Source organism: Flavobacterium sp. PLA-DH12 (assembly GCF_059511845.1).
Genome location: NZ_JCAMPD010000008.1, coordinates 173015 through 230685, shown reverse-complemented (window position 1 = coordinate 230685; position 57671 = coordinate 173015). Strand labels below are relative to the sequence as shown.

Here is a 57671-nt window from a genome sequence, read left to right as displayed (position 1 = left end):
ATAGCTTAAGAATATATCCAGCTTTTCAGGAAGCGAAATATTGGCATGATTAAATTGTGATGCGATAACTGATAATGATTGATAAAGAAAAACCATCCACATTGGTGTTCCAACAATTAAAACTCCTAAAGTGGTAAAAACAAAACGAACTACGCTTTCTCCAGGATGATGTCTATTGGCTGTTGTAGTATCAATCCAAGTGTCTGTATGATGCACCAAATGAAACTGCCAGAGAATTTTTACTTTGTGTTCTACTAGATGAGCTAAATAAGCTCCAATTAAATCCAAAAGTAATAAACCAATTATTGTATATAGCCAGATTGGCACTTTTGGAAGCCATTGCAGAATTCCAAAATTATGTTCGATTGTCCAAGCAGCGGTTCTTATTAAAATAAATGCCAGAATAAAATTGACGACAATGGTAGTGAAGGTAAAAAAGAAATTTATTCCAGCGTGAGGCCATTTTTTATAGTGCATTTTAAACAAGGGAAAACTGTTTTCAATAAGCCAGAAAATAGTAATGCCTCCAACCAAAATAAGGCTTCTGTGCGACGATGGAATATTGCTGAAGTAAGAAATGATTTCGTTCATAATACATAAATATTTGAGTTGAAATAAAATTTTCTTGCCGATTTCATCCAAACAAAAAGAGAAAATCAAATATAAATATATCAGATTTTCTCTTTCGAATTTAATTATGTACTAATAATTGCGTATTATTTTTTGATGAGGCTAATTATAAATAATAAAACCCATGCACCTCCTACAGCAATCAGAATCTGCCATAGAAGACCACCGCCTCCAATACCAAGTTTTCCAGCGATCCATCCTCCGATAAATCCGCCTATAATTCCGACGATAATATTGCCAATTAAACCAAAGCCGGCACCTTTCCAGATTTGACCAGCTAGCCATCCAGAAATGGCACCTATAAGCAAGAAATATAAAAATTCCATATTTTTATTTTTTTATGATGTGTCGATTTCTTCTTTCAGCTACTATGCTTCTGCATGATTTTGAAGCAGTGTTTTATATAGAAAACCTGCCGCTAATGCACCAAGAATAGGGGCGACCCAAAACAGCCAAACTTGAGATAATGGCTCTCCTCCAACAAAAATTGCCTGAGATAAAGATCTCGCTGGATTTACAGAAGTGTTCGTAATTGGAATACTGATTAAGTGTATTAAAGTCAGCGCCAAACCAATTGCGATTCCAGCAAATCTGCCATTAGCAAATTTATCAGTTGCTCCTAGAATCACCAATAAAAAGAATAATGTAAGCACAAATTCTGCAATAAAAGCAGACTGTAACGAATAACCATCAGGAGAGAAAGCTCCAAAACCATTAGATGCAAAGGCGCCAGCTTTTGTATTGTCTATTGCAAAACCAGCTTTTCCAGAAGCTATTGTGAATAAAGTTCCTGCAGCAGCTGCGGCTCCAATACATTGTGCAATAATATACGGAATAAGATCTTTGGCAGAAAATCTTCCGCCAGCCCATAAACCAAAAGAAACAGCGGGATTAAAGTGACCACCAGAAATATGGCCAACAGCATAAGCCATGGTAAGCACAGTTAAACCAAATGCTAGCGCAACACCAGCAAATCCAATTCCTAAGTTAGGAATTCCAGCTGCAAAAATAGCGCTTCCGCACCCTCCAAAAACAAGCCAATAAGTTCCAAAAAACTCTGCAAATAATTTTTTCATAATAAAATAATTTAATGGTTAATGTTTAGAATGTATATTGGTAAGCCCAATAAATTAAAACAAATTGTAAGGGCAAACGTACAAATAAAATCCATCTTGGTAAACCAAAACCTGCTTTTTTATTTTGAAACATGTACAAATTGGCAGGGAAAACAGCAATTAACAGCACTATAATTCCCCACACGGTAAAATTTGATGAAAAAGGCAGGACTAAAAAGATGCCCAGAATAATCTCGGCGGCACCACTTAAAATATTTATTAATTTGGGGTTTTTAAATGCGGGCGGAATGATTTTTATATACATTCCAGGATTTCTAAAATGATTTAGCCCAGCAAGAATATAAAGGAAAGCCATTAAATACAAATGCCAAGGTAGAATCATGATATCTAATTGTTTATCACGAATTTATAAAAAAATTAACAATTATTGCATTACAGTACTTCTTTTTTTGAAAGTATGTATTTTGAGTTATTTTTTTGACTTGAAATTTACATTCATAATAATTATGGCCAGAATAATTAATGCGATACCAAGCCATTGAGAAAAGATTACTTTCTCGTTTAATAAAACATAAGCCATCATTACAGAAACAGGCAGTTCAAGAGCAGACACAATGCTTCCCAGTCCGATTCCAGTTAACGGAAATCCAGCTGTCATTAATAGGGGTGGAATGATAGTTCCGAATAGTGCCAATACAATTCCCCATTTTAAGAAGATTTCCATATTGAAGGCTGTAACCTGCGTTGCAAAAGCAAACGAAAATACAATTATAGCTCCACCTAAAAGCATATAAAGGCTTCTTTGCGCAGACGAAATTTCGGTTGCAACACTATTAGCAGTAAACATAGTTGTAGTAAAAGAAGCAGCAGCCAGCATTCCCCAAACTAAACCTCTCCAGTCTAATTGGATATCACTATTGATAATATTTGTGGCTAAAACAGTCCCGAAAAGAACAATAAAGACCGCAATGACTTTTTGTTTTGAAGGCAGTTTTTTTTCTAAAATCATTTCAAGCAAAACACCCATCCAAACGGTTTGCATCAATAAAACGATTCCGATAGAAACAGGAATGTATTTTACAGCCAAATAATAAAATAAGCTCGTCATTCCTAATGAAGTCCCTGCAAGCATTAAACTGAAAATGTTTTTACGAGATGCTTTTATAGCAGGTTTGTTTTTATTTTTAATGCGCTGAAAAAGATTGATTAGAAGAATTCCAAGAATTCCGTAAATAAATTGTGAGGTCGTTACTTCTGCAGTTGTGTAGCCTTCAGAATAAGCTATTTTTACAAAAGTAGCTAGCATTCCGTAAGTAGTTGCTCCCAAAGCAACAAGAAAAACACCTTTTAATACATTATTTTGCGACGTCATAAATTATCTCTTTTTAAAAAATTAAGCCGGCAAAGGTAAGCTATTTTGTTTAGGATTCTCTTGTGCTATGTTGAAAATAGTGATTTAATTACAATGGAATTGATTTTTAAAGGCTTAAATTAGGAATTCTTTAAAAAAGCGAGATGCCGAAAAACAGAAAAGCCATCAAAAATAATTCTGATGGCTTTTTATATCTATAAAGAATTAATCTTCTTTGTTTCCTAATTACTTAGGTTGGTTTTGATAGGTTTCGATTTCAAAAATCAAAGTTGCATTTGGTGGAATAACTCCGCCAGCGCCTTTTTCGCCATAAGCTAAATTTGAAGGTAGGAAGAAAGTTGCTTTTTCTCCGTCTGTCATCATATCAAGGGCTTCAATAAAACCAGGGATCATTCCATCTTTTTTACCAACTGTAAAAGGAAAAGCTTTGTAACCGCCTTGTGCATCTCTGTTTGCATCGTATTTGCCGTATGCTTTTGCTACTTGAGCCATGCTGCTGTCGAATAAAGTGCCATCTTCAAAATATCCTGCATAGTGAAAATAGATTGTAGAGCCTTCAGCACCTTTAACACCAGTACCTTTTTGAGTTACTACGTATTTTAAACCAGAAGTTGTAGTGGTTGCTTTTGCTTTCAAGTCTTTAAAATAAGCTGCTTTAGCAGTTATTACTTTTTTTGCTTCTTCTTTTTTAGCAGCTTCTTTTTTAACATCATCACTTAAAACTTTCAAAGCATCAAATTTCTTTGCTGCGGTACCTTTGCGTGTAATAACGATTTTTGTCATCACATCGTCCTGAACAATTTTATTTACAACGTCCATTCCAGAAACAACATGACCAAAAATAGTGTGTTTTCCGTTTAACCAAGGTGTATCTTTATGAGTAATGAAAAATTGGCTTCCGTTTGTTGCTGGGCCAGAATTAGCCATTGCAAGCACACCGCCTTTTTCAAATTTTAAATCGTCTACAAATTCATCTTTAAACGAATATCCTGGACCTCCAGAGCCATTTCCGTCCGGATCACCACCTTGAATCATGAAATCATTAATAACTCTATGAAATTTTAATCCGTTGTAAAATGGTTTTCCTTTAAGTGACGCTTTAACATTAGGATTTGTACCTTCTACCAAAGTAATAAAGTTTGCTACTGTAACAGGAGCTTTTACATATTCTAAAGAAAGAACAATATCTCCTTTTGTTGTAGAGATTGTAGCAAAAATTCCTTCACCAGGGTTGGCTGCAACAGCAGTTGTTGTTTTTTTTGCTACTGGTTTTGTTGCAGGTTTTTTTGTTTGAGCTTGAATATTTACTATTGCTAAGCAAAATAAAAATAGAAATTTATATTTCATTGCTTTTAAAATTTTAAGTCTATAATTCAATTACTGTTTGTCTGAAATCTGGATTTCGAAGATGATATTAGCATTTGGCGGAATCACACCTCCAGCACCAGTTGCTCCATAAGCTAAGTGAGATGGAATGAAAAGAACTGCTTTATCTCCGTAAGATAATTGTTCAACTCCTTCAATAAAACCAGGAATTAACCCGTCTTTTTTGCCAGCTTGAAATTGAATTGGTTGGTAGCCGCCTTGTGCTGCTCTTGCAGGATCGTATTTTCCGAATTGTTTTGCCACTTCTTCGATACTAGCGTCAAATAAAGTTCCGTCTTCAAGGAAACCAGCGTAATGAATGTAAATTGGACTTCCTGCAACAGGTTTTTTACCGCTTCCTTTTTCTGTAATTACATATTCTAAACCACTAGTAGTTTTAGTTGCTTTTGCTTTTAAAGCAGCATAATAATCTACTTTTGCTTTTTGAACGCCAGCGTATTTGCTTTGTTCTTTTGCAATGTCAGCAAAATAATCATGGAATACTTTTACAGCATCAAATTTCTTAGCGGCTTCACCATTTCTGATAATAGTTATAGAAACGATATTGTCGCCTTGTACCACTTTGTTTACTACTTCCTGATCTTTTGCATCTACAACATGACCAAAAATGGTATGTTTTCCGTCTAACCAAGGAGTTTCAACATGTGTGATAAAAAATTGGCTGCTGTTTGTGCCTGGACCATTATTAGCCATTGCCAAAACACCTGCTTTGTCAAATTTTAAATCTGAAAATTCATCTTTAAATTTATAACCAGTATCTCCAGAACCAGTTCCTAATGGATCACCACTCTGAATCATGAAGCTTTCAATAACTCTATGGAATTTCAGACCATCAAAGAAAGGCTTGTTTTTAAGGTTTTCATGTGTTACAAACTCGTTTTTACCTTCAGCTAAAGTCACGAAGTTAGCGACTGTTATTGGGGCTTTTTTGTAATCAAGTTCTACAATAATGTGACCTTTGTTTGTCTCGATGTCAGCATATAAACCATCTGGCAGATTGCTATGATCGTCTTTACAAGAATAAAATGAGCTTACGGCTATTAGTAATAATAAAATACTCTTTTTCATTTTAAGATATTGTTTATTGAGTTAATGTGTCTTTTTTAGCTGGCGCTGCAGGCTTTGCAACTGCAGGTTTTGGTGTTACGGTTTGAGTAGGCTGTGCAGCAGGTTTTGCTGTTTGTGCAGTTGGATCTGGAACAAAATTTCTAAGCGTAACGGTAACAATTAAAGATTCGTTCGTGCCAATTTTTTTATTGTCTCCATGATATCCATAAGCCATATGTGATGGAAATAAAAACGTAACAGTTTCATTTTTATGCATTCTTTTGATTCCATCGCGCAGCCCTATCATAATGTCTTGTTTGTCTACATAATAAGTTTGAGGTCCAAGATCAGATTCTGAATAAATGACGTTGCCTTTTATGTCTTTTATTTCCATGTTAAAATAGGCAATATCGCCTTTTCTAGGAGCTAGAGTTTCTGTAGCATTCTTTTCTTCGTAGCAAAACCAATATCCTTTTGGAGTGGCAAAATACTTTACTTTCGGATTGCTTTTGATTATTTTTTTTATGACTTCCTCTTCGTTGGCCACTAATTTTTTATTTCGGTCTGCCGATTTTTTCATGAATGTTCCCGAAGCTCTAGAAATTGGTCTTCTGGCTTCTTCATGATGCTTACAGCTGCTTATTAAAACAGCAAAAAGCAAAGTGTAAATGCTAAGTTTTAGGTAATTCATGATTTGGACTATAATTTTAGTTTTTTTACTAAATCTTCAAATTTATTAATGGTGTTTTCCATAGAATCTTCAGATCTTCCTCCAGCTGCATTAACATGTCCGCCTCCGTTAAAGTGATCTCTTGCAAATTGATTTACATCAAATCCTCCTTGAGAACGGAAAGAAATTTTAATTATTTTTTCTTCTTTGTTTTCAATAAATATGGCTGTAAAAACAATTCCGCGAATGCTTAATCCGTAGTTTACAATTCCTTCAGTATCGCCTTTTACATAGTTAAACGAATCCAGTTCTTCCTGTGTAAGAGTCATGTAAGACGTTTTATGTTCTTCAAAAATTTTCATATTTTGAAGTGCACGGCCTAATAACTGCAAACGGCTAAAAGAACTATTATCGTATAGTAAAACCGGAATTTGAGTGTTTTCAACTCCTAAATCAATTAATTCGGCAATAATTCTATGCGTGTTTCCTGTAGTTCCAGGAAAACGGAATGAACCAGAATCAGTCAAAATTCCAGTATAGATGCAAGTTGCTATGGTTTTATCTATATCTTCTTTTTTATTTAAAAAGGCAATAAAATTATAAACCATCTCACAAGTAGATCCGAAAGAAGTGTCTGAGTACGTATAAGTAGCATAATCATGAGGTTTTTCATGATGGTCGATCATGATAAATGGTGCTGTAAGTTTTGCCAAAGTATGCTCCATTTCACCAGTACGATGAAAAGCATTAAAATCTAGTGTAAAAATAAGTTCAGCTTCTTCTAATATTTTAATGCAGTTTTGAGTGTCTTTTTCATAAACTTTAACTGTTTCTGAACCTGGAAGCCAAGCTAAAAAATCAGGAAAATCATTTGGAGAAATAACAGTTGGCTGATGATTATTTTTGAGTAAAAAATGGTATAAGGCTAGAGTCGAACCCATGGCATCACCATCTGGCCCTCTGTGCGGAATAATTGCAATTTTCTTTGGCGTAGCAAGCAATAATTGAATTGCTTGAATATCTTGTATTTTCATAGTTTGCGAATTTACATTTTTTTAATGTAATGCTGAAAATATTTAGTCGCAGTTTTCAGTTTCAGTTTTCAGATATTTTAGGGTTAAAAAAAATGCAAGCGGATGAAACTGAATCGTTATCGGGAAAACGCGGATTTGGGCGGATTTTTTTATTTTGAAACTGAGAGTGTAAACTGCGACTGCGACTGAAAACTCCGTTTAAAAAAACCTCTGGTACAATTTATATTTCGCACCTTTTACAATTTGAGATTTGTAAATTCCGACAGAACCAGAAGAAAAATAAGCAATTGTGCAGGCAATTGCGATGAAGATTCCGGGAGCAATTCCGAACAATTCCATTCCCATAACGGTACAGGCAATAGGAGTGTGGGTTGCGCCTGAGAAAACCGCAACAAATCCGATTCCTGCTAAAAGAGCAATTGGCATCGGAATTACAGTTGATAAAGCACTTCCTAAAGTAGCCCCGACAAAAAATAATGGTGTTACTTCGCCACCTTTAAAGCCAGCTCCTAACGTGAATCCGGTGAATAAAATTTTTAGCAGAAAATCGTACCATTGGTTTGTATTGGAAAAAGAATCGACAATAACGGGAACTCCCAAACCAGAGAATTTTGTAAATCCGAAACCAGCAATGGCAATAGCCAAAACTACACCGCCAATTACAGGACGAAGTGGAGGATACTTAATATTTTTTGAAAAAAGAGAACCCCATAAATGTGTGCTTCTTGAAAATAATAGAGCAGCAAATCCAGATAAAATGCCAACAATTATAGTAAAAATAATGTTGTTTAAACTAAGTTCTGGAACAATTGGAATACTGTAATGTGTATGTTTAATTTCCCAGAATTCTACAGTAAAATAAGCAGCATAAGCCACTAAAAATGAAAGGAGAATGCTTTTAAAATTAATTTTACTGAAATATAAAACTTCCAAAGCAAAAATAGCTCCCGCAAGAGGTGTTCCAAATACTGAAGCAAATCCGGCACTGATACCGAGAATGATTAAAATTCGGCGTTCTGAATTATTTAGATTGAAAAACTTTGTGAATTGATCGGCAATTGCGCCTCCCATTTGAACGGCTGTTCCTTCGCGTCCTGCAGATCCTCCAAATAAATGAGTCAAAAGCGTTCCTAAAAGAACTAAAGGAGCCATTTTAAAAGGAATGACTTTTTTAGGGTTTTCGTATTCTTCGAGTAAAAGATTGTTTCCTTTTGCAACTGATTCTCCCCAATAATAATAACTCAATCCAACCAAAAATCCGCCGAAAGGCAAAAGCCAAATAATCCAGTCGTGCTGAATTCTAAATTGTGTCACCCATTCTAAAGAAACCAAGAAAAATGCTGAAGCCGATCCGGAAAGTATACCTATTAATGTACAGATAAGAATCCATTTTGGAAGAGAGAGCAGGAATTGTTTAGGATTTAATGAAGTCATTAATGAATTCTAAAAAGTTTGCCACGAATTTCGCCAATTTTCACGAATTAAAAGGAAAAAAACAATCATTTTAATCCAGTTAATCTGTGGCATAAGAAAAATAATTAGTGGAATTAGCGAAATTCGTGGCAAAAAAAAAATATTATACTACAGCTGTAAATTCGATTTCCACCAAATATTCTGGAGCAACCAATTTATTGATTCCGTAAAATCCTGTGGTTGGTTTTACATCTTTAAAGAAAGCAGAGTGTGCTCTAGCTACTTCTTCGAAAGTAGAAACGTCTGTTGTGAAAATTCTTGTTCTAATAACGTCTTTCATGCTTACATTTAAATCTTCTAAAACTTTTTCTACTCGTTCCAAAATATTATACGTTTGAGCATAAGCGTCATCAGCTTTTACTTTATCGCCGTCAACAATGGCTACAGTTCCAGAAACTTCCACAATATTGCCAATTCTTACGGCACGGCAATATCCCATTTTGTCTTCCCACGGAGATCCAGTTAAGATGTTTTCTCTTTTCATTTTTTATAATTTTTGCGAATTTGTCTGTATGGTTTTAAAAGCAAATTCAGGTTGATTAAAGATGCTGCAATTTAAGAATTATGGTTTTGACAGCGATTAAAAAAAGCTTGAAATCAATTCAGAAATCAAGCTTTTTTGTGATATTAATCGTTATTCGGTTTCTTTTTCTTCGTAAAGCCGAAGCTTGTTTTGCACCGTATTTAAATTTTGCTGTAAGGCCTCAATCTTATCTAATAAATGTGCAATTGCATCAATTCCTTCCAGATTTATTTTAAGATCATAATGCATTCGAATCATTTTTTCGACCGTTGGAAGCTGTTCTGGTTCCAGAAATTCGTCATTTTCTTGTGTAATAATATGAATGAGTCCGTAGTTGTTAAGTTCGGTTATAAAAGTATTTTCAATTTCGTGGTAAATACAAAACTGTTTTATCTGGATCAAATTTTTATTTTTCATGACTTCTGAGTTTTGCTAATTCTTCAAATAATTCTTTTTCTTTATTCGACAGTTTTGTTGGGAGTTTTATAGTGTATGTAATGTATAAATCACCAAACTGATTTTCTTTTTTATAAACAGGGAAGCCTTTTCCTTTTAACTTCACTTTGGTTCCAGGCTGTGTTTCTGGTGGCACTTTAATTTTTACCTTTCCGTCAAAAGTATTGATGTAAGTTTCTCCGCCTAAAATTGCCGTGTATAAATCAATTGGAGCTTCGGCATAAAGATTGTTGCCTTCTCGTTTAAAATCTGAATTGTTAGAAATTATAAAAGTGATGTATAAATCGCCATTTGGTCCCCCATTAACACCTGGACCGCCATGATTTGGAATTTTAATAATCTGTCCATTTTCTACACCAGCAGGAATTGTAATTCGAATATTTTTTCCGTTTACAGTTAAGTTTTGTTTGTGCGTGGTATAAGCGGCTTTAAGATCCAGTTCCAATTCGGCATTAAAATCCTGTCCTCTATATTTAGCCTGCGATCTCGATTTTCCACCTCCATACATCGAATTGAAAAAATCTGAAAAGTCGCTTCCAGAAAAATCTCCACCTCCAAAACCAGAGAAATCACCTTCAGAATATTGATAGCCGCCCTGCTGTCTGCTTTGCTGCTGATTAGGATCGTAACCTGCTTTTTCAAATTCGTCAGCATGTTTCCAGTCTTTTCCGTATTTATCGTATTTTTTTCGATTTTCAGGATTGCTTAAAACTTCATTGGCTTCATTTATTTCCTTGAATTTCTTCTCGGCTTCTTTATCATTCGGATTCAAATCAGGATGGTATTTTCTTGCCAGTTTTCGATATGCTTTTTTGATGTCTGCTTCAGTAGCCGATTTTGTAACATCTAATACTTTGTAATAATCGATATAATCCATTTTTCTGAGATTTATAAATGGTAAATAAAGTCTTCAAGTTAAGAATAAGTTGTTAATAATCAAAATGCTGAATGTTTTTATAAAGTGAATTTTTGGAATTATAAGATTTGAAAATTGAAATTTATTTTTTTTGAAATAAAAAATTTTGGCAGGTTTTTTGATTCCAAAAATTAGCTTAATTATATGTTATAAAACTCCTAAAGTTGTAGCAAGTAAGTAAATTATACTATTTTTGTGAAGCTGGACTTTCGATTTATATTAATTATAAAAGGCGATTCGATAATACTTTTTTCAATGAAGCACATTTTATTTTTCATATTATTTTTTACTGCACTGTCTGTATCAGCCCAAATAGAGTCTAGTACTAAATTTAAAACTATTCCTGGAGGGAAATTTACTGCCAAGCCTAAAAAGACTCCGATTCCTCAAGTCAAAGATCCGCAGGCAGATTTTAATGATATGCCAGCAATCAAAACTCCAAATGTTTTTGAAAATACGACTATAACTCCAAAATCAAAATTTCAGATTGGAGAAGAAAAAAGCAAATTTACCATGTCTACAGAAACCGATTTTGCTAATCCAGGCGATCGATATGTGGCAAAAATGGAGAAAGATTTAGATAAATCTTTAAAAGATGCCGGACTAAGAGAAGGTCGTGGAGTATTGGTAAAGAAAAATATTTCTTTAGGAGATTTTAGAACCAAATCGGAATTCTTTATTGTTAAGTTCCGAGATTTCGGAGCAATTGACGGTGATTTGGTAAAAGTTTCTTCAAATGACAACGTAATTCGCGATAGAATTTTACTGGATTCTAATTTTCAGCAAGTAAAAATTAATCTTACACCAGGCTTTAATAAATTAGATTTTGAAGCCCTAAATATAGGAACGTTAGGAGGAAATACAGCCGAAATTCAAGTCTTTGATGATAAAGGTAATCTGGTAACAAATGATTATTGGGATAATCTAGCTGCAGGATTTAAGGCATCTATTATTGTTACGAAAGAGTGATTTTTTTAAGATGCTAAGATACTAAGGTTCTAAGATACTAAGTTTTTTTTTCAGAAGCTTTAATACAAACAAAAAGGAGGTTCTATTTTTAGAATCTCCTTTTTTTATAAAATCTGATTAAAATCTCAGAATCTTAGAACCTTAGTGTCTTAGCATCTTAGACTAGAATGGATCTGCAGTAACTTTAAATTTCATATCTGCTTTTACCGTTACATCTTTTGTTAAAGTCTCTTTTAATGTTACCTGTGTTCTTATTTTGTAACTATCTGCTTTTATGTATTCATCCAATCTCTTATCTGTACAAATCAAATCAACTGAATTGCTCGATACATTAATATTGTCTGCATACGCTAATTCAATTTCATCTGAATTTGCTGTTGAGATATACAAATGAACCGATTTTAGAAATGTGAAAGTTTTATCGGAAGGATCTGTAATCGAAAGTTTCAGCGATCTAAGCTTTACATCTTTTACTAGATTTGCTTTTGTTTTGTTGTTTTCAAATTCAGCAGATGAATTGGTTGTAACCTCTGGCGTAATAATCTCTGATGGCAAGTTAATTGGTGAAGTGCTTTGAATTTTTATCGAAGCATTGTTCGAAATAGTAAAAGTTAGCAAATCATCAACAGTGTCGCACGAACTAAAAAAGATGGACAAGAAAGCTGTCAGGGCAATAATTTTTGATTTCATAGTTAAATTTAATATCGGTTTTTCGTTAGATACGAATTTTTGGATTGTTTGGATTTTTTTTGAGGTTCAAAGTTACAAAGGTTTAAAGGGAGCAAAGAAAAAAAACTTTGAACCTTTGCTACTCAGAACCTTTCAGTCTAAAAATCGGAACATTGAAAAAAAATATTTATTTTTTCAACGTTCCGATTTTTGAATTTCGAATATAAAAAGTACTTTTGCGCATGCAACACAACGTACTTATTTTAGATTTCGGGTCGCAATATACTCAGCTTATTGCGCGTAGAGTTCGCGAATTAAATATATTCTGCGAAATTTTTCCTTACAATCACATTCCAAGTGATTTATCAAGTTATAAAGCCGTAATTTTAGGAGGAAGCCCTTTCTCTGTTAGAGGAGAAGATGCACCGCATCCTGATTTATCGCAAATTAGAGGTAAAATGCCTTTACTTGCTGTTTGTTACGGAGCACAATATTTAGCACACTTTAGTGGTGGAGAAGTTGCTGCTTCAAACACAAGAGAATATGGAAGAGCAAACTTGTCTTACATTAAAGAAGGCGAAACTTTTTTTGAAGGAGTTTCAGAAAATAGCCAAGTTTGGATGAGCCATAGCGATAGTATCAAAGCGCTTCCAACAAATGCTGTAAAGCTTGCAAGCACACATGATGTAGAATATGCAGCTTACAAAATTGAAGGCGAAACTACTTATGCAATTCAATACCATCCAGAAGTTTACCATTCAACAGATGGAAAGAAAATGCTGGAAAACTTCTTAGTTAAAATTGCTGAAGTTCCTCAGAACTTTACTCCAAATGCTTTCGTTGATGAAATGGTAGCAGAATTAAAAGAGAAATTAGGAAACGATAAAGTGGTTCTTGGTTTATCTGGAGGAGTAGATTCTACTGTAGCAGCAGTTTTATTAAACAAGGCAATCGGACAGAATTTATATTGCATCTTCGTAAATAACGGTTTACTTCGTAAAAATGAATTCCAAAATGTATTAGATCAATACAAAGGAATGGGATTGAACGTAAAAGGTGTAGATGCTGGAGATCGTTTCCTTGGCGAATTAGCAGGAATTAGTGATCCAGAAACAAAACGTAAAACAATCGGTCGTGTATTTATCGAAGTTTTTGATGATGAATCACACTTGTTGGAAGATGTAAAATGGTTAGCACAAGGAACTATTTATCCAGACGTTATCGAGTCTGTTTCGGTAAAAGGACCATCTGCAACAATTAAATCGCACCACAACGTTGGTGGATTGCCAGATTATATGAAATTAAAAATTGTAGAACCGCTTAGAATGTTGTTTAAAGACGAGGTTCGCAGAGTTGGAGCTACATTAGGAATAGATCCTGAATTGTTAGGAAGGCACCCTTTCCCAGGACCAGGATTATCAATTAGAATTTTAGGAGATATTACTCCAGAGAAAGTTAGAATTTTACAAGATGTAGATTCTGTATTTATCGAAGGATTAAAATCTTGGGGATTATACGATAAAGTTTGGCAGGCTGGAGCAATTTTGCTTCCTGTAAACAGTGTTGGTGTTATGGGTGATGAGCGTACTTACGAAAAAGTAGTAGCGCTTAGAGCTGTAGAATCGACAGACGGTATGACGGCTGACTGGGTTCATTTACCTTATGATTTTTTGATGAAAGTGTCAAATGATATCATCAATAAAGTAAAAGGCGTGAATCGTGTAGTTTACGATATTAGTTCAAAACCACCTGCAACAATTGAGTGGGAATAGTAGTATAATTTAAAATTAAGGTCTTACATTTGTAAGGCCTTAATTTTTTTATAACCTACTATTTATGAGAGAACTTTTAACGATTTCTCTTGTGTTTGTTTTGTCTTTTAACAAAATAACTGCACAAGATGCAATAATTGAACACAGAATTCAAAAAGGAGAAACCGCTTTTTTCATTGCCCAAAAATACAAGGTTTCTGTAGACGAGATTTACAAACTCAACCCTGAATCGCAAAACGGAATCAAAGACAATCAGGTTTTAAAGATTCCAATTCACCACTCAGAAAACACAACTTCAAAGCAGCAAACCCATATTGTTGCACCAAAAGAAACATTGTTTGGTTTGTCTAAACAATATCATGTTTCAGTTGAAGCACTTCAGAATGCCAATCAGGAAATTTTGGCTGGCGGACTTCAAATCGGTCAAGAGTTAATAATTCCTCAAAATTCAGATAGTAAAGCCAAATCTGAAGTTGCGGTTTCTTCAAAAAGTACACATCAAGTTGTAGCCAAAGAATCTTTATTTAGTATTGCAAGACAATACAATGTTTCAGTTGAGGATTTAGAAAACCTAAATAAGGATATTTTAATTAACGGTTTGCAAATTGGTCAAACGATTTCAATTCCCAATAAAAGAAAAACTTTAGACGGAAGAGTTCGTGTTATTAATCAGGAAACGGTTTTTCATGTTGTTGAACCAAAAGAAACCAAATTTTCGATTGCAAAGAAATACGGAATTTCGATCGATCAGTTAGAATCTCAAAATCCTGAAATCGTAAACGGATTAATTGTTGGGAATAAATTAGCCATCAATACCATAGCTATAAAACCAGCAAATGAAAGCGAAGAGTTAATGCTGGCTTTGGCTGAAAAACAGGTTGTAGTAGAAAAAACAAAAGCCAAAACAGTAGAAATTGAAGATTTGAAAGACCGTTTGGTTGTTCAGAAAGAAATGAATCAGAAAATTATAAAGATTAATGATTTGAAAGTGAATCTGAATGATATGAATGGTTCTAAAGAAAACTCAGTTGAAAAATTGCGTCTGGTTTTAGAAGCCAATAAAAATGTTCAGGATGTTTTAATGGCAAAATTAGACTCGCTTGTCAGTTCAATGAACGACGATCTAAAGGAATTGAAGCGAATGGATATTTTGAATGTTGAAGAATCGAAAAGATTAGAAAAACAATCTTCAGAAGGCATCAATAAAACAAATGAATTATCGTCTCAGCTGAAAAAAGAATTGGCTGAAAACAGAAAAGTTTATGCCGGATTGATGAACAAAGTAGAGAAAATTGCTGTTGAGGAAAATCAGGAATATAAGAAGAAAATCCGCGAAAGTGAAAAAAAGACAAATACAGAACCTTTGCAACAGCGACTGTCTTTAGAAGAAATTAAACGCTATAAAGAAGAGCAGCAAAAAGGAGATGAAAAAAATCAGCTTTTGATTGCTAAAATTGATTCTTTGGATACTCAGAAAAAAATTGAAGTAAAAAGGCATATTAGCAAAGCCACTTATTATAGTATGGAAGCTAGAAAATTTGATGATAAACTGGCTTTGGTGAAATTAAAGAAATATCAAGACGAAGCGGTTAAAAAACAGAAGAAAAATAATACCGCTGAAAATTCAAAAATAATTTCATTAGAAGAAATGAAACAGGAATTGAAAGACAATCCTTTAAGAACTGACAAAACAGTAAAAGTAGAAGTTTATGATAATCTTAGAGAAGTTTCAAACGGGTATTACTTAGTTTTAGGTATATTTACAGACGCAGTTGACCGCGATAAGTTTATTATGAAACTCATTGATTCTGGTGCTTTTAACGCTAGTTTCTTTTTCAATATTAACAGTCTTTCGTACTATGTTTATACCGATAAGTATGAAAACATGGAAGAAGTGCTTTATAAATGCAAGAAAAAAGAAGAAGATGAGTTATATAAAGAAATCATAATTGCCAAAGTAGAAATCGACTTGAGGTAATTTTGATTGCAATAAACAAACGGCGCGGATTTTGCTTTTAGCAGAATTGAAACTTATTTTAGAATTAGAAATTAAATTGTTTTAAGCCTTATTATGAAATATTATTTAACATTATTATCCTTTGTATTTTTTATTAGTTCAAGTGCTTTTTCGCAGGAAAAAGTGGTGAAGTATAAAGTATCAAGCGGTGAGACGATTAATCAGATTGCACAGAAATTTAAAGTAACACCTTTTGATATTTATCAACTCAATCCAGATGCTAGAACAGGATTGGTGCCAAACTCTGTGCTTTTAATTCCAACAAAAACAGGGGAAGCAAAAAAAGAGGTTGTTGAAACTAAATCTGTAGCTTCAGGAAAAGAAATAATTCACGAAGTGCAGCCTAAAGAAACATTTTACAGCATTGAGCACAAGTACGGAATTTCAGATGAAGCTTTAAAAGCGGCAAACCCGTTTTTAGAAAAAACAGGAGTTCAGATTGGACAGAAACTAGTTATTCCTGCAAAAGGAACAACTCCAAAAACAGCTGCCAAACCTACTAAAGAAAAAGGTGCTGAAAAATATGTTTACCATGACGTACAGCCAAAAGAAACAAAATTTGGAATTGCAAAACAGTACAACATGACTGTTGACGAATTGGAAAAACGCAATCCGGATATTGTTTCAAGCTTGCCAGTTGGTTACAGATTAACTATAAAAGGAACAGCACCAAAAACGGATAGCGTTCCAGCAGAAACAATAAAACCTGCTGAAAGTAAAAAAACTGCTGAGGCTTCTAAAAAAGCGGTTACTTACATGGATTATCAGGTAAAGCCAAAAGAAACTTTTTATAGTTTAGGAAGAGTTTTTCATTTAACACAAGATGAATTAGTAGCATTAAATCCGTCACTTTCAGAAGGGGTGAAAGAAGGAATGGTTTTGAAAGTTCCTGCTGGATATATTGCGCCAGCTCCAATTATTGCAGCTCAGGTGCCTACTGAAAAACCAGCTGATTCTTCATTAAGCAAACCAATGGAAACTACTGGAGGCGGAATTAAGATTGTCGATAAAGTAAAATCTACTGAAAACGAAAATGCAGAAATTGTAGAATTGACCAAAAAAAGAGGGATTAACGAGCGTAAAAAAGTAGTTTTATTGCTTCCTTTTAATATGGCAAAAGTACAAAGCGATACTTCTGGAACGGCTAATAGAATTAAAAACGATAAGTTCTTAAATATGACTCTAGATTTTTATTCTGGAGCTTTGATGGCGATTGATTCTGCAAAGACATTAAAACTGCCAATTGATGTTGCTATTTACGATTCTCAAGAAACCAAAACAACTTCTAATGTTGTAGGTTTGACTCCGAAACTTCAAGATGCAGATGCTGTAATTGGGCCATTTTACCAAAGTAACGCAGAAACGACAGCAAACATGTTACGCTCGTATAATGTTCCTGTAATTTCGCCTTTATCAAAAGATAGTGCCAATCCGATTGAGAATTTATACCAAACTATACCTTCAAATGACGTAATTAAAAATTCGGTTTTTGATTATATGCGTTCTAAAAACGGTAATATTGTTGCGGTAGTAGATAAGAAAAAAGAATCGGTTATCAATTATATCAAACAAAATCAAAAAGGGGTGGCATTTGCTTCTTTGACTGAGACTGGCGGATTAGATGTTGCTAATCTAAAAAGTTTGTTGCTGCCAAATCGAATGAATTATGTTGTAATGGAAACAGGTAATACCGCAATGGTTAAAGCAACAATAAAAGCTCTGCTTGATTCTCAGAAAACATGTCAGGTCCAATTGGTAATTTTGGAACCAAACAGCACATTAGATACAGATGAAATTAGTTTTGATAATTTGGTGAAACTGAAATTGATGTATCCATCTGTTACCCGTGAGAGCGACGAACAGCCAGTTTTAATTTATGAAAAACAGTATCGTCTGAAAAACAAGGCTAATCCAACGACTTATGCGACTAGAGGTTTCGATGTGACATTTGACACGATGATGCGTTTGATGCAGGGAAAAACATTTCAGGAAACAGCTGACTTGATGACGACTCAGCAAGTAGATAATAAATTTCAATATTATAGAAAAGAAGATGGCGGACACGCTAATAAAGGCGTTTACATCTTATATTATGATAGTGACTTAACTTTAAAAGTAGCAAATTAATGACATCAAAAGTAACCTATTTAGGAGATTTAAGAACAAGTTCAATTCACGTGCAATCAGGAAGCGAAATCATTTCTGACGCACCAGTAGATAATAACGGAAAAGGAGAAGCATTTTCTCCCACAGATACTGTAGCAAACGCATTAGCAAGCTGTATGATGACAATTATGGGAATCAAAGCTCGTGATTTAGAAGTTGATTTTGTTGGATCTACAGCAGAAGTAACTAAAATTATGAATGCTGAACCTAGAAGAATTGGAGCAATCGAAATTGTATTTCAAATGAAAAGCAACGCTGACGAAAAAAGCAAAACTATTTTAGAACGTGCTGCAATGACTTGCCCAGTTTTTCTAAGTTTAAGCAGTGAAATTGAAAAGAAAATTACGTTCAATTGGAATTAATTTTTTGTTTAAATATTTAATAAAGGAGCTGTCTCAAGAGACAGCTCTTTTTTTTTGCAAGCTTCGGAGAAGCAAAATATTTATAGTAACGAATAGAGGTTTATTATAATATGTCGCTCCTCTAGAGCTTTTTCAATAAGGCGGCTGAAATGCTATAAATATTTTGCCCCGCTGGGGCTTTGAAATATTGTTCGTCCACTTAAAGGAGATCTCTTTTTGCAAGCTTCGGAGAAGCGAAATGTTTATAGCATAGAATAGAAGCTTACAATATAAAGCTCCAGAGGAGCGACATATTTTTTACAATTTAAATTTTATGAACGGTCTAAAACAGACAAGAGAGCAACATCTACTTTGCTCTCTTGTCCCCACTTTAACTAACCAATAATATTTATTCTGAAAACTCTAATTTTTTAAGTTTATTCCAGCCTCCACGCGTAAAATCTGGAATTTCAACAGGAGCTGAATTATGGTCTAATGAAATTTCTGTTAATGGGCCAAGGCAGGACCATTCTGCTAAATCGTAAACGTCCATATCAAGCGGAAGCCCTTTTTGAAGGCAGTGAATTAAACGATAATCCATAATAAAATCCATTCCGCCGTGACCGCCTACTTTTTTGGCTTGTTCTTCAATTCCTTTGGCAATTGGGTGTTTGTATTTTTCCATCAATGCTTTTTTCACTTCTTCTGGAACAAAAGAATGTGAGCTCAGTTTTTCGTGATTTGGTTTTACATCATCACTTAATTCTTTTCCATCTAAAGCATAACCTTCCAATGGATATTTATTGGCAAAACCTTTTGTTCCACTCAACTGATACATTCTGCTGTAGGGGCGAGGAGAAGTCACATCGTGCTGAATTTGGATTGTTTTTCCGTTTTCGGTACGAATCATTGTCATGGTATGATCTCCATTTCTAAAATCTTTAATTTCCTGTCCCGATTTTTCTTTAATGTAAGCAGGATTTCCTACGGCTTTTGTATCCATAGAAACCAAGAAATTCATTTTGTCACCACGGTGAATATTTAATGCCTGACACGCAGGCCCCATACCGTGTGTCGCATAAACATCACCGCGGTGTTTGATGTTGTAATCCATTCTCCAGTTGTTCCAGTATTCTCCCCAAAACGGCTGTAAACCATGAATGTAAGAACCTTCAGCATGAAGAATTTCGCCAAAAACACCTTGTTGTGCCATGTTTAATGTTGTTAGTTCGAAGAAATCGTAAACGCAGTTCTCTAATTGCATACAATGTTTTCTCGTTTTTTCAGAAGTATCAATCAGTTCCCAGATTTCTTTCATGGTTAAAGCTCCTGGAACTTCTATTGCAACATGTTTTCCGTCTTTCATGGCTTGAACTCCAATTACGGCATGATGTTTCCAATCTGTGGCAACATATACTAAATCTACGTTTGGCAAGGCTGTTGCTTTTCTCCAAGCATTTTCGTCACCGTAGAATTCTTGTGCTTTTGGAAAACCAGCTTTCGTTAAAATTTCATTTGATTTTGCAGTATTTTCTTGAGTCATGTCGCACAACGCTACAATTTCTACACCCGGAATATGTGTCATACGTTCGACAGCACCCGGACCACGCATTCCAAGTCCGATGAAAGCAACGCGAACAGTTGGAATTGGATCTGCAGCCATTCGCAATACATCTTGCTGTCCTTTGGCACGTGCAGGAGTTTTAGTCTTAATCATTTGTGCAGAGGAAATTGTCCATCCGAACAAAAGAAAAAGAACTATAGTAGAATTAAAAAAGGTAGTTTTCATAAATGAGTATTTTTATTCAATGCTTATTGGCTTCTATTTTAATTAGTTCGATATAATTATTAACACATAGAAACATAGTTATTGTAAACTTAAAAAGGCGTTTTACTAATTTTAAAGCACATAGAACTATGTGTTAAAGCTTGCTTTTTCTCTAATCTTAAATAGAAGCAACAAAAATCTATGTTTCTATGTGTTGAAATTAAATCTTATTTATAGTTGGTAATTTTAAAAACAACCTCTCTAATGAACCAAATTAGAGAGGTTTTCAAAAACAAAACAGATTCTAAGAATTCCTATAATTATTTTTGACTACTAAATCTTTTCATTAACGGCGTTACATGTTTTTTGGTATCGTCATCTAATGAAGCCAATGCTTTATCTGCTTCGGCTGGTGCATATTTTGTTAATCCTGTTAATCCTGCAGCAATTACGTTGTATGATTGTTCTTTAATGCTTTCGTCCATCAATGCTTTATAAGAAGCATCTCCTGTAGAAGCTAATTTTACAATAGCATTTGCTCTTGCAATAGTTTTTTTGTCATTTTTAGCAATATCAAGAAGCGTTTTTAAAACCTGATCTTTGGTTTGTTTTTCATTTAAATCAATTGCTTTGATACTCAATGCTCTTAAATCTTCTTGAGGATCTTTTAAGCCTTCTAATAAAATAAGCTGTGACTCCTGACTTCTGTCTTTTGAAGCAAATTTTATAGCTTCAATTCGGTTATAATATGATGGAGCATTTTTATATTGAAAAAGATAATCAGCAGCCGTTTTTTTATCGACATTCACTTCTCCAACTAGGATTTTATCTGGATCTAAATCTATAAATTCAGGTTTTGAAGGAAGGTCAAAACTGAAACTTTGCTGTCTTTTATCAATTAAAATTTCCTTTCTGATTTTAGTTCCGTTTGCATAAAAATCAACTTTTAAAGGCAGTGTAAAGGTTTGCACCGAACTATCTTGAGATTGATTTATAGTAATGATGATTTTCCCATTAGCATATTTGTAGCTCACATCTAGAATCGGACTTCCAGCATTATAATACCATTGATCGAAATATGGCAGCCAGTCTTTTCCAGTCACTTCTTCCATCGATAAACGCAACTGATGCGGTTCGCCAGATTTATAAGCATTTGTAGTTAAATAATGATTTAATCCTTTAAAAAAAGCTTCGTCACCCATTTGGTTTTTCATGGCATATAAAATAATCGAACCTTTAGAATAGCTGATATTGTCAAACATATCGTCTGCGTTTCTGTAATGAAAACGGGCTAAAATAGGGCTGTCACCATTTTTTTGAGAGCGTAAATAATTCTGCAATTTTTCATAACGAGATCTGTCTTCACCATCTTGTCCAGCATCGTGCCCATGCCAAAGCACTTCTCCAAAAGTGGCAAACGATTCATTCATTGTTAAGTTTGACCAAGACTCAGCCGTTACATAATCTCCAAACCATTGGTGAAAAAGCTCGTGGGCAATGGTGCTTTCTTGATTATCATCTAATAATTCTCGTTCTGTTTTCTGAACATATTCACCATGAACGGTTGCCGAAGTATTTTCCATCGCACCTCCAAAATAGTCTTTCACCACAATTTGCGAATATTTTGCCCAAGGATATTCTACACCAAGCATTTTGCTGTAAAAATTCATCATATCTGGCGTTTTATAAAAAATCTGTTTGGCATAAGGCGCATATTTTGGCTCTAAATAATAGCTGACTTCTTTACCGTTATAAGAATCTTTATAGATTTTAAAATCACCAACGGCCATCATAAACAAATAAGGCGCATTTGGCTGTTCCATTTTCCAGATATCCGTTCTTGTTCCGTCTTTATTTACTTTTTGCGAGGTTAATTTACCGTTTGAAAGCGTCGTATATTTTGCCTCAACCGTCATCGCAATTTCAGAAGTTGTTTTCTGATTTGGTTTATCGATTGTTGGGAACCAGCAAGAAGAAGCTTCCGTTTCGCCTTGCGTCCAAATTTGTGTTGGTTTGTCACCTTTTCCGTCAGGATTAATAAAATACAATCCGTTTGAGTTGGTAATCGATTCGCCAGCTTTGCTTTTCAGTTCTGCTGGTTTTGCAGTGTAATTAATGAAAATGGTATATTTTTCTGTGCTTTTGTATTTTCTATTTAAAGCGATTGAAAGTTCTTCGTTATCGTATTTGTATTGCAACGGAATACTTTTTTTGCCGTCAATAATAGCAATTTCTTTAAAATCCATTCCTTTTGCATCCAATTTAAGAGAATCGGTTTCGTAGAAATGCGGTTTTAAAGTAATCCATTCTTTTCCGTATAAATAACGTTTTCCGTAATCGAATGAAACTTCCAATTTGGTATGAATTAAATTGTGTGTTTTTAAAGGAGTAGCGCGGTAAATAGATAATTCATCAACCTTTTCTGCTTTGTTTTGTGCCTCAATTTTTGGACTCATCAAAACGACAAGACCCAAAAAAGTATATTTTAAAAAATGGTTTTTCATTTTTATTGTTTTTGAAAGTTCTTTACAATTTTTCGATAATTCTGACTTCACCGTCTTTTTCATCTTCACTCAAAATATTCGATGGTTTTTTGGCGTAAGACAATAAAGTCCACTGCACTATTTTATTTGTCGGATATAAATCTGCCTGAGTTTTGATCCATTTTTCTGCCTCTTGTGACGAAGACGTTTTCTCAATCGCCCAAGCCGAAACAAGGTTGTTCGCCGGAAGGAAATTCATGACCGTATTATCCACTACAGGACGGAAAGCGACAATTTTATCTAAAGATTTAGAAGCCATTTCTTTGTTTCCTAAATTGGTATAACATTGATAATCTAGCCAGTTTTCTAGTCTTTCATCGATGTTTTCGTCATAAGGTTTTCCAACGCCCAAATTTTCTGGAAACAGTTTAGCATCGGCAATAAATTGTAATGCTTTTTTGTATTGCTTGTTTTTGATTTCTGCTAAAGCCTGCATCAATTTAGCTTCATGATACAATTGTCTTCCAGCTGTTGCACCTTCAAACGGAAGGATTTGCAATTTGGTCAAGAACGAATCGGCTTCACGGTATTTTTTATTTAGCAATAAAGTTTTAGCGTATAGCATTCCAATCAAATAATTGTCTTGATGTTTTTTATAGAAAGATTCAGCCGTTGTAAGCGCTTTGTCAAATTGTTTTTGAGCGATATAATGTTCTGCGAGCATTTTATGGTATCTCCAGCCTTGCGGATTCAATTTTATAGCTTGCTGAAGACTTGCCAATACGATTGAAGCATCGTCTTTGAATAAAGAAGCTTTTGCGCCATAAAAAGCAGGATCGATTGGTTTTGCACCGCATTCTGAAAACAATCTTTTAGCTTCTGAAATGCTGTTACGATTCCATTCAATTAAACCTAAATGATATTTTAATTGGTATTGATCATTCGTTTTAATTAATGATTTCAAAATTTCAGCGGTTTCATTTCTAAAAGGGAAACTTGTTCCAGGTTTGATTTTGCTTACATCAACAGGTTTGTTTTCTAAAAAGGCTTTCCAATAGATAATTTCAGCACTTGGTTCTGCAATCGAAAACACTTTTAGAGCTTCTTCTTTACGACTTATGTTTTTATACCAAATTCCTAATTCGAGAAAAGTCTGCTCTGGCATTTCGTTTTGAATCGCAGCAACAAATGTGTTTTTTGAATCGTTTGAATTGTTCCAAAGGTATTTTTCAAAATCAGCAAAATGATTCAGCGGATCCAATTTTGTAATGGTTTTTAAAGCCGAATTTGCTTTATCGGAATTATTCTGAAGACGATATAAAACCGCTAAAACCTGTAAACCTTCTATATTATATTGATTGTATAATAAGCTTTTTTCTGCATATTCAGTCGCTTTTGGCAGATCATTTTCGGTTAGATAAATTTTGCTTAAAGCGGTATAAGCTGGACTGCGGAATTCAACACTTGCGGCAGCAATATCAAAACCATCTTTTGCATCGGTATTATTGCCCAAATGAAAATTCGCCAAAGCATAAAAATAATTGGCAGAAGGATCGTAAGTGTCTATTGATAACGCTTTTTTAGCAGTTTCTACAGCTTTTTTATATTCTAATTTTCTAATTTGCAAAGAAGCCAATGCAGAAAGAGCAGGAGCGAAGTTGGGATCTTTCTGTAAACAAGCCGTAAGGTTTTCTTCTGCTTTTACATAATCTTTAAAACTAATATAATTTTTTCCTTGCAGATATAATCCGTAAACCGAATTATGATCAAAATCTTTTGGAATTTCGACAGGGCGATTGATATTTCCATCTTCTGGATCAGAATTCCAAACCAGTTTATTGTCGCCCAAAACAAATTTCAATTTATTAGAATCAATTTTTATCTGAATTGAATCTTTGAAAGTTTGCAATGTATTTAAAGCAATATCTTTAGAATACACTTTTTTGTCGTTTTCAAAAACCTCAATTTTTTCATTTAATTTTTGAAGCGGAGAAAAATAGATTTTCAGCCAACCGTTTTCGTTTTTTACATTGACTGAACCATAATTGTTGGCTTTCACAAAACCTTTTGTCTGCTTTACAGGAAACCAATATTCGGTCCAAGTATCGGTTTGATAGGGTGCGAATGAACGTTGTTTGAAAGGCGTGAGATTACTCCCTTCACTCGCTTGGTTGAACAATCTTCCGCTTTGCACTTCTACATATTGTCCGTCAGTATCTGTCAATAATTTTTCCCAAATCATTCCTTGCTGCGATAATCCCCAAATCCAGATTTTTTTGCCCGGTTTGTCGTCGTGATTGCCATATCTTCCCATTCCGAAATCTTCGTCATGATAGTATCCGCCAAAGAAATCATCATATTTCCCGAATACGTGATACGATTTGTAACCGCCAAAATTGTTGTTTTTGTAGAATGATAAATTTTTGCCATTTTCTTTATCAATTGGCCACGAATTGTATTCTCCGTTATGACCAATATAGGTTTGTCCCGGATAAATAAACTGCAGATTTTCGGCTGCTTTTATTCCCGTATTCATCCAAGTATAATAAGGTTGCTCGAATTCGGTTGTGTTTGACCAAAACGAATTTGTGGTAAAATAGGCTTTGTCTTTTGGCAGATTGATGTCTAATTTCCAAGAAGTTCTTGTCAATAAATCTAAAACTCCAATTACACAGCTGATGCTTCCGTCTTCTCTGTTTATGATTTTATAATCGACAGGAGTAGCGCAGTTTGGCGTGTGGCCGATAATTCCATAATTGCCTTCAACACCGCCACTTGTCCACGGTCCGCGCATGGCAATGTCTCTGAATTTTACAACATGATTGTTGTAAACTATGTCTTTTCCTGTAGATTTTTCTATCGCCGACCACACTTTTCCACCAATTTCTGGCAAGATCATTAATTTGATATAATCGTTTTCAATTTCGATTACTTTCCATTCTTTTTGAACGGGTTTATCAGTAAAACCATCAAAACGGAAATACGGATAAAACTTGGTATCTGGTTTCGGAATCGGATCAGGATCTGAGAACGGGTATGTGGTAAATACTTTTTTGTATTCTTTTATAGTGGGTTTGTTTTGTGCTGTGACAAAAAGGCTTCCAAGGAGTAAAAAGGATAATAATGGTCTAAATTTCATGATGGAGAGCTTGGTTACTTTTGGTTGTTTTTTTGCCACTCCCGATAGCTATCGGGATTCACAGATTTAAATGATTTTTTTTGATATGTTTAAAAATTAATCAGTGTTAATCTGTGAAATCTGTGGCATTATTTTTTTGAGCTTTTTTGTCATTTCGACGAAGGAGAAATCTTCGCGAGAAACTCCGCAAAGTATATCGTCAATCTTTGTCGAGCTACTTGTGGAGATTGCTTCGCCAGTTCGCTAACGCTCGGGTTCTCCTTCGTCGGAATGACAAACAATACGAGGTAATTGTTGATTACTTCACAATCAACAACCAGCCTTTTCCTTTTGAAACTGGTATTTCGTCTTTTGCTGTGAACGTTTTCGCAGATTGGAAATTAGTGACCTCTGGAGCAGTAATAGTTGCTTTTGCAGGATTGATTCCTAGTTTTTTCCAATCAATATTTAGTTTCACATTTACATCAGCATCTGCCCAGCTTGCGATTGAAATTAAAGCCGTTCCGTTCTTTTTATAAACTGTTGCTAAAACTTTATCGTTGTTTGTTTTTACCGGACAATTTTCACTCCAGTAACCAATCATTTCAGAACCTTTAATTCCGAAAGAATCCCATACTTTCCAGATGTTTCTTGGATCTGCACCGTCGCTCCAAGGCAATCTGTTTGTCATTCCATAAACCATTCCTCTCCATGGATTTCCGCCATCCTGAAGCATTTCTCCCATTAATCCAAACGGAATTCCGCTTACTTCAGTCAAGAAAAAGTCAGGCTGATTTTTTTCGTAATCAAAATATTCTCCAAACCATAATTTATTGATGTATGGGAAGTGCTCCATGTATAAGTTGGCACTGTTATTAAATCCGTCGCTTTTGTTATATTGATTCGCGCTATGTAAATCGATAATTCCAGGATGTCCGTCTTTCGTTAAAACCCTTTTAATACGTTTCATTGTGATTCGGTCAAAAGCAACGTCGTCAAGATAAATTCCGTCGATGCCAACATTTTGAGTCAGCCAATTCATTCCTTCAACATAATAATTATGCCAACGGTTCATACCGCTGTTTACGATTGCAGCATCCTTAATTTCTGGAACAAACCAAGCTGCGATATAGTCGTCACCAACGTGTTCTTGCAACCAAGAGAATCCGCCACCTTTTCCTGGAGAATATATTTCGTGACCTAAACTTCTAAGAGCAAAAGTCTCATAAGCTTTGTTTGAAACCTCTCTAACTGTATTGTAGATTTTTACTTTTAATCCTTTTTCGTGCGCTTCATCGATATATGATTTCATCTTTTTAAATTCAATAAAAGGATAATTGATATAAGGATTGATTGCGTTTGCGTGGTGAATATTGATTACCGTTGCACCAGTTTTAGCAATAGAATCGATTGGGCTGTATTTGTGGTAAAACTTTGTATCCCATTGAAAATCTGTATTTATTGTATGGAAAGGCGTAATTAGCAAATTGAAATTATAATACAATACATCACCTTTTTTCATTGTTCTAGCACCGCTGTACGCATTTACTACAACCGATTTTTCATTGGGCGTAATCGTAATTCCACCTTTATTTTCGTTGCCCCAAGAAGTTGGAAGCAATAAAGGTTTTTGTAAATAGAAATTCGTGTTTAACGGACGGCTGTATTTTTCGTCTCTTAAAGAAAACTGCAATCCAGAGTTTACAGCACCAATCCAAGCACCGTCTTGGTTTTTATGCGTGACATCCCATTTCCAGTCGAAAGTTGCAGGACGATCACCGCCTTTTTGGCCTAATCCCATCATGTATTTTGCAGCTGTTGGTTGCATTGGCAATTGGAAATTAATATCATTAAAGGCAACGTCTTCAAGCGCTGTAACTTTTACGGTATAATGCACAAAACCATCAAATTCAATAGAAGCGTTTACATCCATTTGAGCCGACTTTGAAGTCGAAGTATTTTCCCAAGAAACAGTTCCAGCTTCTTTTTTAGTGAATTTTACGCCACTGTTTTTCCATTGCGCTTCTTTTCCTGATGCATCAACAAAATGAAAATCGATTGGTGAGCTTAAAACATCATTTGCTTTTGCTGTTACAGAAGTCATTTCTGGAGTAAAGAAAGTCTGAATCTGCGCTGGGAATCCGTTTGGAGCTAAAGTCAGTTTTCTTCCTAATAAAGAAATTTCAGAATTCTTTACTGTTAATGGAGTATAAGGAGCAATAACCGTATTTTCTTGTGCTAAAGTTGAGTTTAACCATTTTAGACGAGTCATTTTTTCAGGACTGTCGATGCCTCCGTTTTTCGTTACTTGGTTAGAAACCGTAATTTGAAGATTGATTTCTTTTGATTTTCCGTCAGCAGCTACAGTTGCTTTTCCGTTGTAAGTTCCAGCAGCAGCAGTTTGCGGAACATCGATACCGCACCACATTGCCTGAATTTTTCCTTTTGAAACAGAAACAGTATTGGTGAAAGGATTACCGTCATATTTCGTTCCGTCAGTGTTGATACAGCTGATATCTTTCGCTTCGATTGTTGCGCCAGTTGTACTAACTAAATTGGTAAAAGTTACTTTTATGTTTTTTAAATCTTCAAGAGCATAAACTCCCAATTGAAAAGCTAAATATTCACCTTTCATTGCCGTATCAGAAAAGCTGTTTTGAACGCCTTTCTGAATCCATCTTTGTGGCAAATCCGATTTTAATTTGATAGAATGTTCTCTGTCTTCCGGAAAAACTAAGAAAGAATTTCCGCTGTTTTTTGCCACAAGAGCTGAAGTTTCGGCAGCTGTCGCAATTACTTCCATCGGGTAAAAACTATTGAAAGCATTCACGCTCTGAATTTCTGTTACAGCCGCATTGTCTTTTAAGTTTGCTTTTACATTAGAAAGCCATTTTGCATCGGCTTTGTCTTCAGGTTTCTGATAAATTCCTTTTGGATAATTGGCAGTTCCTTCGTCTACATAAGGCATATAATAAACGTAGTATGTTCCTTTTCCAGAAATGGGTTCAAAGAAAATAGTTCCGTTTTCTTTATTGATATTTTCGGTTTTTATGTTCTGAATTTCTTTTCCAGACGCATCCTGAACGATAATCTTTTTAAGTTCTGGATTTGTGTCTCTTCTTCGCCATTCAATCGTTGTTTTAGCAACATTTCCTGAACCGGAAAAAGCAACTACAGCACGATGATTTCCTAATTGATTCGGATTCCAGCTGTCATTTCCGTCTGAATATTTAATTTGTGCAGTTAGAGGAATACTGATCGTGATAAAGCACATTATCAATATTCTGCTTAAAAGCGTTGTGTTGTTTAGGTTTAGTTTCATTGTATTGTATAATCAGGTTAAATAGTATATTTTGAGTTTAGTAGACGGCTTTCCATCCTTGTTTTTTCCAATAAGCTATAATAGGTTTATAAGGCCCGTATTTATGCTGTTCTTCAGAGAAATTGTCATTAAACGGACTGTGTGCATAATCGATTGGTTTGCCCATTTTATCAGGATAATCAAGTGTTTTTGGGTTTGGTCTTGAATGTTGAGAATCGTCATTTACATAAGCAGCGATATCAAGCGCTTGTTTGTCTGTAAGATACGGTTTTCCTAGTTGAACTTTATCATAGGGCATGTTGCTTTTTAACCATTGCGCCTGTTTGATTACGCGGTGCATGCTAGAACCTGGCTGATAACCGTATTGTCCCCAAAGTGGAGGATAGGTGTAACCCGATTTGTCGGCATTGTAAACACCTTCGCCATTGTTTCCGTGGCATCTTGCACAGTTTTCAGCAAATAAAACTTTTCCTCTTTCTGGACTTGCAGCAACATCCGGAAACTCGATTTCTAAATTTTTGGCTCCTTTAAACTTGCCGTCTTTTGGAACAAATTTACTGATCCATTTAAAGTACGATAAAAACGCCACCATTTCTTTGCTGTCCAACGGAAGCGGTTTTCCAGAATGCGGACGCATAATGCAGTTATTAACTCTTTCTGCTAAAGTAAGCACTTTGTTTTCGCGTCCGCGATATTGTGGATAATTATCATGTGAAGACATTAAATTGAATGCATGAGGTTTTGTTCCAGCATCTTGATGACAATTGGTGCAGTTCATTTTATTGCCTAAATATTGTCCGTTTTTTCCGTTTGGACCAATGTAATAAGCGGTTTTCATCATTAATTCTCTTCCATAGCGAACCGATTCTCCAAATTGATCGTCTGGAATTTGAGAAGTATCAATTGTGATGTAACCTTCATCTTCTTCTCCTTCTTCGATTGTATTTGAAGCTAAAGTTTGTGAATTGGTTTTGGTGCAGGAATTGAAAACAGCGATTGACAATGCTGAAAAAAGTCCGATAAGAATTGTTTTTTTCATGGGTACTATTTTTTAATTTAGAAGAAAAGGTTTCAGTTTTTCTTCAGGAATAAAGATGGTTCTGTATGGCGGAATTTCAGATTCTAAAGCCCATAACAAAACTCCTTTTTTATTGGTTAAAACGGTAATATGTCTTTTTGAACAACAAACCAAAAAGAGGTCTTTATTGATCATATAAGCGCTTCCCATTCTGTCGTTGTATATATCTTTTGGTAATTTGATATGAAAATCAAGTTTTACATCATTATTTTTTTCATCCACTTTTAGTGCAAAAACAGAAGATTGTTTGATGTCGACTCCATTATCAAAAAACAATAAACTTCCTTCTTGATCAATATGTGCGGCATGCGCTTGAGAGAAATTGGTATCTGAAGCCATTTTCATTGTGCCACCTTTCCCTAATTTCCAGATTACTTTTCCTGTTTTAGAATCTATTTTCCAAATTTGGCCGTTGTTGTAGAAAGAAATTAAAAAGTTTCCATCTTTATCGTAACTCAAACTGTTGGCATGCGTCCAATCCTTTTTGGTTTTTAGTAAATCCTTATCTTTAAACGGATCTAAATCATCAAAAACACTCCATTTCCAAAGCTGTTTTCCTTTTTTATTTAAAATTATAATTCCGTCTCCGTTAATTGTATCTTGTTTTTTTCCTCCAATAGAAGTCAAATCGATTATTTTTTGCTCAACAGTTAAACCGACAATTTCGTCAGCCGATTTTTTTATGATTTCATGATGAAGAACCTGCTTCAAATCGCCTTGTCCTTTTTTGATATGAGTTAATGTATCGCCTTGAAGGTTAATTTCTAAAATCTCACTTCCATAACTTGTTGGTTCATCATTTGTACCCAAAATAGAAAGAATCGTTTGGTCTTTTGTAAAATGAGTTACTTTAAATCCAGTTCCTTCGAGCGTATGGTACCATCTTAGATTTCCCTTGTAATCAACAATATAAGCAGTTCCCGGAGTTTCTCTTTTCGCTAAAAGTAAAAATCCTTTTTTGAAATTTTCAGGAAGCAATTCTGGTTTCGGACAATTGGCTTTGAATTGTTTCTGTAGCCATTCTGGAAGTTTTCTCGATTTGAAAGTATAAACTTTGCTGGTTTGTTTATTGCCTCCTTCAACCGTTATTAATTGAAAACTATAATTGGTTTCTGGAGTTATATTACAAAGTACTAATGAATGTTTTAAACCAGAATCTGAAATAGGAGAGGTGATTTTATTTTGATTTCCTTCTTTGTCCGACCAATATTCTGCATATACCTGAGTTTGGTCATTCGTCGCAACATCGATCTGAATTTTCAGTTCGTTGTTGCCATGAGTGCCAATATTGATATTGGAGATAATTTGGCTTTTAGAACAGCTAGCTAATGCCAGCAAGACTAAAATAAAACTTCCTTTTAATATTAATTTTTTGATCATTTGAAAAGCTTCTTTTGTGAAACAGAAAAGTACTTTTATTGTTATAAAAAATCAAGAATAGACAGACATTTAACTGTCTATTCTTGATTGGGTATTTTTATTGTCTGTCGGAGTTGCTTAAGTTTGGATTAAGATCAACCTGACTTTGTGGATAAGTGTAATATTTGTTTTGCGGCATTTTAATTAAAGCTGCTTCTCCAACTCTAAGGTGGTACGCATTTACCAAAACATCATATTTGTTCATTCTGATCAAATCTGCACGACGTTTTCCTTCGTAGAAAAGTTCCCAGCCTCTTTCCTGTAAAATGGCATCTCTTAAACTAGTTTGCGTATGATCTGATAAAACTAGAAGTTTTGCATGTGATCTTCCTTTTACTTGATTGATAAGGTCAATCGCTTCTTGAGTTGGCCCGCTAATTTCATTTAAAGCCTCAGCTCTGCTCAATAAAACATCTGCATAACGAAGAATGTTTACACTATGTCCATCATAATAAGTAGTCGTTTCGTCGTCAGCATATTTTTTTGTAGAAACGTCTTGCATGTAGAATTCTCCAGCTGGCGGTTGCGCTCCCAATGAAGGTGCTTGTTTGTGAAGAAGACCGTCTGTTCCCATAAATTCTGGGAAGAAACATTGTTTTCTTTCATCTTCGTCACCAAAAGTGTTGTAGAAATCCCAGTTTACAGTATAATATTGCCATCTGTTTTGAACAACAGGGTGATCAACAGGACCAAAGTGATTTAGTAATTCAGTTCCGTTTGTGTTAGCGTCGCTTAAAGAAGAGAAGATGTTTTCGCTGCACCATTTGTTACTTTCTTTAAACAAACCTAAGTAAGAAGGATATAAATGATATTCGTTTAAATCCATTACTTTTTGTGTATAGGTAACCACTTTTTGCCAATCATGGCTTCTCAAGTATAATTTTGCCAATAATGTAAGAGCAGCACCTTTTGTAGCGCGTCCCACATCGTTTGTACCATAAATATCATTGTTTTTATAATTAACTGGAAGCACATCAGCAGCTTCAGTCAATTCTTTAATTATAAAAGCATCGATTTCTTCTACAGATGATGGTGGAGTTTGATCTAAATAACCAGGATTTCCTAGGTTGGCTTCTGTAATTAAAATTACTGGCCCCCAAGAATCTGTTAAATCCATGTAAGCAGAACATCTTAAGAATTTAGCTTCTGCAATAAATTGTGCTTTTTCTGCAGCTGTAATGCCGCCCATTGGTGTAATGTTGAAAATCGCATTATTAGCATTGGCAATCAATTTATACATCGCGTTCCAATCTTCTTTTAGAAGACCGTTTGCTGAGTTCCAAGTTCCTAATGATAATTGTCCTGGATCTCCTCCAAATTGGCAGTGTCCTAAATCTGTAGCGATATCAGTCAGAGCAAAGTGTCTTGTAGCCCAATACGAAAAGTTATCGCCTACAGAAGGTCCTTTTAATCTTCCATAAATGGAATTGATAGCCGCAATAGCATCCGATTTTGTCTGATACCCATTGGTATTAGTCAAGCTGCTATATACCGTGGGATCAAGATCTTGATTGCAAGAAACTTGTGTTCCAGCGGCAAGTAAAAGTAATAAGATTGTATATTTTTTCATTTGAATCAATTTAATGTTACTATAAAGCATTTTAGACTAGTGAATTGCTACTTTAATTCCAAGTATAAAAGTTCTTGAAGCTGGGAATGAGTTAAAGTCGATTCCTCCACCTAAATTTTGTTTTGTTGCATTGTCGGGAGTAAAATGTCCATTAACCTCAGGGTCATTTCCAGAATAGTTTGTAATTGTCAAAAGATTTTGTCCAATTGCATACAATCTAATGCTATCAATAAATTTTACTGTTTTTAATGCGCTTTCAGGAATTGTATATCCGATAGAAACATTTTTCAGACGTAAATAGGACGCTTCTTCAACAAATTTAGAGTTCACATAACTTCCGTAAGTGCTTTTGTAGTAACCGTCTCTAGGAATATCTGTGTTTTCGTTTTTTCCAGCAACCCAACGGTTTAGAGCATCAGTGCTTGTAGAAGACTCACCAACCATTTTAGTCATATTGTAAACTGAATAATCAAAAGCGCCTTGGAAAAAGATATTCATATCAAAATTTCTATATCTGAAATCGTTATTAAAACCAGCCACATAATGCGGGATAGAATTTCCTAAATATGTTCTGTCTTTTGCTGTAATTTTACCATCACCATCAACGTCTACATACTTAGGATCTCCAGCAACAGATAATGGTTGAGGAGCGTAAGTTTCTCCAGTTTTGATCACTCCGGCGTATTTGTAACCAAACAAAACTCCCATTTCTTTTCCTGGTTCCAATCTTGTAAATTCTTGACCAGAAACCGTTCCGCTTGGATTTGAAGTATTTGTACTGATGATTTTTACATTGTCAGCTAGAGATACCACTTCTTGTTTGTTATATGCAACATTTAAAGAAGTCGTCCAAGTAAATTTATCATTTCTATAGTTTGTTGTGCTTATTCCTAATTCGACACCGTGGTTATCAATTACTCCAGAATTAATTCTTTGAGTATCAAATCCCCACCATCCTCCAACAGGAACATTTAAAAGGGCATCACTAGTTCTTTTTTTGTAATAATCGAATGTAATAGAAAGTTTATCATTAAATAAACCTAAATCTAAACCAATATCAGTTTGAGCAGTTTGTTCCCATTTTAGATTTGGATTTGCTAAGTTGGCTGGCTCAGTTCCTGATACGAATTGATCTGGAGAAATAGTTACACCCCAAGAAGACAATCGGCTCATATAAGCGTAATCTCCAATACCGTCACTACCCGTGATACCATAACTTGCTCTCAATTTAAGTTCAGAAACTGCTTTTACATTTTGCATAAAAGACTCATTAGATATTTTCCAGGCAACGGCTCCAGAAGGGAAAATACCAAATTTGTTATTTGGACCAAAACGAGAAGAACCGTCTTTTCTAATAGTAAAGGTTGCTAGGTATTTATCATTGAAAGCATAATTTAACCTTCCAAAATAAGATGTCAATTTCGTTTCTGTTTTTTCTGTTTCAGGTTTTAAATATACTGATGCACCTTGTAAATTGTAATAAGTCAATAAGTCACTAGAAAAACCTGTACCTGCAGCTCTCATTCTTTCGTACGTATCTTTTTGGTTAGAAGTACCAATCATAGCAGTAATTGCATGTACTTCTTTGATATCAAATTTATACGTTAAGTATTGCTCTGTACTCCATCTGAAATACGTTTTATTTTCTTCAGAACCAGAACCTTTTAATGCCGCTCCAGCTACTAAAGTACTTGGAGTATATTTTCCTTGAATATTTTCCTGCCATTCTGCACCTGCACCAAAGTGATATGTTAAACCTTTAATAATTTGATAATCTAAAAACATGTTTCCATTTACCAATCTGTTGATTGTATGATCTGTCGGTTCAAGTAAAAGCGCTAATGCATTGTCTTTTCCTTGAAATTTATAATAAGAACCATCTGCATTGTAAATTGGAATAGCTGGCGGAGCAGTTTGGATAGAGAACATTGGAGACAAAATATTATCGCCAAAATCGCTATTATTTCCTTCAGCAACAGCGCCATAAGCATTCATACCCATCGTTAGCTTATCGTTGAATTTCTTTTCTGCACCCATTCTCACAGTATATCTTTCAAAATCAGTATTTACTATAGCTCCAGTTTGTTTTAAATAGTTTCCTGAAAGAAAGAATTTTGAAGTTTGATCGCTCCCACTAAAAGTAAGCGTTCTGTTAAGCACTTCTCCAGGACGAGTTGCAGCGTCAAACCAGTTTGTGTTGGCAACAGGAAAGCTTGAAGGGAAAAGTGGAGGTCTTCCGTTTTCAGCATTAAGAGCATTTTGATAATCTGCATATTGCTGTCCAGTCATTAAAGATGGCTCTTTTATGATATTTTGAAAACCATCAGAAATCTCAGCTTCCACATTCATTTTTCCAGCTTTTCCTTTTTTAGTTGTGATCAAAATTACTCCATTTCCTCCACGAGCACCGTAAATTGCAGTAGAAGCGGCATCTTTTAGAATCTGAATATTTTCAATGTCGTTTGGACTAATTGAAGCTCCAGTACTAGTAATGAATCCATCAACAACATATAACGGAGCATTAGAAGTATTGATTGAATTTCCACCTCTAATTACAACCTGCGGATTTGTTCCCGGTGCATAACTATTTTGCTGAACCTGTACTCCCGAAGCACGTCCTTGAAGAGCTTGTCCAACATTTGCAACCGTTCCGCCTAAGTTTAAATTGTCTTTGCTAAGTGAACTCACAGAACCAGTAAGGTCTTTTTTCTTAGATTTTCCGTATCCAATAACAACTTCTTCTAGTTTTTGTCCAGCTTCTTTCATGACAATTTTTAAAGGAGCGCTTCCAATGCTTACTTCTTGATCTTCCATACCAATGAAAGTAATCACAAGTTTTGTAGCATTATCTGGAACTGTAATAGCAAAAGTCCCGTCAACATCTGTCTGAACACCTTTTGTAGTTCCTTTAACTACAACATTGGCGCCCGGAAGAGGCATGCCGTTTTGATCTGTTACAGTACCTTTTACAGTTTTTTCAAAAAATAGTGCCGTATTGTTTTTATCAGAAATATTTATAGAAGAAGCTGCAGAGGCTTGAAATGTAAAAACTAATAACGAGAGAACCGTTATTCCGATTTCTTTACGGGATAAATTGTTAATCCGAAAATCTCTTGGCTTTTTTTGGGTTAATAATTTCATACTTTGAATTGGTTTTGGTTAATGTTTAATTGTTTTTTCTTTGTTTGTAGGTTTTAGATTTCTTTTTTGATCTGGAAATTCATTTTGCCTTTTTAATTGTGTTGTGATTGAGTTGTTTTTTAGATCAATCAGAGCTTTTGTTTTTTGCTTTAAATACTGCTTGTTTAGCTCAATTTTTTACTTCCTGAAGCGTGAAAATCACCGAATATTTTTCATAATTAACTTAGTTTTAAGATTAATCTCTGACGAAACTAGAGATTATATTTTTATAAAACAAGAAAAAACACAAAAAATGTGCTCGAACACACAAATTTTATGTTCTCGAGCACATAAAATTGTGTGAATCATTTTTTTTGACTTAAATTGCTGTGATATTTTTAAAATAATTTAGAAAAAACAGTGTGTGTGATATTGGCGGTTTTTTGAATTATAAATAAGGATTTATTAAAAACTTATGAATTTCGCAATTACTAAACGAAAAACGTAAAAATTAAGCAGTCTTTTCTTATGCTGAAAAGAGGTGAATTTTTAGTTTTAATTATGAATTTGGTTTGTTTTTTAATTCGATTTTTGAACTATATTGGTCACGAAGAAAAAGGACAAAAACGCGAAATGAATTAATGGTCATTTTGACCTTTTTTGAAAATTAAAAATTAACAGATTTTAAGAAGAAGAATTTTGAAAGAATACCACGTGCAAATAATAGATAGAGATCAAGAAAATGCAACCCGTTTTTTAGATTCGTTTTTTTGGGAAAAAGCAAATTGTTTGACCGATTTTACTTCTCCATGGAATAATGATCCAGTTTTGAGAATTGAATTTCGTGCACTCTGGGATAAGGATAATTTCTATTTTAATTTTAGGGTTTTTGACACGGATCTTTATATGGATCAGAAAGATAATAGTGTAGATAGTATTTGTAATTCAGATAGAGTAGAGCTGTTTTTTAGGAGTAATGATAAGCTTAATCCGTATTATTGTTTAGAAATAGATCCTTCAACTAGATTGTTGGATTTCGAAGCGCGTCCAGACAAAATTTTTGATTATGACTGGAAATGGGCTGAAAACAATATAAAGTTAGCATCTTTAAAAGACGAAGTTTCTTTTACAGTTGCGGGATCAATTAGTATTACATCTTTAAAAGAATTGGATTTAATTCATGAGAATGCTATCGAAACTGGGGTTTACAGAGCTAAATTTGTCAAGAAAAAAAACGGAAATTACGAACCAACCTGGATAACGTGGGTAGATCCTAATACTGCAGAACCGAATTTTCATATCGCTTCTTCTTTCGGGAAATTTGTTTTGATGGAATAGTTTTGCTTGCCACAAAGGCGCGAAGACGCAAAGGTTTTTTTAAAAGGAATAATCTAATTTGGATTGCCTCCAGCTTTAGCTTTTTTTTTTTTTTTGCGTCTATTTTTAAACACAGTCCGTGGTTGAAGCGATGAACTAAACTGGAATACAAGTAAAGTATTGAAAGTATAAAAAAAAACTCTGCGACTCTGCGACTTTGCGAGATTCAAATAAAAAAAACTTTGCGTCTTAGTGACTTCGTGGCAAAACCCTAGCTAACGTAAAAAGAAGCGTTTTCGACATTTATAATATCAATAGGAAGCAAAATAGTTTCCGGAATATCTTTTCGGAATAAAAAGTGTTCGACTAAAGTGCTGACTCCCAAATAAGCTTGTCTCTTCTGATTCTGATGAATTAAAAAATGAATCAATCCCTGATTAAGAAAGCTGACGTTTTTATCAACTAAGTCGTAACCGATCAAAGCAATTTTTTCATCTGTTATATTTGAAAGCGTAGAAGCGATTTGGTAAGCTTTTGAAGTTGTAATGAAAATACCGCTTAAATCTGGATTTTCATTTATGAATGCTGGAAGCTTAGTATCGATGTTAGAATATTTCAGTTTTAAAGTGGTTACAGAGAAATCAGAAAGGTCTTTCTCTTCAAAATAACTTCTAAAACCTCGTTCTTTTTCCTGCATGTGAACGGCATTTTTAAGGCTTTCGTCAATATGGATAATTACGATTTGGCCTTTCGATAGAATTAAATTCATTAAACTCGCGGCAACGCGGCCACTTTTATATAAATCTTGCCCAACAAAACTTTTTATTGACGAAGATTCGACTTGGTTGTTGAAAGTGTTTACCATAATTCCCAGTTCCTCATATTGTTTTATGATTTCTATGGTTTCTTTATGGAAAAGCGGTGCTAATAAAACAGCATCTGGCGATTTGGCTACAATAGCTTCATGAGTCTTTAAAAAAGATTTTGTGCTTTCAGGATTAAAATAATGTGTTTCAATAACCACATTATAGGCTTTAAATTCTGTTATAGCGTCTTGGATTCCGTTAACACACGGAAGCCAGTATGGGTCAAATACAGGATCTGGAAGCAAAACGCAAATGCGGTACACTTTTGTGCTTTTTAAATTTCTAGCAATTAAGTTGGGTTCGTAATCAATTACATTCAAAACTTCATTGATTTTTTCTAGTGCAGCAGGAGAGACTTTTCCTCTATTATGCAGCACGCGATCCACAGTTCCTTTAGAAACTCCAGCCATTTGTGCTATATCCTTAATTGTGTACTTTTTATCCATATAAGCAAATATAAAAACTTTGAGTTAATAAATGTAAATTTTCTGTAAGAATTATAAAATGTGCTCGAGAACATGAAAAAAGTGTGTTCGAGCACATTTTTGTATTTTTTCTTGTTTTATAAAAATATAATCTATAGTTTCGTAAAATCAAAACCGAAAAACTAAAATAAAAAGATAACCTAATAATGTTGTAATTTATTGAATTGCAATATTTTAACACAATGTGTTTACGTGAAAAAAATTACCTCATTAGCTCCCGGCCGAACCTGTCTTTTTGGAGATCATCAAGATTATTTAGGATTGCCTGTTATAGCCTGTGCGATAGATAGAAGTATTAAATTAATAGCAAAAGAAAATCAGACCGACACATTTGTTCTGAATATGATTGACATTAATGAAATTCGAGTTATCAATATACACGAGGCTTTCGAAAAATTAGAACCAAGAGATTATTTTGCATCCTCGTTGCGTGTCTTGCGCAGATATGGCTGTAAACCAACATCTGGTTATACAATTACAATTACTGGAGATATTCCGATTAACTCAGGAACTTCGAGTTCATCAGCCTTGTTAATGGCTTGGATTCGTTTTCTGATAGAAGCTTTCGGAATAGATCATGAAGTTACGCCTGAATTTCTTTCTAAATTAGGTTATGAATCTGAAGTGTTAGAGCACGGAGAGCCAGGCGGAATGATGGATCATTTTAGTATTGGCGTTGGAAATATTGTTTACATCAATACCAAAAAACCGTTTTCTTTTAATGTAATAGGAACGGAGTTAAAAGGTTTGATTACAGGAGTTTCAGGTGTTCCAAAGGAAACCATTGGACTTCTTGGCGAGCTGAAAGGAAATGCTTTAATGGCAATTGATATTGTGAAACAGAATTATCCGCAGTTTGATTTAAATGCTGCTGAAATAGAAGATTTGGATAAATACAGAAATTGTCTGCCAGATCGCATGATTCCGTTTTTTGAAGCGGCAATCAAAAATTATCATTATACCAAAGAAGCATTAAAGGAATTTGAGAAACCGGTTTTAGATCTAAAAAAAATTGGTGCATTAATGAATGGCCATCATGAAGTTTTGCGTGATTTACTGAAAATAACTGTTCCGAGAATAGATGCGATGGTTAACGCTGCATTAAAAGCAGGAGCATACGGAGCAAAAATTGTAGGCTCTGGCGGTGGTGGAAGTATTGTTGTAATTGCTGATCCTAAGTATGAAGATGTGGTTATAAAAGCGATTTTACATGCTGGAGCTCAAGAAGCTTATGCGGTAAATGTTGATCCCGGAGTACGAATTATTGATAATATTGAAAATTAAATAAAATGCACGACAATTTAGTGATTTTAGCAGGTGGAGCTTCTTCTCGTATGAAAAAAGAAGCAGTTACCAATAATCTTTCTCCAGAAGAAATTGCTCAGGCTAATGAAAGGAGTAAAGGTTTAATAGGTGTTGGCGCAAGCGGAAGACCTCTTTTGGATTATCTTTTATGGAATGCGAAAAAAGCAGGCTATAAAAACATTTATATTATAATAGGAGAGCAAGGAGAATTGTTTAAAGAATTTTATGGAAGTAAAATGAAGGATAACGATTTTCACGGACTCAATATTTCATTTGCTGTTCAGTATATTCCTGAAGGAAGGGTAAAACCTTTTGGAACTGCAGATGCTCTGTTTCAAGCTGTAGAGCAATATCCAGAGCTAAATTCTCAGTTTTATTCGGTTTGCAACAGCGATAATTTGTATTCGGCTGAAGCATTGCGTGCTTTGAGAGAAACTGAAAGTCCGAATGCTTTTATTAGTTATGATCGTGATGCAATGGATTTTCCGCTGGAGCGTATTTCGCGTTTTGCAATTGCAAAATTGGACCAGAATAATCAGTTGCTGGATATTTTAGAAAAACCTACAGAAGAAGATTTGGAGCAATATAAAGATGCGGAAGGAAAAATACGTGTTAGTATGAATGCTTTTAAGTTTAACGGCAAGACCTTATATATACATCTTAAAAATTGTCCTGTTCATCCAGAGCGTGATGAAAAGGAGCTTCCGACGGTTCTTTTGAACTCCGTTAAGGAAAATCCGAATACAACGATCGGAATTCCGTTTTCTGAGCACGTTCCAGACCTAACTGCAAAAGAAGATATTGCCGAAGTAAAAACATATTTGGCAAAATATTATCCTGATTTAAATTGGAATAATAAAAATTAACAAAACTTTCATATCTAAATTAGAGAATAAGGAAATTTAATGTAGTACTTTTGTTTTGCAAAAAAAATGCAGATATTTGCATAAATTACGCAATCAATAATGTGAGAGTTGATTCTAATTTAGATTTTGAATTAAATAAATCTATAACTAAATCAACCAAAAATTATGACAAACATTCAAAGTACATTACAGCTGGAGAAAAAAAGTACCATTGTTCCTATGGTAATTTTAACCTTATTGTTTTTTATTCTAGGATTTGTAACCTGGCTTAACGGACCACTAATTCCGTTTTTTGAATTAGCTTGCGAATTAACTTCTTCGCAAGCCTATTTTGTGACTTTCGCATTTTATATTGCCTACTTCGTAATGGCAGTTCCTTCTTCTTATATTATTGAAAAAGTGGGATATAAAAACGGAATTTCTTTAGGATTATTGATTATTGCCGCGGGAGCATTTATGTTTTATCCAGCGGCTTCAAGTCGTACATTTCTCTTGTTTTTATTAGCTTTATTTATCATGGGAACTGGTTTGGCAGTTTTACAGACAGCTTCAAATCCGTATGTTGTTGTAATTGGCCCAAGAGAAAGTGCTGCTGCAAGAATCAGCGTTTTAGGAATTGCAAATAAATTGGCAGGCTTTGTTGCGCCAATTGTGCTTACTATTTTAGTTTTGTCTAATATGCAGGATTTTACCGCAGACAAAATTGCCTTGATGGATGAAACTGCAAAAACTAGCGCATTAAATTCTCTTGCTTTACAATTACAAACACCGTATCTTTATATGGGGTTGATTATTACTGTTTTAGCTATAATGGTGAAATTTTCTCCTCTTCCAGAAATTGATTTGGGCGAAGATGGAAATGTGTCAGAATTGAGTGTTTTTAAACAAATTAAAAATGCTTTTCAGCACCCGCAGTTGGTTTTAGGAGTAATAACTCTAATGTTGTATTTATCTGCCGAAGTTTTGGCAGGAGATTCGATTGGAGCTTTCGGAAAACAATTAGGTGTTTATGGCGAAGAAGGGAATTTTTATCTCAAATTAACCTCATTTACGATGTCAGCAATGGTGATCGGCTATATTCTTGGTATAGTTTTGATTCCTAAATATGTTTCGCAAGTTACTGCTTTAAAAGTGTCTGGGTTGCTTGGTTTAGTGCTAGTTACAGCAATTGTTTTGATTTCTCCAAAGATAATGATTGCATTGCCTGGAACTCCAAATATACCATTGGTGATACTTTTAGTGGCGCTTTTGGGACTCGCAAATGCATTATGCTGGCCAGCAATATGGCCAATGGCTCTGCAGGATTTAGGAGGTTATACAAAGATTGGAAGTGCTATTTTGATTATGGGAATTATCGGTGGAGCAGTTTTTCCACTTTTTTACGGAATGATTACAGAAAGTATCAATTCTGCAAATGTTGCAAAAAATATGCAAGATGTTTCAAAAAGCGGAAATCAATTAGCTTACTTAATGTTGCTGCCTTCTTATGCAATGATTTTGTTTTATGCTGTAAAAGGGCATAAATACAGGAAATGGAATAGTTGAACAAAAAATAAAAAATTAATATATCATGTTAAAAAGTAAAATCGACAAAGCAACAGGTTTCGAAAAACGATTCGAAAACATTAACACAGTTGTTTTTGAAAACTCAACGGATGCTTCAAAAGAAGTAGCGCAAGAAATTGCGTCTTTAATCAAAGAAAAACAAAAAGAAGGAAAACCATGTATTTTAGGTTTGGCAACTGGTTCTTCTCCAAAAGGTTTGTATGCTGAATTAGTGCGTCTTCATAAAGAAGAAGGTTTGAGTTTCAAAAACGTAATCAGTTTTAACTTGGATGAGTATTATCCAATGGAACCAAATTCAATCAACAGTTATGTTCGTTTCATGAAAGAGCTTTTGTTTGATCATGTCGATATTTTACCTGAAAACGCTCACGTTCCAGACGGGCTTTTAACAAAAGAACAAATTGCAGATTATTGCCACGAATATGAAGCTAAAATTGAAGCTTTAGGCGGAATCGATCTTCAGATTCTTGGAATTGGAGGAAACGGGCACATCGGATTTAATGAGTCTGGTTCGCTTCAAAACTCTAAAACTCGTTTAGTAGCTTTGGATCATATTACAAGAGTTGCGGCAAGTAAAGATTTCTTTGGTTTAAATAATACGCCAAGAACTGCGATTACGCTTGGTGTTAAAAAAATCATGGAAGCAAAAAGAGTGATCTTGTTAGCTTGGGGTGAAGGAAAAGCAAACATTGTAAAAAAATCTGTTGAAGATGAAGTTACAAACCGCGTTCCTGCTTCATTCTTGCAAGAGCATAACAACGCAGTTTTTATTTTAGACAAAGAAGCTTCTTCAAAATTAACGAGAATCAACAAGCCTTGGTTGGTTGAAAAAATTGTTTGGACAGATAAATTGACTCGTAAAGCAGTTTTAGGATTGGCATTAGATCTTAAAAAACCAATTTTAATGCTTACAGATGCTGATTATATCGAAAATGGTATGAGTGATTTGTTGGCAGATTCAGGTCCAGCTTACGATACTAACATTAAGATATTTAATAAATTACAAAATACAATTACGGGTTGGCCAGGTGGAAAACCAAATGCAGACGATACAAATCGTCCTGAAAGAGCAGAACCGGCTAAAAAACGCGTATTGATTTTTAGTCCGCATCCTGATGATGATATTATCAGTATGGGAGGAACTTTCATGCGTTTGCAAGAGCAAGGACATGAAGTGCATGTTGCATACCAAACTTCAGGAAATATCGCTGTCGCAGACGATGAAGCTTTACGTTTCGCAAGATTCGTAATTGATTACAATGAAAAGTTCGGAATTAAAAGTGCGGAGGCAGATAGTATCTACAAAAAAGCAGAAGCATTTTTACAGAACAAAAAGAACAGCGAAATTGATATTCCAGAGGTTCGTTACATAAAAGGTTTGATCAGAAAAGGAGAGGCGAGAGCTACGAGTCATTTTGTTGGTCTTCCGGATTCTCAAATTCACTTTATGGAATTGCCTTTTTACGAAACAGGAACAATCGAGAAAAAACCAATTGGACCAGAGGATATTCAGTTGACAGTTGATTTAATTGAGAAAATTAAACCGCACCAAATTTATGCAGCTGGAGATTTAGCAGATCCACACGGAACGCATAAAGTTTGTTTGGATGCTATTTTTGAGGCAGTTAAAGTTTTAAAGCCAAAAGAATTCATGAACGACTGCTGGTTATGGTTATACCGTGGAGCTTGGCAAGAGTGGGGAATTGACGAAGTTGAAATGGCGGTTCCAATGAGCCCAGACCAAGTTTTGGCAAAACGTCACGGAATCTTCAAACACCAGTCACAAAAAGACGGAGTTGTTTTCCAAGGAACAGACGCAAGAGAGTTCTGGCAGAGAGCAGAAGACAGAAACCGCGAAACAGCAGAATTGTATCACCAATTAGGTTTGGCGACTTACGCTGCAATGGAAGCTTTCGTGAGATGGCACTATTAAGATGCTAAGTTGCTAAGGTTCTGAGATTCTAAGTTTTTTTTTTAGTCTTTTAGAAATTAGTAATAAAACTTAAATAATATTTTTGAAGCAGGAAGAGGGAATGAAATAATGTTCTTTTTTCTTGCTTCTTTTTTTTGTTTAGATTCTAAGCTGCTGAGCTGCTGAGAAGCTAAGTTTTAATCTGTGAGAATCCTTTTATCCCGATAGTTATCGGGAGTGGCAAAAGAAAAAATAAATGGTAGTTTTGCATAAAATGAAATGAGCAGAAAATCTATTAAATCTTTCCTCTTGCTTCTTTCTTCTTAAAAACTATGGATCAAGATAAAAAGCAACTTATAAAAATAGCTCACACCAAAATGCCTTTCGGAAAATATGAAGGTAGGTACTTAATTGATTTGCCTGAATATTATGTGGTTTGGTATCATAATAAAGGATTCCCAAAAGGAGAATTAGGCCAGCAATTACAGCTTATTTATGAATTAAAATTAAATGGGTTAGAAGAATTGATCCGTAATATTAAGAAGCAATATCCAAATCCTGTAAAATAGTAAGAAAAATCTTTGGTAGTTTGATTTTTTTTATATAAGTTTGAAATATAAAATATTATAATTTCCAAAAACAAAGTGATACCACAGAATTCCAGCTTGAATTCATAAATGTGTACAAGTCAGTGTTTTTTAAATTATAATATTTTTTTTATGTCTAAACTTTCCTCTATATCCCTTTTGTATATTGTAAATAGTAATGTTTTTAATGATTCTTTATAATCTGTTTGTTTAATTAGATTATGAGATTTAAGTTAAAAATTTTGTTCCTATGTTTTGCTCAAATATGTGTCTCACAAACGGTTAATATAAATCAATTATTTATTGATGGAGAAAAAGCTTATTCAGGAAGCGATTTTTTGTTGGCAAAAGAAATATACACAAAGATCACACTAGAAGACCCATCAAATAAAGATGGATGGTTTAATCTCGCTGCTTCAAAATTGAAGTTAGGGGAGAATGAAAATGCTTGTGAGGACTTCTATCAAGCTTATTTGCTTCGAGATATAGAAGCGCAAAAAATAATTCAAGAAACCTGTCCTAATTTTAGAAATGGCTTAATAATGTCTTTAAATGAAGTTGAAGAAAAGCCTAAGTTTTTATACGGTAAAAAAGAATATCTATTAGTAATTGGCAACGGTTTAAATCCTAAATATATTAGTCTTTTAAATACAAGATTTAAGTGGTCAGGAATTATGTCGAAATACAAGGGGAGTATTTCTATTTTATTTCAGATTAACAAATTGAATAAACTAGATGTAAAAATATTTAGAATTAGCGGAAGTCAGAAAGAAGCTGAAATTATAAAAAAAGAAATTTTATCGATTTTAGATGATTTGGTTGTGTACGTTTCTGCTAAAAATGGAGGTGTAAACGTTGATTTGTGGGATAAATGGTTCTTGACATTTAATTTCTTTATGGTTCCTTCTAGATAAAATTTGTTAAATGGTAATCTGCAATTAATTTTTACTGTATTGGATAATAAGAGGTGCTTAATCAATAATCTTAACTAATAATACAAAAAAGAAAGTCTTAGGTAGATTTTTAATTTGCCAAGGTTCTGTGTATTTAGTTGCGAATTTTTAGTCAAAATCCTAAAAAGCTTTCATTTTGTAAAGCCAGAACTTTAAACCATTATCTAATTCGAAAGAACTCTAAAAATTTAAAAATTATCTCATTCTGGAATTGATAAATTGTCTAATTAAATTTGTACTTTTGCCAAGTTTTTTACACAACTACTTACAAACAACAACAGAATGAATCAAACAAAATATATTTTTGTTACAGGAGGTGTGACCTCTTCATTAGGAAAAGGGATTATCGCGGCATCTTTGGCAAAATTGTTACAAGGAAGAGGATACCGTACAACTATTCAGAAATTTGATCCATACATTAACGTTGATCCAGGAACTTTAAATCCTTATGAGCACGGAGAATGTTACGTGACAGATGATGGAGCTGAAACTGACTTAGACTTAGGACACTACGAGCGTTTCTTAAACGTTCCTACTTCTCAGGCTAATAATGTTACTACAGGAAGAGTTTATCTTTCGGTTATTGAAAAAGAAAGAAGAGGAGAATTTTTAGGAAAAACGGTTCAAGTTGTTCCTCATATCACAAACGAAATCAAAGACAGAATGCAGTTGCTAGGTAAATCTGGCGATTATGATATTGTAATTACTGAAATTGGTGGTACAGTTGGTGATATCGAATCTCTACCTTACATAGAATCTGTTCGTCAATTAGTTTGGGAGTTAGGTGAAAATAACGGAATCGTGATTCATTTGACATTAGTTCCTTATTTGGCTGCTGCAGGTGAGTTGAAAACAAAACCAACACAGCACTCGGTTAAAACTTTAATGGAGAGCGGTATTAAAGCAGATATTTTGGTTTGTAGAACAGAGCACGAATTGTCTCAGGAATTACGCCAGAAATTAGCTTTATTCTGTAATGTGAAGAAAGAAGCGGTTATTCAGTCAATCGATGCTTCTACTATATATGAAGTTCCAAACTTAATGCTTGAAGAAGGATTAGACGTTGTAGCTTTAAAGAAATTAGATTTGCCTAAAAAAGCATCTCCAGATCTTAAAAACTGGAATACTTTCTTAAAAAGATTAAAAAGCCCAAAACAAACGGTAAATATTGGTTTGGTTGGGAAATATGTAGAAATGCAGGATTGTTACAAATCTATTTTGGAGGCGTTCATTCATGCAGGAGCTGCAAACGAAACAAAAGTAAACGTAATTTCTATTCACTCAGAGCATATCAATGCTGATAATGTAGAGGAGAAATTAGGCTCTCTAGACGGAGTTTTAGTTGCTCCAGGTTTTGGTGAAAGAGGTATTGAAGGAAAAATCGAGGCAGTTCGTTTTGTACGTGAAAACAATATTCCTTTCTTCGGAATCTGTTTAGGAATGCAAATGTCTGTTATCGAATATTCTAGAAATATTTTAGGTTATGCAGAAGCGAACTCTACAGAGATGAACGATAAAACATCTCATCCAGTTGTGAGTTTAATGGAAGAACAGAAAAATGTAACCGATAAAGGAGGAACAATGCGTTTAGGTGCTTGGAAATGCGATATTAAACCAGACACTTTAGCATACAAAATTTACGGACAAAAAACTATTTCGGAGCGTCACCGCCACCGTTATGAGTATAACAATAAATATGCTGATGAATTACAGAAAGCTGGTTTAAAAGCTTCGGGAGTTAACCCTGATACAGGTTTAGTCGAAATCGTAGAGCTTGAAAATCACCCGTTCTTCATTGGTGTACAATACCACCCAGAATACAAAAGTACAGTTGCAAATCCGCACCCTATCTTTGTAAACTTTGTGGCTGCTGCGGTAAATGCGCATAAAAAATAATAATTATATTCTGAGAAGATGTAACATTTGAGTCAGACTCATTACTAATAACCTTCAACGAATAACTTTTTAAATTAATAATGGAAGAAAAAAAATTAGACTTTAATTCGATCATTGGTTTTGTATTGATCTTCGGAATTTTGATTTGGATTATGTATCAAAATCAGCCTTCTGAAAAAGAAATTGCTGCTGAAAAAGCCAAGAAAGAATTAGTTGCTAAACAAGAAGCACAAGCAAAAGCAGATAAAGCTAAAACCGCGTCATTACCAGCTGCAGCTGTAACTCCTGGAGATACAGTTCAATTGGCTCAATTGCAAAAAACTTTAGGAGGATTTGCTTATTCTGCAACACTTCCTTCTGCAAAAGAAGCTTTTACTACAATCGAAAACGAAAAATTAAGATTAAAGATTGCTAATAAAGGTGGTTATATTGTTGAAGCTACTTTAAAAGAATTCGAAAGATTAAAAAAAGGTTCTGGACAATTAGTTGAGTTAATCAAAAACAACAACTCAAACTTAAATTTACAGCTTCTTACTACAGATAATAGAACATTAAACTCTAAAGATTTGTATTTTGAACCAACTTTAGAAAAAATTGGAGCAGACCAAGTTTTGTCTATGCGTTTGAAAGCTGGAGCTAATGAATTTTTAGAATATAAATACATTCTTAAACCAAACGATTACTTAGTTGGTTTTGATATTCGTTCTCAAGGATTAAATAGAGTTTTAAATTCTGCAAAACCAATTGATTTGCAATGGGATTTAAAAACATACAGAAATGAGAAAAGTATTGCGTATGAAAATCGTTATGCACAAATTGATTTTAAATACGAAGAATCAAAATACAACAACGTAAGTTCGCACGGACAAGGGAAAGAAGAGATGCCTACAAAAGTGAGTTATGTTGCATTCAAACAACATTTCTTTACTACGATTTTATCTACAGACAAACCTTTTGAAACTTCAAAATTACAATCTGACGATTTAGTTAAAGACGAAAAAATCGATACTGTTTTCACTAAGCAGTTTAGAGCTAATTTGCCTTTAGCGTTTTCAAATGGAGAGATCGATTACAAAATGAATTTGTACATGGGTCCTGCAGATTACAAAACATTAAAAGCTTACGATAAAAATTTCGAAAAGATTATTCCATTAGGATGGGGAATCTTTGGATGGATTAACAAATGGATCTTTATTCCTTTATTTGGATTCTTAAGCTCAACAATTGGATTGTCATTAGGTATTGCGATCATTATTTTTACAATTATCATCAAATTGGCCATGTCGCCAATTACCTATAAGTCATTCTTGTCTCAGGCTAAAATGAAAGTTTTAAGACCTGATATTGCTGAGTTGGGAGAGAAATTCAAAAAAGACCCAATGAAGAAACAACAGGAAACAATGAAGTTGTACAACAAAGCAGGTGTAAACCCAATGGCAGGATGTATTCCCGCATTGATTCAGTTGCCATTTATGTATGCATCGTTCCAATTTTTCCCTGCGGCGTTTGAATTAAGACAAAAAAGTTTTCTTTGGGCAGACGATTTATCTTCTTTTGACTCGGTTGTAAAATTACCATTCACTATTCCGATGTATGGAGATCACATCAGTTTGTTCCCAATCTTGGCGGCAATTGCGATTTTCTTCTACATGAAGATGACTTCAGGAGATCAGCAAATGGCAGCTCCTCAACAAGAAGGTATGCCAGATATGGCAAAAATGATGAAAATCATGATTTATGTTTCGCCATTAATGATGTTAATTTTCTTCAATAATTACGGTTCAGGATTATCTTTATACAACTTCATTTCGAACTTAATTACAATCGGAATTATGTTCGTAATTAAGAATTATATTGTAGATAGTGATAAAATTCACGCTCAGATTCAAGAAAATAAACAAAGAGAGCCTAAAAAGCCAAGTAAGTTCCAACAACGTCTTCAAGAAGTAATGGAGCAGCAGGAAGCCGCAAAAGCTCAGAATAAAAAGAAATAATTCTCAATAAAAAAATCTCGATTTATCGGGATTTTTTTATACCATTATACTTTATAATTAAGATTTTCGTTAAGCTTAAAAATAGAATTTACCATGATCTCAAAAAAAATCATATTTGGATTATTATTCCTGACAACATTAATGTCTAATGCTCAAACCGATATTAATAAAGTTGACGCGGCTGGAAAAAAAGACGGACTTTGGAAAGGTACTTATGCGGAATCTAAACGCCCTCGCTACGAAGGAACTTTTGATCACGGAAAAGAAACAGGTGTTTTTAAATTTTTTGATGATACAAAAAAGGGAGACATTATAGCTACAAGAGATTTTAGCGCAAATGATGGAAGTTCATACACAATTTTTTATGATCAGAGCAAAAATAAAGTAAGCGAAGGAAAAGAAGTTGGAAAAGCAAGAGAGGGAGAGTGGAAATACTATCATAAAGCTTCTAAAGTTTTAATGACTGTGGAGAACTACAAAAATGGAAAATTAGAAGGCTTAAGAACGATTTATTATCCAAATGCTCAAATTGCAGAAGAGATGACGTATAAAAATGGTTTAAAGGAAGGACCATATAAAAAAATAGGTCAGGATGGAACGCTTTTGGAAGAATCGAACTTTATGAATAACGAATACAACGGAGAATCTGTTTTTTATGATTCAGATAAATCTATTGCTTCTAAAGGTAAATTTGTAAATGGTAAAAAAGCAGGAATCTGGCAGTTTTATCAAAAAGGGAAATTGGTTAAAGAAGTAAATATGAGTGATCCTAAAAACACAAATAAAGCCGCAGAAAAAGGTGCAGCGCCGAAAAAGTAGCAGTCTAAAAAGTTCAGAATTCATTCATTAAAAAATAAAATAGGTAAAGAATAAATTGTTTACATTTGAGTAACCAATTATTCTAACCAATGGATTTAAATGAACTTTTAGGACGATTTTTACTGTTGTTTTGCTCAATTTTAGTTCTGTATTTTTTTTCCAACAGAAAAGATAATGCTACCATAAATCCGTTGATGGTTATTGTTGGGCTTTGTACTTTTTCTCTTTGTTATCTTTTTACTAAAATCGAAATAGGAGTCGGAATCGGGTTTGGATTATTTGCGATTTTTTCGATACTCCGTTTTAGAACACAATCCTTTACCGTAAACGCAATCATCTTTCTTTTTGCAACAATTACCCTGTCTATTTTAGATATTATGTATCCGTTTGAAAAGATTGAATTGTTGCTCTTTTTTCAAATTATTATCATTGGATTTTATATAGCGGCTTCAATTATCGTAAATAAGAAAGCGTCAAAATATCTAAATTCAGTCGATGTGAAAATTCCGCTAGATGAAAATTTTTCATTGAACACTGAAATAATTCGAAAATCAATTCAGCAAAAAATTAAAATTGAAGACTTTGATTTTCGAATTGTATTAATAAACACAACAGCCAATGAAATTGACTTATTGGTATTCTATTAATCGTTGAAAGGACGAACTTGTTTGATGTATAAATCTCTTTTTTCACCCACAATTTTAAATTCAATATCTACTGGATGAAATTGGTTTTTGCGCCAATATCGATACATTTTGCTCTCAATTTTCTTGCTGACATCATAAAGGTTACTCATTTCTTTTCTGGTTAATAAAGGCTCGTTATTATTCAGATTTGAATTTGAAGTATAATCGATATCAAAATCGGTTTCGTCTTTTCCGTCATTAAAATGATAGGCCACAAATTGTTCGCAGATTTCTCCTTTTTCGGGTTTTACAACAGAGTTTTCTCCTTTTTGAACATTAACCGTAATTCCTGGAAAGTTCTCTCTAAATATATTTTTGGTTATAATAACACCATTTGCTAATTCGTCAGGAAATGAACGATGCACTAAAACGCCCATTGCAATATTCTGTTGGTCAATCCCAAAAAGTTCTCTTTCGTTATACGAAGCCTCGTTCCAGACACTTGCCCAAACTTGTTTTATGGCTTTTTCAAAAGTTTTAATACTGTCTCCTAAAATTCCGGTTTTAGAATCGTATAGTCCAGCGCCATTAAAATCATCTAAATCTTCTGCATTTGTAGAGGAACGGAATCTAAAGTTTTTGAATTTTGCATCTTTAAAAGCGATGTTTAATTTCGAAATTAATTCGGGATCAATAGGTTCTTTTTTGATAGCGTCTCTAATTTTCTTAAGCTGTTTATTGATCCAAATTGTAGAATCTTTTTGAGGAAAAGCTAAAAGTTCTGCAATTAATGGAGAAATAGCAGGATTCTGAATATGTTTTGTATAATAGTAAAACGGAATAGCATGCGCATTTTCGGGTACTTTAAATGGAATTTCTTTTGAAATAGCTATTAAATATGCCATGTTTTGTGCTTTTGAACCAATATAATTAACTCCCTTTTTTGGAATTTCAGCCAAGTTCACTAATTCGGTAATGCTATTATCAATAATGAGCTTTTTCTTTTTTCCAGATGTTTTTACTGGAATCTTTTTGGTTGTTTCTTTGATGAAAAAAGTATCGACTTCGATTTTTAGTTCTACTTTTTTAGATAGCAGTTTTTTGATATTGTTGTCTTTTTCAATATCGGTATAAGCCATAATCGGAATCTTTCTGTTTTTTCCTAGAAGAACCAAATGGCTTAAAGGTGTTTGAAGTTCATTTACAATAATGCCTCGAACGTTTGGGAGAATATCTGGCGTTCCATCCAAAATAATGATTTCGTCAGAATTAGGCTTTGTGGATTCCAATTCCTTGATTTTGTATTTTCTTAGAATCCCAATATTAGTTCCTCGAACAACTTCTTGATATTTGATTTCACCAAAAATATAATCTGATTTTACGCAAGGAATTTTGAATTTCTGTTCTTGATACCATTGCATCATATCGGGATTGTTCAAATAAAATTTTAGTTTTTCGCCAATAAATGTGGAATTTTTTACCATACCAAAAAAACGTTCAATTAATGGAACTGGCATATTATCGGAGGCAGCAAGTTCAAAAATCCATTTATCCGTTCCTTTAATGTGGTTTAAGTTTCCGAGAAGAAAATCTCTGTTTTTTTCTGTATCGCTGTAATTTTCATTATTAAATATTTCAAGATCTTGGCTATAGCCCAAATAATTGACAACGAAATCATAATGAAGCAGAATAACACTGCTGTTGAAATAATACATTTTCTGTTTTCGCATATCATAAATCACTTTTACTGATTCAATATTTGAAAATTTATCAGACAAAGGTTTTCCTCTAAATGCCTTGTAAGCCTCATAATTTGACAGGGACGCGCTAAATCGCTGTGCACTTAAAGAAGTTAAGGCAAGAAAGAAAAACAGGCTGTAAATGTATTTTTTCATGTTTTAAAAATGTATGATTAAATGTACTTAAAAAAGTAATAAGTTTTATCTACTGCGAGATTGCTTAAACTAATGAAAACCATGGTGAAATTTTCTATTATTTGGTGTACCTTTGCAACCTTAAAAAATTAAACATTTCAAAATGAAACGAGTAGTTGTTGGACTTTCAGGTGGAGTAGATTCTAGTGTTGCAGCATATTTATTGCAGCAGCAAGGATACGAAGTTATTGGTCTTTTCATGAAGAACTGGCACGATGATTCGGTTACTATTTCGAACGAATGTCCTTGGCTGGAAGACAGTAACGATGCTTTGCTTGTTGCTGAAAAACTGGGCATACCGTTTCAAACTGTTGATTTAAGCGAAGAGTACAAAGAAAAAATCGTTGACTACATGTTTAACGAATATGAAAAAGGGAGAACTCCAAATCCTGATGTGCTTTGTAACCGCGAAATCAAATTTGATGTGTTTATGAAAATCGCTTTAAGTCTTGGCGCAGATTATGTAGCAACAGGACATTATTGCCAAAAAAGCGAAATTGAAGTAGACGGAAAAACAGTTTATCAATTAATTGCTGGAAATGATGTGAACAAAGATCAGTCATACTTTTTATGCCAGTTGTCTCAAGAGCAATTGTCAAAAGCTTTGTTTCCTATCGGAGCTTTAACAAAACCAGAAGTACGCGAAATTGCTGCCGAAATGGAATTGGTTACAGCTGAAAAGAAAGATTCGCAAGGTTTATGTTTTATTGGGAAAGTTCGTCTTCCAGAATTTTTACAGCAAAAACTACAGCCAAAAGATGGCAAAATTGTTCAGATTGATAAAAATGATCCTATTTATGCTGTTGAGAAATCGGCTGAACTTTCTTTGGAAGAAAGACTAAAATTAGAATCTCAAAAATTAGAATATCTTCCAACAATGGGGAAAGTAGTTGGAAAACACCAAGGCGCGCATTATTTTACAGTTGGACAAAGAAAAGGTCTAAATGTTGGAGGTACAACAGATCCTTTGTTTGTAATTGCTACAGATGTTGAAACCAATACCATTTATACAGGTATGTCAAGCCAGCATCCAGGTTTGTTTAAAAAAGCACTTTTTGTTGGAGAATCTGAAGTACACTGGATTAGAGAAGACATGACTCTTAAACCTGGTGAGAAAATGGAAGTGATGGCTAGAATTCGTTACCGTCAGCCTTTGCAAAAAGCTGTTTTATATCAGTTTGAAAACGGAATGTATGTGGAGTTTGAAGAGCCACAGTCTGCTATTACAGAAGGACAATTTGTTGCTTGGTATTTGGAAAATGAATTAGTTGGTTCGGGAGTAATTTCTTAGCTTTATACTTTATTTGGGAGTAAATCCCTTTAAGGTATAAATTGATGAGATGTAGCTTTACTTTTCTTTTATTACTTCTTTCGTTTACAGTATTTTCACAAGAAGATGCGTGGGTTTATTTTAATGGTAAACCTAACGTACAAGCTTTTTATGACAATCCGTTAAGCGAGCTTTCACAAAGATCCTTGGATCGAAGAACGAGCCAGAATATTGCTTTAGCTATTACAGATGCTCCTCTAGAAATCTCTTATGTAAATCAAATTGCTTCAAGCACAGGAATTACTGTGAAAGCGCAATCAAAATGGCTGAATGCACTTCATATTCAAGGAACTCAATCGAACATTAATGCTTTAAAATTACTGTCTTTTGTTTCTAGAGTAGAGTTTGCAGATAGAACTTTAAATACTACAGGGAAAAGAGTTTCTGAAGCTTCGGTAAACCAAGTTCACGAACAGTTAAAAACTACAATTGACTATTCTTACGGAAATTCTGCGAATCAAATTCAGATGTTAAACGGACAAGTTTTGCATCAGCAGAATTTTACAGGAGAAGGGAAAATTATTGCAGTTATGGATGGTGGTTTCCCCGGAGTAAACACTGCACAGCCATTTGAAAATCTTAGAAATAATAATAAGATTCTAGGGGGTTATGATTATACGACCAGAAATAGCAATTTCTATACGGGCGATTCTCATGGAACTTCGGTGCTTTCAACAATGGGAGGCTTTAAAACAAATTCTTTAGTAGGAACTGCTCCAAATGCATCCTATTATCTTTTTATTACAGAAATTCAAGCTCAAGAGATTCCGTTGGAAGAGTCGCTGTGGGTAGAAGCTGCGGAAAAGGCTGATGCTCTAGGTGTTGATATAATTACTACTTCATTGGGATATTTTTTGGATAGAGACGAAATTAGATACAATCACACCTACAGCGAGATGAATGGAACTACAACCTTTATTTCTCGCGGTGCTGAAATTGCTTTTAGCAAAGGAATTTTGGTTTTGGCATCTGCTGGAAATGAAGGAACTCAAGTAGAAAAGCATATTGGTTCACCTGCAGATGCTCTTTCAGTTTTGGCAATCGGTTCTGTTAATGCTTCTAAAGTAAGAGCTAGTTCTAGTTCAATCGGACCAAGTTACGATGGAAGAATAAAACCCGATGTTATGGCACAAGGAGCATTGGCGGTAGTTTCTGATGCAAATGGAAATATTGGCACAGCAAACGGAACGTCATTTTCTTGTCCGATAATGGCGGGAATGGCAGCTTCTTTATGGCAGGCGTTTCCAACTAAAACCAATAAAGAAATCAGACAGATGATTTTGAGTTCTGCTGATCGATATACGAATCCGGATAATAATTATGGATACGGAATTCCAAATTTTGGGGCAGCATTAAGTGTTGACAGTTTCATTGCGGAGGCTTCGTTTGCAGTTTATCCGAATCCAGCAAAAAATGAAGTTTCGTTTTCTTTTTTAAACGAAAACAACACTGGATCGATAACCATTTATTCTATCTTAGGACAAAAATTAATAGAAGAAAAAATCAGTAATTCAAATCCAATTCTTTCTCTGCAATCGCTTCAAAGCGGATTGTATATCTATAGTTTTGATGCTGATAATCTGCATAAAACAGGAAAGATAATCAAGCAATAATTTTAATGAATAAAATCACCCAACTTTTCAATATAAAATATCCAATCATTCAAGGCGGAATGATCTGGAACAGTGGATACAAATTGGCTTCAGCAGTAAGTAATGCCGGAGGCTTAGGGCTTATCGGTGCAGGTTCGATGTATCCAGAAGTTTTAAGAGAACACATCCAAAAATGTAAAAAAGCGACTGACAAACCTTTTGGAGTCAATATTCCGATGTTATATCCTAATATCGAAGAAATCATGAATATTGTGGTTGAAGAAGGTGTTAAAATCGTTTTTACTTCCGCTGGAAATCCTAAAACTTGGACTTCTTTTTTGAAAGAAAAAGGTATTACAGTTGTACATGTAGTAAGCAGCAGTGTTTTTGCTTTAAAAGCGCAAGATGCTGGTGTTGATGCCGTCGTGGCAGAAGGTTTTGAAGCAGGCGGACATAACGGACGTGAAGAAACCACTACTTTGACTTTGATTCCAATGGTGAAAGAAAAAATAAAAATTCCTTTAATTGCAGCGGGAGGAATTGCAACAGGAAGAGGAATGCTTGCGGCAATGGTTCTTGGAGCAGATGGTGTTCAGGTTGGAAGCCGTTTTGCAGCATCTATAGAATCTTCTTCGCACAATAATTTTAAAGAAACTATAGTTAGTACTATAGAAGGAGGTACACAATTGACTTTGAAAGAATTGGCGCCTGTTCGATTAATAAAAAATAAATTCTATCAGGATGTTCAGGATTTGTATCAAAAATGTCCATCCAAAGAAGAATTGGTTCAGCTTTTAGGAAGAGCTAGAGCCAAAAAAGGAATGTTTGAAGGAGATTTGGACGATGGAGAATTGGAAATTGGACAAGTTGCTGGTCTAATTCATGAAATCTTACCAGTTGAGCAAATTGTTCAACAAATGGTAGCCGAATTTGAAGTCGCATCCAAAGAAAAGAGTACTTTTGAGTTTTAATTACCTGCAAGAAATATTTTATGAATTCCCTACGCCCCTACATATTGTTACTGTTTTTAGCTTTTGGATTGCAACAGGTTCAGAGTCAGTCTTATCATTTTAAAACCTCAGGATTTAGTGTTCTAGAAAAAAATGAAAGAGGTAAGTGGGGAGAATGGTCCAATCTGGATCTGGTAAATCTTTCGGTGGTTTTAGACACCAATAAACACAGGATTGTTGTGTATTCTCAAGAAATCCAGCTTTACAGTATTTTAGAT

The 57671-nt window shown here is 34.3% G+C and carries 44 protein-coding genes (2 of these 44 running past the window's edge); 20 read left to right on the top strand and 24 right to left on the bottom strand.

Annotation, left to right across the window (positions count from 1 at the left end; translation table 11 throughout):
• From AC5ZCW_RS16870 to AC5ZCW_RS16810, 13 genes are all read right to left on the bottom strand, one after another.
• Window positions 1-591: the 5' portion of a sterol desaturase family protein gene (locus AC5ZCW_RS16870; RefSeq protein WP_496120918.1), read on the bottom strand. It extends 237 nt beyond the left edge of the window; 591 of the gene's 828 nt are visible here — the first part of the coding sequence; the start codon lies at window positions 589-591; the stop codon falls past the left edge of the window.
• A gap of 125 nt (window positions 592-716) precedes the next feature.
• Complete coding sequence (locus AC5ZCW_RS16865; protein WP_111286841.1) at window positions 717-956, bottom strand: GlsB/YeaQ/YmgE family stress response membrane protein; 240 nt, start codon at window positions 954-956, stop codon at window positions 717-719.
• A 42-nt stretch (window positions 957-998) separates the two neighbouring features.
• Window positions 999-1706: an aquaporin Z gene (aqpZ, locus tag AC5ZCW_RS16860; RefSeq protein ID WP_496120917.1), complete on the bottom strand. Its 708-nt coding sequence runs from the start codon at window positions 1704-1706 to the stop codon at window positions 999-1001.
• 25 nt (window positions 1707-1731) lie between these two features.
• Complete coding sequence (locus AC5ZCW_RS16855; protein WP_496120916.1) at window positions 1732-2088, bottom strand: DoxX family protein; 357 nt, start codon at window positions 2086-2088, stop codon at window positions 1732-1734.
• Window positions 2089-2175: 87 nt separating this feature from the next.
• The gene (locus tag AC5ZCW_RS16850) at window positions 2176-3078 is read right to left on the bottom strand and encodes an EamA family transporter (RefSeq protein WP_281631886.1); all 903 of its coding nucleotides are present in this window, start codon (window positions 3076-3078) and stop codon (window positions 2176-2178) included.
• 225 nt (window positions 3079-3303) lie between these two features.
• A complete protein-coding gene (locus AC5ZCW_RS16845; RefSeq protein WP_496120915.1) occupies window positions 3304-4425 on the bottom strand; it encodes a peptidylprolyl isomerase in 1122 nt (373 codons plus the stop codon).
• Window positions 4426-4455: 30 nt separating this feature from the next.
• The gene (locus tag AC5ZCW_RS16840) at window positions 4456-5532 is read right to left on the bottom strand and encodes a peptidylprolyl isomerase (protein WP_343542191.1); all 1077 of its coding nucleotides are present in this window, start codon (window positions 5530-5532) and stop codon (window positions 4456-4458) included.
• Between the two features lie 13 nt (window positions 5533-5545).
• Window positions 5546-6202, bottom strand: a complete 657-nt coding sequence (gldI, locus tag AC5ZCW_RS16835) for a gliding motility-associated peptidyl-prolyl isomerase GldI (RefSeq protein WP_496120914.1) — start codon at window positions 6200-6202, stop codon at window positions 5546-5548.
• Between the two features lie 8 nt (window positions 6203-6210).
• A complete protein-coding gene (locus AC5ZCW_RS16830) occupies window positions 6211-7215 on the bottom strand; it encodes a DHH family phosphoesterase (RefSeq protein WP_496120913.1) in 1005 nt (334 codons plus the stop codon).
• A 198-nt stretch (window positions 7216-7413) separates the two neighbouring features.
• On the bottom strand, window positions 7414-8649 hold the full coding sequence (locus AC5ZCW_RS16825; protein WP_496120912.1) for a voltage-gated chloride channel family protein: 1236 nt from the start codon (window positions 8647-8649) through the stop codon (window positions 7414-7416).
• Between the two features lie 142 nt (window positions 8650-8791).
• Complete coding sequence (locus tag AC5ZCW_RS16820; RefSeq protein WP_496120911.1) at window positions 8792-9172, bottom strand: RidA family protein; 381 nt, start codon at window positions 9170-9172, stop codon at window positions 8792-8794.
• Window positions 9173-9322: 150 nt separating this feature from the next.
• Entirely contained in the window at window positions 9323-9628 is a 306-nt protein-coding gene (locus AC5ZCW_RS16815) for a chaperone modulator CbpM (RefSeq protein WP_177210296.1), read from the bottom strand.
• On the bottom strand, window positions 9618-10544 hold the full coding sequence (locus AC5ZCW_RS16810; RefSeq protein ID WP_343542187.1) for a DnaJ C-terminal domain-containing protein: 927 nt from the start codon (window positions 10542-10544) through the stop codon (window positions 9618-9620). Before AC5ZCW_RS16810 ends, AC5ZCW_RS16815 begins: the two co-directional genes overlap by 11 nt.
• A gap of 294 nt (window positions 10545-10838) precedes the next feature.
• On the opposite strand from AC5ZCW_RS16810, the gene AC5ZCW_RS16805 reads away from it, so the two are divergent.
• Window positions 10839-11552: a hypothetical protein gene (locus AC5ZCW_RS16805; protein ID WP_496120910.1), complete on the top strand. Its 714-nt coding sequence runs from the start codon at window positions 10839-10841 to the stop codon at window positions 11550-11552.
• Between the two features lie 162 nt (window positions 11553-11714).
• Here AC5ZCW_RS16805 and AC5ZCW_RS16800 read toward each other — a convergent pair whose 3' ends face one another.
• Complete coding sequence (locus tag AC5ZCW_RS16800) at window positions 11715-12242, bottom strand: hypothetical protein (RefSeq protein WP_496120909.1); 528 nt, start codon at window positions 12240-12242, stop codon at window positions 11715-11717.
• 221 nt (window positions 12243-12463) lie between these two features.
• On the opposite strand from AC5ZCW_RS16800, the gene guaA reads away from it, so the two are divergent.
• The 4 genes from guaA (at window position 12464) to AC5ZCW_RS16780 (ending at window position 18538) form a co-directional block, all read left to right on the top strand.
• Window positions 12464-13993, top strand: a complete 1530-nt coding sequence (gene guaA / locus AC5ZCW_RS16795) for a glutamine-hydrolyzing GMP synthase (RefSeq protein WP_163411064.1) — start codon at window positions 12464-12466, stop codon at window positions 13991-13993.
• A 64-nt stretch (window positions 13994-14057) separates the two neighbouring features.
• The gene (locus tag AC5ZCW_RS16790; protein ID WP_496120908.1) at window positions 14058-15971 is read left to right on the top strand and encodes a LysM peptidoglycan-binding domain-containing protein; all 1914 of its coding nucleotides are present in this window, start codon (window positions 14058-14060) and stop codon (window positions 15969-15971) included.
• Between the two features lie 93 nt (window positions 15972-16064).
• Window positions 16065-18137, top strand: coding sequence for a LysM peptidoglycan-binding domain-containing protein (locus tag AC5ZCW_RS16785; protein ID WP_496120907.1), 2073 nt, complete (start codon window positions 16065-16067; stop codon window positions 18135-18137).
• Entirely contained in the window at window positions 18137-18538 is a 402-nt protein-coding gene (locus AC5ZCW_RS16780) for an OsmC family protein (RefSeq protein WP_111378679.1), read from the top strand. Before AC5ZCW_RS16785 ends, AC5ZCW_RS16780 begins: the two co-directional genes overlap by 1 nt.
• A gap of 388 nt (window positions 18539-18926) precedes the next feature.
• Here AC5ZCW_RS16780 and AC5ZCW_RS16775 read toward each other — a convergent pair whose 3' ends face one another.
• The 8 genes from AC5ZCW_RS16775 to AC5ZCW_RS16740 all read right to left on the bottom strand — a co-directional run bounded on the left by AC5ZCW_RS16775 (window position 18927) and on the right by AC5ZCW_RS16740 (window position 36416).
• On the bottom strand, window positions 18927-20306 hold the full coding sequence (locus tag AC5ZCW_RS16775; RefSeq protein WP_496120906.1) for a Gfo/Idh/MocA family protein: 1380 nt from the start codon (window positions 20304-20306) through the stop codon (window positions 18927-18929).
• Between the two features lie 299 nt (window positions 20307-20605).
• A complete protein-coding gene (locus AC5ZCW_RS16770; protein WP_496120905.1) occupies window positions 20606-22789 on the bottom strand; it encodes a M1 family metallopeptidase in 2184 nt (727 codons plus the stop codon).
• Window positions 22790-22811: 22 nt separating this feature from the next.
• Complete coding sequence (locus AC5ZCW_RS16765; RefSeq protein WP_496120904.1) at window positions 22812-25907, bottom strand: DUF5107 domain-containing protein; 3096 nt, start codon at window positions 25905-25907, stop codon at window positions 22812-22814.
• A 298-nt stretch (window positions 25908-26205) separates the two neighbouring features.
• Window positions 26206-29208 carry a glycoside hydrolase domain-containing protein gene (locus AC5ZCW_RS16760; protein WP_496120903.1) on the bottom strand — a complete coding sequence of 1001 codons (3003 nt, stop codon included), beginning with the start codon at window positions 29206-29208 and terminating at the stop codon, window positions 26206-26208.
• Window positions 29209-29245: 37 nt separating this feature from the next.
• Entirely contained in the window at window positions 29246-30247 is a 1002-nt protein-coding gene (locus AC5ZCW_RS16755) for a c-type cytochrome (RefSeq protein ID WP_496120902.1), read from the bottom strand.
• 12 nt (window positions 30248-30259) lie between these two features.
• Window positions 30260-31666: an aryl-sulfate sulfotransferase gene (locus AC5ZCW_RS16750; protein WP_496120901.1), complete on the bottom strand. Its 1407-nt coding sequence runs from the start codon at window positions 31664-31666 to the stop codon at window positions 30260-30262.
• Between the two features lie 97 nt (window positions 31667-31763).
• Entirely contained in the window at window positions 31764-33275 is a 1512-nt protein-coding gene (locus tag AC5ZCW_RS16745) for a RagB/SusD family nutrient uptake outer membrane protein (RefSeq protein WP_496120900.1), read from the bottom strand.
• A gap of 36 nt (window positions 33276-33311) precedes the next feature.
• Entirely contained in the window at window positions 33312-36416 is a 3105-nt protein-coding gene (locus tag AC5ZCW_RS16740) for a SusC/RagA family TonB-linked outer membrane protein (RefSeq protein WP_496120899.1), read from the bottom strand.
• Between the two features lie 693 nt (window positions 36417-37109).
• On the opposite strand from AC5ZCW_RS16740, the gene AC5ZCW_RS16735 reads away from it, so the two are divergent.
• A complete protein-coding gene (locus AC5ZCW_RS16735) occupies window positions 37110-37733 on the top strand; it encodes a sugar-binding protein (RefSeq protein WP_496120898.1) in 624 nt (207 codons plus the stop codon).
• A 250-nt stretch (window positions 37734-37983) separates the two neighbouring features.
• On the opposite strand, the gene AC5ZCW_RS16730 is transcribed toward AC5ZCW_RS16735, so the two are convergent.
• A complete protein-coding gene (locus AC5ZCW_RS16730; RefSeq protein ID WP_496120897.1) occupies window positions 37984-39024 on the bottom strand; it encodes a LacI family DNA-binding transcriptional regulator in 1041 nt (346 codons plus the stop codon).
• A 231-nt stretch (window positions 39025-39255) separates the two neighbouring features.
• On the opposite strand from AC5ZCW_RS16730, the gene AC5ZCW_RS16725 reads away from it, so the two are divergent.
• The 10 genes from AC5ZCW_RS16725 (at window position 39256) to AC5ZCW_RS16680 (ending at window position 51608) form a co-directional block, all read left to right on the top strand.
• Window positions 39256-40347: a GHMP family kinase ATP-binding protein gene (locus tag AC5ZCW_RS16725; RefSeq protein ID WP_177210276.1), complete on the top strand. Its 1092-nt coding sequence runs from the start codon at window positions 39256-39258 to the stop codon at window positions 40345-40347.
• Between the two features lie 5 nt (window positions 40348-40352).
• Window positions 40353-41234: a sugar phosphate nucleotidyltransferase gene (locus AC5ZCW_RS16720; protein ID WP_496120896.1), complete on the top strand. Its 882-nt coding sequence runs from the start codon at window positions 40353-40355 to the stop codon at window positions 41232-41234.
• A 165-nt stretch (window positions 41235-41399) separates the two neighbouring features.
• On the top strand, window positions 41400-42779 hold the full coding sequence (locus AC5ZCW_RS16715; protein ID WP_496120895.1) for a sugar MFS transporter: 1380 nt from the start codon (window positions 41400-41402) through the stop codon (window positions 42777-42779).
• Between the two features lie 25 nt (window positions 42780-42804).
• The gene (gene nagB / locus AC5ZCW_RS16710) at window positions 42805-44733 is read left to right on the top strand and encodes a glucosamine-6-phosphate deaminase (protein WP_281631911.1); all 1929 of its coding nucleotides are present in this window, start codon (window positions 42805-42807) and stop codon (window positions 44731-44733) included.
• A gap of 311 nt (window positions 44734-45044) precedes the next feature.
• Window positions 45045-45281 (top strand): DUF3820 family protein, encoded by a 237-nt coding sequence (locus AC5ZCW_RS16705; protein WP_496120894.1) that lies wholly within the window; start codon window positions 45045-45047, stop codon window positions 45279-45281.
• Between the two features lie 239 nt (window positions 45282-45520).
• Entirely contained in the window at window positions 45521-46213 is a 693-nt protein-coding gene (locus AC5ZCW_RS16700) for a tetratricopeptide repeat protein (RefSeq protein ID WP_496120893.1), read from the top strand.
• Window positions 46214-46534: 321 nt separating this feature from the next.
• Entirely contained in the window at window positions 46535-48148 is a 1614-nt protein-coding gene (gene pyrG, locus AC5ZCW_RS16695) for a CTP synthase (protein ID WP_177210271.1), read from the top strand.
• 80 nt (window positions 48149-48228) lie between these two features.
• Window positions 48229-50142, top strand: a complete 1914-nt coding sequence (gene yidC / locus AC5ZCW_RS16690; RefSeq protein WP_496120892.1) for a membrane protein insertase YidC — start codon at window positions 48229-48231, stop codon at window positions 50140-50142.
• 93 nt (window positions 50143-50235) lie between these two features.
• Window positions 50236-50961 carry a toxin-antitoxin system YwqK family antitoxin gene (locus AC5ZCW_RS16685; RefSeq protein WP_496120891.1) on the top strand — a complete coding sequence of 242 codons (726 nt, stop codon included), beginning with the start codon at window positions 50236-50238 and terminating at the stop codon, window positions 50959-50961.
• Window positions 50962-51050: 89 nt separating this feature from the next.
• On the top strand, window positions 51051-51608 hold the full coding sequence (locus tag AC5ZCW_RS16680) for a DUF4956 domain-containing protein (protein ID WP_343542148.1): 558 nt from the start codon (window positions 51051-51053) through the stop codon (window positions 51606-51608).
• Here the strand turns inward: AC5ZCW_RS16680 and AC5ZCW_RS16675 are convergent.
• Window positions 51605-53482, bottom strand: a complete 1878-nt coding sequence (locus AC5ZCW_RS16675; protein WP_496120890.1) for a PEP/pyruvate-binding domain-containing protein — start codon at window positions 53480-53482, stop codon at window positions 51605-51607. The two genes, AC5ZCW_RS16680 and AC5ZCW_RS16675, sit on opposite strands and share 4 nt — an antisense overlap.
• Before the next feature lie 142 nt (window positions 53483-53624).
• Here AC5ZCW_RS16675 and mnmA point away from each other — a divergent pair, with 142 nt between their 5' ends.
• The 4 genes in view from mnmA to AC5ZCW_RS16655 are tightly spaced (at most 44 nt apart) and all read left to right on the top strand, a layout consistent with a single transcriptional unit that may run on beyond the window.
• Complete coding sequence (mnmA, locus tag AC5ZCW_RS16670) at window positions 53625-54812, top strand: tRNA 2-thiouridine(34) synthase MnmA (RefSeq protein ID WP_496120889.1); 1188 nt, start codon at window positions 53625-53627, stop codon at window positions 54810-54812.
• 44 nt (window positions 54813-54856) lie between these two features.
• A complete protein-coding gene (locus AC5ZCW_RS16665; protein WP_496120888.1) occupies window positions 54857-56464 on the top strand; it encodes a S8 family serine peptidase in 1608 nt (535 codons plus the stop codon).
• A gap of 5 nt (window positions 56465-56469) precedes the next feature.
• Window positions 56470-57414: an NAD(P)H-dependent flavin oxidoreductase gene (locus AC5ZCW_RS16660; RefSeq protein ID WP_343542144.1), complete on the top strand. Its 945-nt coding sequence runs from the start codon at window positions 56470-56472 to the stop codon at window positions 57412-57414.
• 20 nt (window positions 57415-57434) lie between these two features.
• Window positions 57435-57671, top strand: partial view of a hypothetical protein gene (locus tag AC5ZCW_RS16655; protein WP_343542143.1) — the 5' portion only. 174 nt of this gene lie beyond the right edge of the window; only the first 237 of its 411 coding nucleotides appear in the window; its start codon is at window positions 57435-57437; its stop codon lies beyond the right edge, outside the window.

Coding starts and splice junctions, on each gene's coding strand:
- AC5ZCW_RS16830 (WP_496120913.1), bottom strand. CDS start 7,215: ATGAAAATACAAGATATTCAAGCAATTCAATTATTGCTTGCTACGCCA.
- AC5ZCW_RS16755 (WP_496120902.1), bottom strand. CDS start 30,247: ATGAAAAAAACAATTCTTATCGGACTTTTTTCAGCATTGTCAATCGCT.
- AC5ZCW_RS16665 (WP_496120888.1), top strand. CDS start 54,857: ATGAGATGTAGCTTTACTTTTCTTTTATTACTTCTTTCGTTTACAGTA.
- pyrG (WP_177210271.1), top strand. CDS start 46,535: ATGAATCAAACAAAATATATTTTTGTTACAGGAGGTGTGACCTCTTCA.
- AC5ZCW_RS16740 (WP_496120899.1), bottom strand. CDS start 36,416: ATGAAATTATTAACCCAAAAAAAGCCAAGAGATTTTCGGATTAACAAT.
- AC5ZCW_RS16760 (WP_496120903.1), bottom strand. CDS start 29,208: ATGAAACTAAACCTAAACAACACAACGCTTTTAAGCAGAATATTGATA.
- nagB (WP_281631911.1), top strand. CDS start 42,805: ATGTTAAAAAGTAAAATCGACAAAGCAACAGGTTTCGAAAAACGATTC.
- AC5ZCW_RS16715 (WP_496120895.1), top strand. CDS start 41,400: ATGACAAACATTCAAAGTACATTACAGCTGGAGAAAAAAAGTACCATT.
- AC5ZCW_RS16750 (WP_496120901.1), bottom strand. CDS start 31,666: ATGATCAAAAAATTAATATTAAAAGGAAGTTTTATTTTAGTCTTGCTG.
- AC5ZCW_RS16800 (WP_496120909.1), bottom strand. CDS start 12,242: ATGAAATCAAAAATTATTGCCCTGACAGCTTTCTTGTCCATCTTTTTT.
- AC5ZCW_RS16805 (WP_496120910.1), top strand. CDS start 10,839: ATGAAGCACATTTTATTTTTCATATTATTTTTTACTGCACTGTCTGTA.
- AC5ZCW_RS16790 (WP_496120908.1), top strand. CDS start 14,058: ATGAGAGAACTTTTAACGATTTCTCTTGTGTTTGTTTTGTCTTTTAAC.
- AC5ZCW_RS16720 (WP_496120896.1), top strand. CDS start 40,353: ATGCACGACAATTTAGTGATTTTAGCAGGTGGAGCTTCTTCTCGTATG.
- AC5ZCW_RS16705 (WP_496120894.1), top strand. CDS start 45,045: ATGGATCAAGATAAAAAGCAACTTATAAAAATAGCTCACACCAAAATG.
- AC5ZCW_RS16700 (WP_496120893.1), top strand. CDS start 45,521: ATGAGATTTAAGTTAAAAATTTTGTTCCTATGTTTTGCTCAAATATGT.
- aqpZ (WP_496120917.1), bottom strand. CDS start 1,706: ATGAAAAAATTATTTGCAGAGTTTTTTGGAACTTATTGGCTTGTTTTT.
- guaA (WP_163411064.1), top strand. CDS start 12,464: ATGCAACACAACGTACTTATTTTAGATTTCGGGTCGCAATATACTCAG.
- AC5ZCW_RS16820 (WP_496120911.1), bottom strand. CDS start 9,172: ATGAAAAGAGAAAACATCTTAACTGGATCTCCGTGGGAAGACAAAATG.
- AC5ZCW_RS16770 (WP_496120905.1), bottom strand. CDS start 22,789: ATGAAAAACCATTTTTTAAAATATACTTTTTTGGGTCTTGTCGTTTTG.
- AC5ZCW_RS16865 (WP_111286841.1), bottom strand. CDS start 956: ATGGAATTTTTATATTTCTTGCTTATAGGTGCCATTTCTGGATGGCTA.
- AC5ZCW_RS16810 (WP_343542187.1), bottom strand. CDS start 10,544: ATGGATTATATCGATTATTACAAAGTATTAGATGTTACAAAATCGGCT.
- AC5ZCW_RS16745 (WP_496120900.1), bottom strand. CDS start 33,275: ATGAAAAAATATACAATCTTATTACTTTTACTTGCCGCTGGAACACAA.
- AC5ZCW_RS16685 (WP_496120891.1), top strand. CDS start 50,236: ATGATCTCAAAAAAAATCATATTTGGATTATTATTCCTGACAACATTA.
- AC5ZCW_RS16680 (WP_343542148.1), top strand. CDS start 51,051: ATGGATTTAAATGAACTTTTAGGACGATTTTTACTGTTGTTTTGCTCA.
- AC5ZCW_RS16840 (WP_343542191.1), bottom strand. CDS start 5,532: ATGAAAAAGAGTATTTTATTATTACTAATAGCCGTAAGCTCATTTTAT.
- AC5ZCW_RS16850 (WP_281631886.1), bottom strand. CDS start 3,078: ATGACGTCGCAAAATAATGTATTAAAAGGTGTTTTTCTTGTTGCTTTG.
- mnmA (WP_496120889.1), top strand. CDS start 53,625: ATGAAACGAGTAGTTGTTGGACTTTCAGGTGGAGTAGATTCTAGTGTT.
- AC5ZCW_RS16825 (WP_496120912.1), bottom strand. CDS start 8,649: ATGACTTCATTAAATCCTAAACAATTCCTGCTCTCTCTTCCAAAATGG.
- AC5ZCW_RS16780 (WP_111378679.1), top strand. CDS start 18,137: ATGACATCAAAAGTAACCTATTTAGGAGATTTAAGAACAAGTTCAATT.
- gldI (WP_496120914.1), bottom strand. CDS start 6,202: ATGAATTACCTAAAACTTAGCATTTACACTTTGCTTTTTGCTGTTTTA.
- yidC (WP_496120892.1), top strand. CDS start 48,229: ATGGAAGAAAAAAAATTAGACTTTAATTCGATCATTGGTTTTGTATTG.
- AC5ZCW_RS16660 (WP_343542144.1), top strand. CDS start 56,470: ATGAATAAAATCACCCAACTTTTCAATATAAAATATCCAATCATTCAA.
- AC5ZCW_RS16845 (WP_496120915.1), bottom strand. CDS start 4,425: ATGAAATATAAATTTCTATTTTTATTTTGCTTAGCAATAGTAAATATT.
- AC5ZCW_RS16730 (WP_496120897.1), bottom strand. CDS start 39,024: ATGGATAAAAAGTACACAATTAAGGATATAGCACAAATGGCTGGAGTT.
- AC5ZCW_RS16775 (WP_496120906.1), bottom strand. CDS start 20,306: ATGAAAACTACCTTTTTTAATTCTACTATAGTTCTTTTTCTTTTGTTC.
- AC5ZCW_RS16675 (WP_496120890.1), bottom strand. CDS start 53,482: ATGAAAAAATACATTTACAGCCTGTTTTTCTTTCTTGCCTTAACTTCT.
- AC5ZCW_RS16765 (WP_496120904.1), bottom strand. CDS start 25,907: ATGAAATTTAGACCATTATTATCCTTTTTACTCCTTGGAAGCCTTTTT.
- AC5ZCW_RS16815 (WP_177210296.1), bottom strand. CDS start 9,628: ATGAAAAATAAAAATTTGATCCAGATAAAACAGTTTTGTATTTACCAC.
- AC5ZCW_RS16785 (WP_496120907.1), top strand. CDS start 16,065: ATGAAATATTATTTAACATTATTATCCTTTGTATTTTTTATTAGTTCA.
- AC5ZCW_RS16855 (WP_496120916.1), bottom strand. CDS start 2,088: ATGATTCTACCTTGGCATTTGTATTTAATGGCTTTCCTTTATATTCTT.